The organism is Actinomadura physcomitrii, assembly GCF_008923205.2.
GTDB lineage: Bacteria > Actinomycetota > Actinomycetes > Streptosporangiales > Streptosporangiaceae > Spirillospora > Spirillospora physcomitrii.
The window spans coordinates 83,634-131,642 of sequence record NZ_WBMS02000023.1; the positions used below are offsets into that span (position 1 = coordinate 83,634).

Consider the following 48,009-nt stretch of genomic DNA (forward strand, 5'->3'; position numbering starts at 1 on the left):
CCGTTGACTTGTGGCGTGTCGTGGTTAAGAAGGCGCTCAGAACCACGACACGCCACAAGTCAACGGGGGAGGTAGGGGCTGAGGCCGTGCCAGCAGAAGTCGGTCATGTACCGGGCGGCGTCCTCGACGCTCACCTCGGGATGCCAGGTCCGCCACTGCGCGAGCCGCTCGCACGCGCCGATGATGATCTCGGTGAACGCGGCGATCGCCGGCTCGCCCGCGTTCGGGACGAAGGCGGCAAGCACCCCGGAGATCAGCTCGCTCTGCTGCCGGCGGGTCGCCTCCACCGCCTCGACGGCCTCCTGCGACCCGGCCGTCGGCTCGCGCAGCAGCATCGCGAACGACTTGCTGTGCGCGTCGATGAAGCCGAAGTAGGCGGCCATCCCGCGCCACAGGATGTCCCTGGGGTCGGTGGCGCCCGCCATGGCCTTCTGGGTGACGTCCAGCAGCTCGGCCTTGGACCGGCCCACGCACGCGACGAGCAGCCCGTCCTTGGAGCCGAAGTACTCGTAGAGCATCGGCTTGGAGACGCCGCAGCGCTCGGCGATCTCGTCCATTGAGGTGCCCTGGTAGCCGCGCTCGCCGAAGACCTCCTCGGCCACGTCCAGCATCTGCCGCTCGCGCTCCGCGCGCGACATCCGGCGGCGGCGCTGCGGGGGACGCGGTGTGGCGGCACTCACAGAAGAATCCTATCCGGTGGACCTACCGTCAGTAATCTACTCATAGTAACTTACTCCGAGTAGGTTACCGCGAGAGGACGGGATATGAGCGAGCGCGCCCCGGCGATCGTCATCATCGGCTCCGGCTTCGCCGGGCTCGGCATGGCGATCCGGCTGAAGCAGTCCGGCTTCCACGACTTCGTCATCCTGGAGAAGAGCGAGGCCCTCGGCGGGACCTGGCACGACAACACCTATCCCGGCTGCGCCTGCGACGTCCCGTCGCACATGTACTCCTTCTCCTTCGAGCTCAACCCGGGCTGGTCGCGGATGTTCGCCCCGCAGCCCGAGATCCGCTCCTACCTGGAGCGCACCGCCGACAAGTACCGTGTCCGCGAGCACATCCGCTTCGGCAGCCGCGTCGACGCCATGGAGTACCAGGACGACGCCCGCCGCTGGAACGTCACCCTCACCGACGGCACCGTCCTCACCCCCCGCGCCGTCGTCTCCGGCATCGGCGCCCTGCACATCCCCTCCTTCCCCGACCTGCCGGGCATCGAGAAGTTCGAGGGCACCACCTTCCACTCCGCCGAGTGGGACCACTCCTACGACCTCACCGGCAAGCGCGTCGCCGTCATCGGGACGGGCGCGTCCGCGATCCAGTTCGTCCCGCGGGTCGCGAAGAAGGCCGGCGAGCTGGTGCTGTTCCAGCGGACGCCGCCGTGGATCCAGCGCAAGCCCGACTTCCCCTTCCCCAGGCCCGTCCGCACCGTGTTCGACAAGGTGCCCGGGGTCGCCCGCGGGTTCCGCGACGGCATCTACTGGGCGCTGGAGGCCCGCGCGATCGGCTTCACCATCGACCCGCGGCTGTCGGGCCCGCAGGAGTGGCTCGCCCGCTGGCACCTGCACAGGCAGGTCCGCGACCCGGAACTGCGCGCCAAGGTCACCCCGGACTACACCATCGGCTGCAAGCGCATCCTGCTGTCCAACGACTACTACCCGGCCCTCAGCCGCCCGAATGTGACGGTCGAGACGTCCGGCATCGCCGAGGTGCGGGAGCACTCCGTCGTCACCGAGGACGGCGAGGAGCACGAGGTCGACTGCATCATCTACGGCACCGGCTTCAAGGTCGTCGACGCGCTCAACGAGCTGCGCGTCACCGGCCGCGACGGCGTCAAGCTCCAGGAGATCTGGGCCGCCGGCATCGAGGCGCACCGCGGCACCATGATCCCCGGCATGCCGAACTTCTTCATGCTGCTCGGCCCGAACACCGGCCTCGGCCACAACTCCGTCGTCTTCATGATCGAGGTGCAGATCCAGCAGGTGCTCAGCTGCCTGCGGCTGCTGCAGGACACCGGCGCCGTCGCGCTCGAGCCGAAGCCCGAGGCGGCCCGCCGCTTCAACGACCGGATGCAGCGGCGGCTGCGCCGCGCCGTCTGGAACGAGGGCGGCTGCAGCAGCTGGTACCTCGACGACCAGGGCGTCAACCGGACGCTCTGGCCCGGGCACACCTTCGAGTTCTGGGCCGGCAACCGCAAGGCCAAGCCCGAGGAGTACCTCCTCACCCGCTGACCCCGGCGCCCGGCCCGTCACCCGCCGCACGGACGCGCCGGCCGCCGGCCCCGGCGGCCGGCTACTTCTCCGGGGCGAACATCGGGCGGAAGCCCGCGACGAGCTGCCGGACCACCGGGCGCTGCTCGGCGGGCGTGCGGCCGCGCAGGTCGTGGATCGGGTCGAGGCCGTCGTAGTACGGCGCGAGCGCCAGGAACGGCAGCAGCGTGAGGATCATCGTGGCGAGGACCTGCAGGTCGGCGTCCTCGCGGATGCCGCCCTCCGCCTTCCACAGCTCCAGCGTCGGGTGGATGACCTGCAGGTAGTGCTGGTTCGCGGTGTCGCGCACCACCGACCGGACGCTGTTGTCCAGCTCGAAGTTCGTCGCGGCGGTGACGGCCCGCTCCAGCGGGTGGTCGGCCATGTACTCGGTCCAGTCGCACAGCACGTCGAACAGCCACTCGTCGAAGGACTGGTCGAAGTCGACGCGGGCGATCCGCCGCTCCATCTCCTCGCGGATCCGGCGGGACGCCTCGTCGCACACGAACGCGAAGAACTCCAGCTTGTCGCTGAAGTACTGGAACAGCGAGCCCTTGGCGATGCCGGCCTCGCGGGCGATGGTGTTCAGGCTGCCGGTCGAGTACCCGTGCTCCCCGAACTCGCGCATCGCCACCTCGAGCACCCGTTCCCGCTTGGCGACGTTGAGGCGGAACCACGTGGACGTTGGCATGGACCCCTTCGACTTTCCGTCAGGAACCGGTAACCCAGAGGTCAGGATAACGGTCCGTCGCTTCTCATGTGAACCAAACGTCACTCTCGCGCGTCGGCGTTCGCCCCCGTGTGTGCACCCGTGTTCGCATCGGTGGCCGGTTCGAGGTACCGGAGGGTGAACTCGGCGGACGCGAAGTCGCCGCCCTGCGGCGTGCCCGGCCCGACGAACGTGTCCGGAATGCCGTGGTTCGCCGCGTCGTCCCGCGGCCGGTAGCCGAGCCTGTCGTCCAGCTCCCAGAACCGCCGGGCGTTCGCCGACACCGCGTACGCGGCGAGGAACCCCGGCGCCGGGACCGTCAGCGCCGCCAGCACGAACCCGGCGCAGTCCCGGTGGCTCAGCCAGGTCGCCAGGTGGCGCGGCTCGCTCGGCACCGCGTCGAGGCTGCCGATGCGCAGGCACACCACGTCCAGCCCGAACTTGTCGACGTACAGCCGGGCGAGCGCCTCCACCGCGACCTTGCTGACCCCGTACAGGCCGTCCGGGCGCGGCGGCATCTCCGCCGACACCGTCTCGGTGGACGGGTACAGGCCGGTCAGCCGGTTGCTGCTGGCCAGCACCACGCGCCGGACGCCGGTCACCCGCGCCGCCTCCAGCATTCGCTGCGTGCCCAGGATGTTGCCCTCGACCAGCTCCGGGAACGGCGCCTCGTCGCGCACCCCGGCGAGGTGCACGACCGCGTCCGCGCCCGCGATGATCTCCGCCGCGTCCGACAGGTCGGTCCGGTGCACCACCTCGTTCGGCGCCTCGGCCTCCAGCGGCACCCGGTCGGCCAGCACCAGCGTGCCCGCCGCCTCGCGCAGCGGCCCCCGCACGGCGGAGCCGACCCGGCCCGCCGCCCCCGTCAGCACGATCCTTCCCAACGTCATGTCCCGCAGTCTCTCAGCGTGCGGGCGAGCCCGGCGCAGCGGCCTCGTCCGGCGGTCCGCTCCTCGGCGGACCCGCGGATTTATCGCGGCGTGTTCTTTTTGGGCTTCGATAATGCCGGAGTGCGGAGGTCGAAATCGCTGCTGACGCGGCGCTGATTCGTTGGCCCCGACGGTGTCGCGGTGACCGCGCCCGACCGCCGCACCGGAGGTCCGCTGCGTCCGGAGAACGGCGCCGGCTCGCCGGACGCCATGGTCCGAGGGAGGGCTCGGGCCTTCCACGCGTCCCGATGCGCGTTTGCTGATAATGCGGGGTATTGACGGTCCGGCGTAATTCGTCGTCCGCTGACAACCTTTTCCGTGGTCCTTGAAGCGTCATTCGGCAGCTGATTCGATCGCCTCATCGATCGGGATGGAAACCGAGAGGTGGAGGTGGGGGCGGGTGCGCTCACGGTCGGCCGGCGGTGCGGTGTTCGCGGGGCTCGGGGTGGCGGCGGTGCTCGCCGTGTCCGGCGCGTCACCGGTGATCGCCGAGCCCGCGCCGTCGACGTCCCCGTCCGGTGAATCGCCTGCGCCGTCCGACAGCCCCACGCCGACGCCGACCGGCTCGCCGACGGACGACCCGACCACGCCGCCGCCGGACACGGGCACGCCGACGCCCACCGACTCGGCCACGCCCACGCCGACGCAGACCACGACGCCGACCCCGTCGCACACGCCGACGCACCCGCCCGACGATCCGGGCGGGCCGGCGAAGCCGGTGCTGGCGGTCGCGGCGACGGTGTCGTCGGCGACGGTCAGCCCCGGCGGCTCGGTCACCGCGACCGTGCGGGTGTCGGCGACCGGTGCGACCGCCTCCGGGACCGTGCTGCGGGCGTCGGCGACGGGCGGCGCCACGACCGACCCGTCCGAGCAGGGCCTCGGCGGCGTGGGAGCGGGCGGGACGTCCGCGACCGTGACCGTCCGGGTTCCCGCCGACGCGAAGCCCGGCACGATCCGGCTCACCCTCCGGGCGTCGGCGTCGCACGCGGCCACCCGGACCCGGACCTACACGCTCGTCGTCACCGAGCCGTCCGGCGCGCTGCCGCCCGGCATCGGCCCGACCTCCCTGCCGCCCGGCGTCCCGCCGATCACGGCCGCGAGCGTGCCCGGCCTGACCGGGCCGGACGTCGTGCTGCCGCCGGTCGTCGGCCCCCGGACCGCGCCCGCCCCGATCGCGCCGGTGCCGGTGGCGAACCTGCGCGCGCTGCCCGCCGACTCCTCGGACCTCGACGACCTGACGGCCCTGCAGGCGGGCGTGCTGGCCGCGATGGCCTCCTCGGTGGCGCTGCTGCTCCTCAGACTGCGGCTGGCCCGCCGGGAGGGCGTCTCGCCCCGGCGGCCCGGCCGCCTCCACCCGCGCGGCGCCCGCGACCGCCCCGCCGGGGCGCCGGTCCGCCCCGCCGGGCGGCCGGTGCGGCCCGTCCCGCCGCAGCCGGTACGGCCCCGGCCGAGGAAGGCGGACCCGCGGCCCGCGGCGGTGTGGACGGTCGCGTCCTGGACGACCCCGGAAGCGCAGGCGGCGCTGCGCGCCGAGGCCGCGCCCGAGGTGAACTGGCGGGAGCCGGAGCCCGCCGCCAGGCGGCGCCGCGGCCCGCGCCTCGCGCTCCTGCCCGCCCGTGCCCGCTAGCCCGCGGCCCGCAGAGCCGGCGGGGCCGTCAGCGGGCCAGCCGGATCAGGATGCGGCACACCTCGTCGATGATCTCGGCGGCCTCCGCCTCGCCCTCGGCCGTCGCGATCTCCCGGCCCGCCTCGCCGATCACGGTGGTCAGCACCAGGCTCAGCACCTGCCCGGCGCGGCCCGCCGGGGTCCCGGCGGTGCCGTGCAGCAGCTTGGTGTTCTGCGCGATCCAGTGCTGTGCCCGGCTGCGGCGCATCAGCGACGAGCCGGACGGCCCCTCGCCGCCGTGGAACAGCCGCGCCGCCTCCCGCCGCTCCCAGCACACCCGCAGGTAGGCGCGGGCGCCCGCGATGAACAGCGCGATCGGGTCGTCCTCGCCGGCCTTGCGGGCGGCGGACACCGCCCGCGCGGCGCTGTCCTCCTGCTCCTCGGTGAGCTCCTCCCACAGCGCCACGTACAGCCCGGCCTTGCCGCCGTAGTGGTGGTACAGGCTGCCGACGCTGATGCCGGACCGCTCGACGATCTCGGCGATGCCCGCGTCGGCGTAGCCGCGGTCGGCGAACACCCGCTGCGCCGCGGTCAGCAGCGCCTGCCGGGTCGCGTCCGCGCGCGCCCACTGCCGCCGGTCGGGCCCGGCCTCGCCCGCGCCGCCCGCCGGGCGCGTCCTGCTCGTGGTCATCCCCACATCGTGCCCGGATCGCGGCCGGGCCACCAGCACGCGGCGCCGATCACGTCCCGGCGCCGGCCGGCCGCCCCTACCGTTCGCCCTACCGATCGCACCGCCGGACGCAACTCAGTACCAGTGGTGTGCGGACCACCACGACCACGCTCCGCACGGATCGTGGTAGCGGGCCTTGATGTAGCCGAGACCCCACGCGATCTGCGTGGGGGAGCTGGTGCGCCAGTCGGCGCCCGCGCTCGCGAGCTTGGAGCCGGGCAGCGCCTGCGGGATCCCGTACGCGCCGCTGCCGGGGTTGACGGCCCGCTCGTTCCAGCCGCTCTCGTGGTTCCAGAGCGTCAGCAGCGACGACCAGCAGTTGCCCCAGCCCTTGGCCGCGTTCATCTTCTTGCCGTACGCCTTGTTCTGCGCGGCGCTCGGGTTGGACTTGGCGAGCCGCTCCTTCTCCTTCTCGGCCTTCAGCTTCGCGCGGGCCGCCGCGTCCTTCTTGGCCTGCTCCTTGAGCTTCTTCAGGTACGCCTGGTGCTCCTTGTAGGCCCGCTCCTTGGCGCTCGCTATGGAGTCGGCGGTGATGGCGTCCATGTCGAAGCCCTGGAGACGGGCGAGCATGTCGTTGGTCGACACGGGCCCGTTCGCCGCGACCTTCGGCGGGTCGGCCTCGCCCAGCAGCTTGTTCCAGTCGACGAACACCACCGCGCCCGCGAGCACAGCGATGCCCGCGACCGTGATGGTGACGTTGTGGGTGAGCAGCTTCCAGGCGCGCCGCCGCTTCTCGGGGCGGTAGCGCGCGGGCAGATCCCGCGGCCCGCCCCCGTACGGACCGGAAGGTCCGGAAGGCCCGTACGGGTCGGACGAGGCGAGCGCGTCGAGCGCCTCGGGGGACTGCCTCGGCGCCGGGACCCGGGCCGCCCCGCGGCCGCCGGCGCCCCGCTCCGCGGCCCGCCCCCGGCCGCCGCGCCGCTGCTCGGAGCGGGTGCGGCCGGAGGCGGAACCGGTGCGTCTGCGCGTGCCGTGACTCTGTGGCATAGGAGAAGACTGCCTTATCGCCCGGGTCCTGTGTTGTCGATGACGATGTACGCAGGCGATGTCACGGACGGTTCACCGCTCGTCCGGCCGGCTCCGCCGGGGTCACAGCTCGAGGTCGCCGGCCGCGAGCCGGGCCGGCTGGAGCGCCTCGAACAGCGCGCGGTGCATCCCGTCGAGCGGCGCGAGCGCGCCCGCCGGGTCCTCCAGCGCGAGGTTCGCGGCGTTGACCCGCTCGCGTCCCGCCGCGGTGATCCGCACGAGGGTGGCGCGCCGGTCCCGGGGGTGCCGGGCCCGCTCGACGAGCCCGGCGGCCTCCAGCTGGTCCACGGTCAGCTTCACGGTCGTCGGGTGCGTCATCAGGATCCGGCCGAGGGTGCTCAGCCGGGCGTTCCCGGCGCCGATCAGCGCCAGCGTGGTCAGCAGGAAGTAGCCGGTGCGGCTCAGCCCGAACCGCTTCAGCTCGGTGTCGAGCGCCTTCTTGAGCATCTGGTGGAGCCGTTCGACGGAGCTGATCGCCATGAACGGCCACGGCCCGCCGGCCATGCCCTGCCCCGACCAGCGGTCCCTGATGCCGGTGACCAGCGGGTCGACGCCATCCTCCCGGGCTTGTTCCGCGCCTTGCCGCGCCTCGGTACGCACGCCGGAGATCGTAGCTTCTGACAAATCAAGATGTAAGTACTCGCTTTTTAGAACTTGTTCCAATAGAGTGCTCCAGATCACAAGCGGGACGCCTGTGTCCATGTGACCCTGGTGGCCCGCGAGTGGTACCGGTCTCGACCGAGACCGCGGTGGCGCGGCACGCCGGCAGCACAGCAGCGGCGCCCCGTGGTAGGGCAGGGAACCGGAGTATCGGATGGGCGCCGACGTCCGAGAACGAAGGAGGCTGGGATGACCCTTCACGCACCCCCCGCGGGGGAGGGCACCGGCTGATGGCCCTGAGCCTGGCGAAGGCCCCGGACCTGGCACGCAGACGGGTCGAGCGCGCGCTCGACGAGACCGGGCTGCTGTGCGTGACCCTCCTGGAGGGGCTGCGCCGCACCTGGGACCTGCGCCAGTGGTGGGGCGAGTTCGTCGAGCAGTGCTGGTTCCTCGCCCGCGTGACCAGCGTGCCCGTCATGCTGATCGCGGTGCCGCTCGGCGCCACCATCTCGCTGCAGGTCGGCGACATCGCCCGGCAGCTCGGCGCCCAGTCGGGCACCGGCGCGCTGCTGACCGCCGCGATGATCCAGCAGGTGGCCCCGCTGGCCGCCGCGCTGCTGGTCTCCGGCGTCGGCGGCTCGGCCATCACCGCGGACATGGGCGCCCGCAACATCCGCGACGAACTCGCGGCCATGGAGGTCATGGGAATCAACCCGATCCACCGGCTGGTCACCCCGCGGTTGTGGGCGGCGAGCATGGTCTCCGGTCTGCTCTGCTCGGTGGTGATCCTGGCGGGCGTGCTCGGCGGCTACTACTTCAACGTCATCCAGCAGGGCGTCAGCCCGGGCGCGTTCTTCGACGGCGCGACGACCCTGCTGCAGTTCTCGGACCTGGTCATCACGCTGTTCAAGGCGTGGATCTTCGGGTTCATCGCCGCCGCGGTCGCCTGCTACATGGGCATGAACTGCGACCTCGGACCGGTCGGCGTCGGCCGGGCGGTGAACAAGGCGGTGGTGGTCACCTCGATCGTGGTGTTCGCCACCAACTACATCCTCACCATGATCTACCAGGTCCTGTTCCCCCCGAGGTTCTGATGGTCGCCATTTCTCCCGTACGCAGGCTGGGCCGGGCCGTCAAGGGCCGCACGGCCGGGCTGTCGGCCTCGGCCAATCTGCCGATCTTCCTCGGCCGGGTGCTGTACCACCTGTTCGTCGACATCATCGTCCGCCGCAAGTACGGCAAGACGCTCGCCAAGCAGGTCAGCGACATCACCGTCGGCGTCGGCGCGCTGGTGATCGGCGGCGGCATGATCTTCGTGATCGCGACGATGTCGCTGGCCACCGGCGCGATGGTCGGCCTGCAGGGCTACCCCGGGCTGGAACGCATCGGCGCGGAGGCGTTCACCGGGCTCGTCGCCAGCTACTCCAACGTCCGCGAGGTCACCCCGATCATCGCGGGCGTGGCGCTGGTCGCGCAGGTCGGCACCGGCTTCACCGCGGAGATCGGCGCGATGCGGATCTCCGAGGAGATCGACGCGCTGGAGGTCATGGGCATCAACTCGCTGGCCTACCTGGTGTGCACCCGGGTCGCCGCCGGCGTCATCGCCCTGGTGCCGCTCTACCTGGTGTCGCTGTTCATGGCGTTCTTCGCCACCCGGTTCATCACGATCCAGTACTTCGGGCTGTCGCCCGGCATCTACGACTACTACTTCCACCTGTACCTGCCGCCGATCGACGTGTTCTACAGCGTGATCAAGGTGGCGGTGTTCGCGTTCATCGTGATGTTCATCCACTGCTACCGCGGCTACTACGCCGCGGGCGGACCGGTCGGCGTCGGCGTCGCCGCGGGCCGCGCGATCCGGGAGTCCACCATCCTGATGATCCTGATGAACCTGCTCCTGTCGTACATCTTCTGGGGCCACGGCGGCACGGTGAGGCTGACCGGATGAGCGACGAGAGCCTCTCCACCCGCTCCCGGACGATCTTCGGGCTGGTCGGCGCCGGCGTGATCGCGGCCGCCGCGGTCGCCGTCGGGATCTCCACCACCCCCTCGTACGCGGGCTCCACCTACTACGACGCGACGTTCGGCACCGCGGGCCAGGGCCTGGACCCCGGCAAGTCGGACGTGAAGATCCGCGGCATCGCGGTCGGCGGCGTCGACAAGATCAAGCTGGACCGGGACGGCCGGGTCACCGTGAAGATCCGCGTCGACAAGGGGATCAAGGTCCCGGACACGGCCACCGCGACGATCGAGCCGGTCTCGGTGTTCGGGCCGAAGGACCTGGTGCTGGACCCCGGCGCGCACGAGCTGTCCGGCCCGTTCCTCAAGGACGGCGGGAAGGTCGCGAAGACCTCTGACCCGCAGGACCTGTCGCAGACGGCGTGGCCCGCCTACAACCTCACCAAGGCGATCAACCCGGACGAGGTGGCGACGATCCTGCACACCCTCGGCTCCGGGCTGTCGGGCGAGGGCCCCGCGGCGCGCCGGCTGATCCAGAACGGGTCGACGGTGGTGGACGCGACGTACGCCGACCGGGCCTACATCCAGGCGCTGCTGAACGACCTCAACGGCCTGTCGGGGACGCTCGCCGCGCACGGCGACGACATCACCCGCTTCACCGGCGACTTCAACACGCTGTCGCAGGTGATCAACCAGAAGCCCGACAAGATCGACCAGCTGCTGGCGCAGGCCGGCCGGCTCGGCGACACCGTCGGCACGACGATGCGCGGGCACGGCGCGAACATCGGCAGGCTCATCGACAGCGTCGGCGGGGTCGCCGCGACGGTGCACTCCGAGAACGACAAGCTGCCGGTGCTGATGGACAGCCTCAACGGCTTCTTCGGGCTGCTCTCGAGGATCATCCGGATCCCCGGCCCGGAGGGCACCACGATCGCGCAGGCCAAGGAGGCGCTCTCCCTCGACCTGTGCCAGGTCTTCATCGACGTGTGCACCACCGACCCGTTCCTGAGCAAGACCACGGGCACGGCGGGAGGGCGGCCATGAGCCCGGTGCGCGGCAAAGCCGCGCGCGGCCCGGAGTACACCACGATCGCGAAGTTCCTGGTCTTCCTCGTGGTGACCGTCCTGCTGACCTTCTACATCGGGCAGCAGATCCTCGGCACCAGCTTCAACTCCCGCTACCAGCTGACCGCGACGTTCGACGACGTCACCGGCCTGCTCACCGGCGACCAGGTGAAGGTGGCCGGGACGCCGGTCGGCCAGGTGAAGAGCATCAAGGTGGTGCGGGGCAAGGCCGTCGTCGGGATGGCGGTCGACAAGGACGTCCGGCTGCCCGCCGACTCCACCGCCGCCGTCCGGTGGCGCAACGTGATGGGCCAGCGGGTCATCTACCTGGAGCCCGGCACCAGCCCCGCGAGGCTCGGCAACGGCGACCGGGTGCCGCACACCCGGTCGGTGGTGGACCTCGGCGAGATCCTCAACAGCCTCGGCCCGCTCACCCAGAGCCTGGACCCGAACCAGATCAACAAGATCCTCTTCTCCTTCGCGCAGGCGCTGGACGGCAACGAGCAGAACCTCTCGCTGCTGACCGACAACCTCGACGCGCTGCTGCAGACCTTCGAGGCGCGCCGCGACACGATCAAGACGATGATCGACGACTACGAGACGGTCAGCGACGCGATCGCCAAGCGGGACACCCAGATTTCCGCGAGCATCGACAACCTCGCGTCCCTCACCGGCGTGTTCGCCGACAACCGCAAGCTGCTGGAGAACGCGGTCGTGCAGATCTCGGGCGTCACCACCAACCTGAACGCGGTGCTCGGCGGCAACGACGCGCAGCTCGCCCGCATCATCGACAACCTCGGCAAGTTCAGCGAGACGTTCCAGCTGAACGTCGACCAGCTGGAGAAGATGGTGCAGCAGCTTCCGCTGACCCTCCGCGAGCTGTTCGCCGCCGCCAACGGCGGGCACTTCCTGCGCACCAACGCGCTGTGCCTGAACATCGTGCAGGGGCCGTGCCCCTTCCCGATGCAGCTGCCGAAGGCGCCCGGCACCGAGCAGCCGTCCAAGCAGGACCTGGCCAAGCTGAAGGCGATGCTGACGGGGAGTGGCGGCTGATGGCGCTCAAGTCCCTGCGGGACGTCAACCAGCGGCTCGTCGCGATCGTGACGCTCGCGGTGCTCGCCGCCGGGCTGGTCTTCGCGTTCGCGATCGGCCAGCTGCACCTGTTCGACCGCGGCTACACGATGAGCGGCTACTTCGCCGACCAGGCGGGCCTCAAGAAGGGCGACGACGTGCGGGTCGCCGGCGTGAAGTCGGGCCGCGTCACCGGCGTCGAGCCGGACTTCGCGCACGGCCGCGTCCTCGTCACCTGGCACGTCAACGCCGGCATCGACCTCGGCCGCGACACCCGCGCGGAGATCGAGACGACGACGCTCCTCGGCGGCCGCTACCTGAAGCTGTCCGGGCCGGTCGCCAAGCCCTACCTGGCGAGCCTGCCCGAGGCGCGGCGGCGGATCCCGCTGGAGCACACCGGCGTCCCGTTCACCGTCCCCCAGGCGCTGGAGAACACCCAGAACATCGTCGGGAAGCTCGACGAGAAGAGCATGACCAAGCTGCTGACGGAGGTGTCGGCGATCAAGTCGCCGGGCGCGGCGAAGCTGCACCGGATCCTGCAGAACATCCAGGACCTGTCGCGCACGCTCAACGACTCCTACCCGCAGATCCAGAACCTGATCGAGGCGAGCAAGACCATCACCGGCACGCTGGCGAGCAAGGACGACAAGCTGCGCCAGATCATCGACGCCAGCCAGGTGCTGCTGCAGTCGCTGGTGAACCGGCGCAACGAGCTCGCCGCGACGATCGGGCAGGGCAACCGGACGGTCCGCACCCTCGACAACGTCATCTCCAAGAACCAGAAGAAGCTGGACACGCTGCTGGACAACCTGCACCTGCTGACGACCCGGCTGGCGCCCAACATGGACGCCCTGAACACCGACTTCTCGCTGCTCGGCCCGACGTTCCAGCAGGTCGCGAACCTCAAGGGCAACGGGCCCTGGATCGAGGGCGTGCTCACCGGGCTCGGCCCGATCCAGCCGCCCGGACCGATCTCCACGCGGCGGTCGCCCGCCGGGCAGGGAGGCAACTGATGGGCCGGCTCACCCGGGTCTCCCGGCGGACCAGGTCCGGCGCCGCCGCGATCGCGCTGGCGCTGGCCGCCACGCTCGGCGGCTGCTCGCTCGGCCCGTCCGGCGGCGACCGGACGATGACCGTGTACGTGCCGAAGGCGCGCTCGTTCTACCCGCAGTCGAAGGTCATGGTCATGGGCGTCGACGTCGGCCGGGTCGACTCGGTGAAGCAGCTCGACGACCGGATCAAGGTGACGTTCCACATCGGCCGGGACGTCCCGCTGCCGCGGGGCGTGCAGGCCTCGATCGTCCCGCTGAACCTGGTGGGCGAGCGCAACCTGGTGCTGCACCCGGCCTGGAAGCCGGGCGAGCCGAAGGAGACCTCGAACGTCATCCCGATCGAGCGGACGAGCGTCCCGGTCGAGGTGGACGACGCGCTGAACTCCTTCACCAACCTCGCGAACGCGCTGGACCCGACGAAGATGCACACCGCGCTCGGCAAGGCGGCCGACGCGGTGAACGGCAACGGCAAGGAGTTCAACGCCACGCTGGAGCAGAGCGCCCGGCTGGTGGAGAACGTCGCGGGCCAGGACAAGGACCTGATCGAGGTCGCGAAGAACCTCAGCAGGATGGCCGGGGTGGTGCGGGGCCGCGAGCAGGTGCTCGGCACCATGATCCAGGACTTCGGGCAGGCGACGCAGGTGCTCGCCTCCGAGCGCGGCGACCTGCAGCAGTTGATCAGCGCGGTGCTGGACCTGTCCAAGAACGGGGACAAGCTGCTCCAGAAGTACAAGGGGCGGCTGCCCTACGACCTCGCCGTCCTCACCCGGGTGGCGCTGGTGCTGAAGGGCAACACCAAGCAGCTCGCGCAGCTGCTGGACGTGCTGCCGGGCGTCAGCAGCGCCCTCATCGGCGGCTACGGCAAGAAGGACAAGTCGCTGCACATCCGGTTCGCCACCGACGCGTTCGTGCGGACGTGGCTGAAGGGCCTGATGGACACCGACGAGGTCGACTGCCCGCTTCCCGCGCCCAACTCCAACTGTCCCTGGCAGAACGGAGGCAACTGATGGGCAGGAAGGTCGTCTTGCTCGTCCTCGCCACGGTCCTCGCGCTCGCGGGCTGCGACTACAAGACGGTCGGGGCGCCGAAAGGGCACCTCACCCTGACCGCCGAGTTCAGCGACGTGCAGGGGCTGGTCGCCGGGCACAGCGTGAAGATGTCCGACATCACGATCGGCAGCGTCACCAAGGTGCAGCTGGACGGGTACCGCGCCAAGGCGACGCTGTCCATCAAGGACGGCGTCAAGATCCCGCAGGGCACCCGCGCCGAGATCAAGGTGACGTCGCTGCTCGGCGAGAACTACGTGGACCTGCAGATGCCGCCGGGCGCCAGCATGGACCGCGGGCCGTTCCTGGCGAACCACGCGGCGATCACGCAGACCAGCGTGCAGCCGGCGTTCGAGCAGGTCGTCGGGCAGGCGGGGCCGCTGGTGCAGGCCCTCGCCGGCAACGACGTGGCGACCGTCGTCAACGCCGGCGCCACCGCGCTGGACGGCAACGGCACCCGGCTCAACACCACGATCGCGAAGGCGACGAGTTTGCTGAAGATGGTCGCCGACCAGCGCGAGCAGCTCGGCGAGTCGGTCGACCACCTCGCGCGGCTCGGCCGGTCGCTGGCCGCCGGGGACGACGCGCTGAACCAGGCGCCCGTCGAGATCGAGCGCACCACCCGGCTGCTGGACCAGGACAAGCGGAAGATCCTCGGCACCGTCGCCAAGCTGACCGAGGCCGCCCGCCAGCTGAACGACAAGGTGCTGGAGGGGCGGGTCGCCCGGTTCGGCCGGCTGCTGGACGACCTCGACCCCGTCCTCGCGCAGCTCGGCGACAACCGCACCCGGCTGACGAACCTGGTCAACGGGCTGGTGACGTTCACCGACAAGCTGCCGAAGGCCAGCTACGACGGGCAGCTGCTGCTGTACCCGCTGCTGAACATCGTGTGGCCGGACGGGACGCCGGTGCTCGGCGGCGACAAGCCCGCCAAGAAGACGGGCAAGAAGGCGGGCGGCGCCGGCGGCACGGGCGGCAGCGGCGGCACCGAACTGCCGAAGCAGTTCCAGGCGGCGTTCCCGGACCTCGACAAGATCCTGCAGGGGCGGCGATGACCAGGCGAGTGACGATCAACCTGGCGGTGTTCGGCGCACTCGCCGTGATCATGGTCGTGTGGGCGTTCCGGAACGTCGTGCACTTCGACTTCATCGAGCGCCCGTACCACATCACGGCCGAGTTCGAGTCCTCGCCGGGCCTGCACCCGAACTTCGAGGTCGACTACCTCGGGCTGCGGGTCGGCAAGATCGACTCGGTGAAGCTGGACCGGAACAAGGTCGTCGTCCGGCTCGACATGGAGCGCGGGGTGAAGATCCCGCAGGGCGTCACCGCGGCGGCGGCCCGCAAGTCCGCGGTCGGCGAGCCGGTCGTCGAGCTGACCCCGGCGCCGGGCAGGGCGGGCGCCCCGCCGATGAAGCCCGGTACCGTCATCCCGGTGTCGCAGACGAAGGTCCCGCCGAAGTACAGCGACCTGTTCGGCGCCGTCATCAAGTCCTTGGACGCGATCAATCCCGACGACGCGAAGGTGCTCACCCACGAGCTGTCGGAGGGGCTGGCGGGCCGCGAGGACTCGATCCGGCAGATCGTCAACGGCGGCGACCAGCTTACCCGGACGTTCGCGCAGAACACCGAGCTGCTGGACGGGCTGACCAGGGACCTCGGCAAGATCACCAGCGTGCTGAACCGGAACCGCGGGGCGCTCGGCGCGGGCATCGACAACGTCGCGGCCCTCACCTCGGCGCTCGCGCAGATGCGCGGGCAGCTCGCCGAGCTGCGCGACCGCGGCCCCGGCCTGCTGTCCACGGTGAACGACCTGCTCGACCAGACCGGCCCGGACTTCGACTGCACGGTGGACATGCTCGGCAACTGGGGCATCTCCGCCTACAACCCGAACTACCTGTCGGACCTGAAGGCGACCCTCGCGGTCGCACCGGAACTCAAGACCGTCCTCGACAACGTGATCGGGCTGGACCAGGGCAAGCCGGTGCTGAACGTCATCTTCGAGATCACGCTGAAGCGCAAGGCGGCCGAGGAGTACAAGTACCCGCTGCCGCAGCCGCAGCTGGCCACCGTGCCGACCTGCGCCGGAGGCCGGACGCCCGACCTGGACGTCAAGCAGAACACCTACCGGGCGAAGAACCCGGGCGACGTGATCCCCACCCACGATCCCGCGCTCGACAATCCGCTGAAGGCCCGCAACGCCGCGAACAGCGGCAAGGACTCTTCTGGCGGGCCGCCCGTTTGGCTAGTGTACGTTCCCCCGGTTCTGGCACTGATGGTGCTGATCAGGGTCATGATGGGCTCGGTGCCCGTGGTGTCCCGCCTGTCCCGGCTTCGCCGCCGGGGCAAGGACTGACCCCAATTCCGTAGGAGTACCGAAGTGACAGCCAAGACCACCAAGGAAGCCGCGGACGCCGCCCGGGAGCGCGAGCCGGACGGCGGGGCCGACGAGGTCGAGGCGGTCGCGTCCGAGCAGGACGAGGCGGTCGAGGACGCGCCGGAGCAGCAGGAGGAGGACCCACAGGCGGGCGCGGAGGAGGCGGCCGGGCGGCCGGACGCCGCCCGGCCGAAGCGCAAGCGGCGGGTCCGGGTCATCGAGGTCATCGACGACGATGAGGACCTCGAGGACGTCCTCCAGGCGATCGAGGCCGAGGACGACGAGGACGAGCCTCCGGCCCGTCCCGCGGCGAAGGCGGCGAGGACCGCGAAGCCCGCCGCGAAGGCGTCCCTCGCCAAGCCCGCCGCGGCGGCGAAGCCCCGTCCGGAGCGGCTCGAGTCCCCGGAGGAGGACGCCGAGGAGCGGGCGGCCTCGGTGCCGATGCGCCCGGCCCGCAAGGTCGGCCCGTTCTCCTACACCCCGACCCGTCCGCCGAAGGAGCACGCCGGGTCGTCCGCGCTGGTCAGCGTCGTCGTGACGGTCGTCGTCGCGGCGCTGCTGGCGAGCCTCGCGATCTGGCAGTGGACGAGGGCGAGCGACCTGGCGTCGGACAAGGACGCCCGCGGCGACGTCTCCAAGGTGGCCCTGCAGTACGGCGACGTGGCGTTCAACTACAACGCGTCCAACTACCAGTCGCAGGCGGCCAAGGCCGAGAAGCTGATGGCCGGGGACCTGCTCGACCAGTTCAAGCAGTCCACGCTGCCGGGCCTGGCGGCGGCGTTCAAGAGCGACTCCCAGGTCGGCATGTCGTCCAAGAGCACCGACGTCTTCGTCGGGAGCGTCAACGGCAAGTTCGCCACCGTGGTCGTCATGGTCGACATCGGCCTGCAGACCAAGGACGGGAAGGTCAGCCAGCCCGCCACGCTGCTGCGCCTCGCGCTCGCGAAGGTCGACGGCAAGTGGAAGGTCACCAAGCAGTACCCGTCCGGCGTCAACGACAGCAACCAGAACACCGGGAGCAACGGCCTCGTGCCGGGGAGCAGCGCCGCGTCCCCGTCCCCGAGCGCGACCAAGAGCACGCCGAAGAACTGACGCGTCCCGCGTCCCGCACGGTGGAAGCCGTGCGGGGCGCGCCGCGTTGTGCGGGGGGAGCATGTCAGAGGGTGCGGGCAGAATGTCGATGGTGACGGAGCGGACGTTCTCAGAGGGCGGCACCCGGGTGCCGGACGAGGTGATCCACGAGTTCGGCGCGCTGCTCGGCGCCGCGTCACTGCTGGAGCGCATCGCGGGCCGCGAGCTGGAGCGCCGCTGCGGCATCCGGCACGCGGTGTTCGAGGTGCTGCTCCGGCTGTCGGACGCGGGCGCCGACTGCCCCGACATGGGCGGGCTGGCCGGCGAGCTGATCCTGACCAGCGGCGGCATGACCCGGCTAGTCGACCGGATGCAGGAGGCGGGGCTCGTCCGCCGCCGCCCGCACGCGGGCGACCGGCGCCGCCACCTCGTCGAGCTCACCGGCGCCGGCCGCGCGAAGCTCGACGAGGCGCTGCGGGTGCACGCCGAGACGCTCCGCGAGCACTTCGCCGGCCCCCTCACCGACGACCAGCGCCGCGCCCTCGTCTCGGCCCTCCGCACCCTCCGCACCACCGCCCGCAAGGAGCTCGGGGCCCTGAGGTAGCCGCGTCTCTTGTACGGACCCTGGGCCGGGGCTTGTCCATCGCGCTCCCCAGTGGTTAGGTAAGCCTTAGTTAGGTAAGCCTAACCTAGTACGTCGAGGAGGCCATGGTGGGGCGAGCGGACACGACGGGGACGCGGGTGACCGGGCCCACGGCGGCGGAGCGGGCGCGGACGCTCGCCTACGGCATGGGCGACGGCGTCCTCGTGGCGCCGGGCGTGCCGCACACGCCCGTCCCCGCGTACACGACGGATCTCGACGGGCGGCCGCTGCTGCTCCTGCCGGTGGAGTCCGCGCTGGTCAAGGCCCTGGACCGGGCGGACGGCCGGCCCGCCACGCTTCGGATCAGCGACGTCGCGCCGGTCCCGCTCGCCGACCGGATGCGCGGCCGGGCGTGGCTGCACGGGTGGCTGACCGAGCTGCCGCCGGCCGGGCTGCGGGGCGCGGCGCTGCGGCTGTCGCGCCCGCATCCGCGTCCCGAACTGCTCGACCTCGCCGCCGAGGAGCCGCCGCGGGACCGGACGTGGACGGTGCTGACCATGGACGTCGCGCAGGTGGAGATCGAGGACGCCTGGGGCGGCGCGACCCTCGAGCCCGAGGAGTACGCCGCCGGCGCGCCGGACCCGTTCGTCGCCATCGGCGCGGGCATCCTGGCGCATCTGGACTCCTGCCACCGTGGCGAGCTGAAGGGCCTGCTGCCGGTGTCGGCGGCTCCGTCCGGCGGGCCGTCCGGATCGCCGGACGGCCCGCCGGAGGTCCGGCCGCTCGGGCTGGACCGGTACGGAATGTGGCTGCGCTGCTCCGCGCCGTCGCCGGACGCGGGCGGGACGTTCGACCTGCGGCTGACGTTCGACGAACCGGTCAGTGATCTCCACGGCCTGCGCCGGATGTACCGGCACCTGTTCGCGCACGCGGCCCCGTAGTCCGTACGGGACGAACGCCGAAAAGTCCATCTATATGGCCGTGATCTCCCGGATAGCGCGGACCGTTCCAGCCGGGTCATGCTCGGGTCTCCGGCCGCGGGACGCCGCCCGACGCCCGCCCGGGACGCCCCGGCCGCCGGCTCGCCCTCGCGGGGTGGGTGAGCAGGCGGACGGGAACCGTACCGGGCGGCGGGACGGCAGCGGCCCCGGCCGGGCCGGTGGTCCGGTGCCGCGGAGCGGAAGCCGGGGGCGTGGTCCGGGCCACTGGTCGAAACCCGTGCGGGACCGGATCCAGGCCACTGCCCGCGATTGGCTCTGCCGCCCGCCCGCCGCCGCCCCGCAGGCTGGGGCCATGACCGGACTTCACCCGCAGACCCGAGCCGTCCACCCGCCCGTGATCGCGCCGTCCGGCAGCCGCCCGCTCGGCCAGCCGATCTACCAGGGCCACCTGTTCGCCTTCGACGCCGCCGACGACCTCGCCGCCGCGTTCCACGGCCCCGGCCAGGCGTTCCTGTACGGGCGGATGAGCAACCCGACCGTCCGCTCCCTGGAAGAGTCCCTCGCCGAGATCGAGGGAGGCACCGGCGCCCTCGCCACCGCCGCGGGGATGGGCGCGGTCAACGGGATCCTGACGGCGCTGCTGAAGTCCGGGGACCACGTCATCGCGCAGTCGTCGCTGTACGGCGGCACGTACGCGCTGCTGCACGACCTCGCCGACCGGTGGGGCGTCGAGCTCACCCACATCCCCGGCGACGACCCCGCCGAGGTGCGGGAGGCGCTGCGCCCGAACACGCGGATGCTCTACCTGGAGACGGTCTCGAACCCGACCACGCACGTCACCGACGTCCCCGCGCTCACCGCCGCCGTCCGGGGGACGGGCGTGGTCACCGTCGTCGACAACACGTTCGCGCCGCTGCTGTTCCGGCCCCTCGAGCACGGCGCCGACATCGTCGTCCACTCCGTCACCAAGTTCCTCAGCGGGCACGGCGACGTCGTCGGCGGCGCCGCCGTGTTCGCCGACCCGGACGTGCACCGCCGCGTCTGGGACCACGCCGTCGAGCTCGGCTCCACCGCCGACCCGTTCGCCGCCTGGCTGACCCTGCGCGGACTCGCCACCGCGCCGATGCGGATCGCGCGGCACAGCGCGAACGCCCTCGACCTCGCCCGCCGCCTCGCCGGGCACCCGGCCGTCGACCGCGTCCACTACCCGGGGCTCATCGACCACCCGCAGCACGACCTCGCCCGCCGGCTGCTGCCGGACGGCGCCGGCGGCGTCCTGTCGTTCGAACTGTCCGGCGGGCGCGAGGCGGGGCGGGTGTTCAGCGAGTCGGTGCGGCTGGTGTCGCTCAGCCCGTCGCTCGGCGACACCGGCACGCTCGTCATGCACCCCGCGAGCACCTCGCACCGCCAGATGGACGCCGCGTCCCTCGCCGCCGCCGGCATCGGCGAAGGCACCGTGAGACTAGCCGTGGGCCTGGAAGACCCCGACGACCTCTGGCACGACATAGACCAGGCCCTCGCCAAAACCCCCTGACCGAACCACGTTCACTTGCGGCGAGGGGGGGGGGGGGGGGGGGGGCCGGCCGCCCCCCCCCCCCCCCCCCCCGCCCGGGGAGGGGGGGGGGGGGGGGGGCCCCCCCCCCCCCCCCCGCCTCGCCGCAAGTCAACGAAAGGTCAGAGGTAGAAGCCGGTCGCGGTGGACGGCGGGGCGTGGGTCTCGGGGCGCTGCTCGCCCTTGCGGAGCGCGGCCAGCTCGGCGAGCGTGGCGCCGTCCGGGCCGATCTCGGACGCGGCGTCCGAGCCGTCCAGCCACGCCACCGCCTCCTCGCGGGACAGCCGGCCCACCTCGATCTGGGCGAGGCAGCGGCCCGGCCGCACCACCGCCGGGTGCAGCATCGCCAGATCCTCGTTGGTGGTGATCGCCACCAGCACGTCCCGGCCCTGCCCGAGCATCCCGTCGGTCAGGTTCAGCAGCCGCGACAGGCCCTGGCCCGTCGACTGCTTCGCCTCACCGCGGATCAGCTCGTCGCAGTCCTCCAGGATGAGCAGCCGCCAGCGGCGGTTCTCGTCCTCGTCGTCGCCGACCGCCACCTCCATCAGGTAGCTGGGCGTGCCGAACAGCGCCTCCGGGTCGAGCACGCAGTCGGCCTGGCACCACTTGCCCCACGCCCGCGCGAGCGCCCGCAGCGCCGTCGTCTTGCCGGTGCCGGGCGGGCCGTGCAGCAGCAGGAGCCGGCCCGCCACCTCGTCCCGCGTCAGCTTCATCACCCGGTCCAGCGCGTCGGCGACCGCACCGGGGTAGTTGCCCCGGATGTCCTCCCACGCGTCGGCGGAGATCGCCCGCTCGTCGCGCGACGGCCCGTGCGTCCCCATGTGCCAGAAGCCCATCTCGACGCTGGTCTCGTCGGTCTTCGGCGGATCCGTCGCGTCCTTCACCGACGCGTCCAGCACCGACTCCGCCAGCGCGTCCGACACCGCCGACACCGCGAGGTACGCGCTGCCGTTCTTCCACCGGTTCGTCAGCAGCGTCCAGCCGTCGCCCTCGGCCAGCACCGACTCCTTGCCCTTCTCGCGGGCCACCCGCACCAGGCGCGCGCCGTCCGGGCGCAGCGGCGCCTCCGGGCGGACGTGATCCAGCCGCGTCGACCGCGACCACGGCTGCTCGCCGGACGCGAACGGGCGCAGCGACAGCACGTCCATCACGTCGGCGGGGGAGTTGTTGTCGCTGAGGTTGAAGACCACGGGCAGCGCAGCCTCGGAACCGGAATCGGACGCGTCCGCCCCCGGCCCGACGAGCTGCAGGACGTCCTGCGGCCTCTCCTGCGACATGGTCATGTCATTGATCATCGGGCGTGCGCGGCGGGCGCGTCCACCGAATTAGCGGCACCGGCGCGGCTCAGGCGCCGTCGGCCTCGCGCCGCTGCCGGGCCGCACGGCGGGCCTCCGCCTCCTGGAAGTCGAGCTTCTCCGCCTCCTCCGGCGTCGGCGCGGTGCCGCCGAGGTAGGCGGGCTGCCACCACTTCTCGCCCGCCTTCGGGACGTCCGGGTACTCCCGCTGCGCCTTCTCCAGCAGCTCCGACATGCGGGCCTGCAGATCCCGGGTGACCTGGTCGTAGTCGTCGCCGCGCTTGGGGTGCATCGGCTCGCCGACGAGGATCGTCACCGGCACGTTGCGCTGCAGCAGCCGGCGCTTGCGGCCCTTCGTCCACAGCCGCTGCGGGCCCCAGATCGCGATCGGGATCAGCGGGGTCTTGGACGCCACCGCCATCCGCACCGCGCCGCTCTTGATCTCCTTCACCGTGAACGAGCGGCTGATCGTCGCCTCCGCGAACACCCCGACGATCTCGCCGCCGCGCAGCGCCTTCAGCGCCGCCGCGTACGAGGACGCGCCCGCCTCCCGGTCGACAGGGATGTGCTTCATGCCGCGCATCAGCGGCCCGCCGACCCGGTTGTCGAAGATCTCCTTCTTCGCCATGAACCGCACCAGCCGGCCCGCCGGGTGCGCGGCCAGGCCCGCGAAGATGAAGTCGAGGTAGCTGATGTGGTTGCTGACGAGCACGGCACCGCCGGTGCTGGGAATGTGTTCGGTCCCCTCCAGACGGAACTTGATGTTCAGGGCCTTGAACACGCCAAGAGCCGTCTTGATCACTGGCGGGTACACGCGTTCGGACATGTCAGCACCGTACTTGAGCGACGCCATGATCAGCGAGTGCGGCGCAGGGATCGCGATGGATCCCACAAGCGGCCGGAACTCTGAGAAGGTGGGGGTGTCACGTGATCCGCCGATGGTGAAGGGGGATGAGCATGGAACCGTTGGACGCGGCGGCGGACGTGCACGCGCTCATCCGCGACGTGCTTCCGGAGCTGGCGCCCAGCGCCTGGTTCGACTCGGGGACGTCCGAGGTGGTGCTCCCGCTCGGCCGGTCCGAAGCGCGCGCCTCAAGCTGGACCGTGCTCGAGCGCTGCGCCCGCGCGCCGCGCTCGACGTGGCCGCGGGTGGTGGACGAGTGGGTCCGCGAGGTCGGCGACCGCGCGTTCCTCGCCGTCGGCGAGATGGAGCTGTTCGGCGACGTCCGCGAGCTGCTGCGGCTGCGGATCGTGCCGAAGCTCGCGCCGCGCGACCGGGAGGGTCTCGTCGTCGTCCCCGCCGGCGACCACTTCGACGCGATGGTGATGATCGAGCACCCGCGCTACGGCGGCCCGCTGACCAAGGCGCGGGCCGGCCTGCTGGGCCTGCACAAGCTCGGCTATGTGATGACGAACACCCACGACCGCGAACTGTCGGACGTGTCGGTGCACGACCAGCCCCTGCTGCCCGGGCAGAACGTCCGGGTCGTCGCCAAGCCCGGCAGCCGGTACGTGTCGGCGCTGCTCAGCGAGGTCGACCAGTTCCTCCCGGTGCCGAACGAGCACGGCGCGCTGGTCGGCGTCCCGTGCCACAGCACCCTGCTGCTGTACCCGATAAGGTCCACGGCCGTCCGCGAGGTGCTCCCCGTCTTCGCCGACGTCGTCCGCGAGATGCACGCCGCCGCCGACGACCCGTGCGCCCCCGGCGTCTACTGGAGCCACGGCGAGCGCCGCCTCACCCCCCTGCCCCCCGACGCCCCCCACGAAGGCACCGGCGAGTTCGCCACTTTGTTGCGGAAGTTGTGCTAGCCCAGGGGGCTGTGTTTTCCCGGGGGGCGACCCCCCTGGAACCCCCCGTCACGACGGACGGGCTGTTTCCCGCTCCGCTGGCGCTCCGCGCGAAACAGCCCGTCCGTCGGCGGGCAGGCCCGCTGCGCTCGCTGCACTCGCTCCGCGTGCCTGCCCGTGTGGTGGCTGGGGTCTGGTCTTCCGTTCGCGTGTTCAGCCGGCTCTTCCGGAGGGGGCGAGGGGCGGCTCTTACGGGAGTTTCCAGTCGATGGGGGCGGCGCCCTGTTGTTCCAGGAGCTGGTTGGCGCGGGTGAAGGGGCGGGAGCCGAAGAAGCCGCTGTTCGCGGAGTAGGGGCTCGGGTGCGGCGACTCGATGCAGGGGACGTTGCCGAGCATCGGCTTGAGATTGCGGGCGTCGCGGCCCCACAGGATCGCGACGAGCGGGCGGTCGCGGGCGGCGAGGGCGCGGATGGCCTGCTCGGTGACCTGCTCCCAGCCCTTGTCGCGGTGCGAGCCGGGCTTGCGCGGCATGACGGTGAGCGCCCTGTTCAGCAGCAGGACGCCGCGCTCGGCCCAGGGGGTGAGGTCGCCGCTGGACGGCTCGGGGTGGCCGAGGTCGTCGCAGTACTCGCGGAAGATGTTGACGAGGCTGGCGGGCAGCGGCCGGACGTCGGGGGCGACGGAGAAGCTGAGGCCGACCGGGTGGCCGGGCGTGGGGTAGGGGTCCTGCCCGACGATCAGCACCCGGACCTCGTCGAACGGCTGGGTGAAGGCGCGCAGGATGAGGTTCCCGGCGGGCAGGTAGCGGCGTCCGGCGGCGACCTCGGCGCGCAGCCAGTCGCCGGCGGCGGCGATCGTCCCGGCGACGGGGGCGAGGGCCTGCGCCCAGCCGGCTTCGACGATCTCGGAGAGGGGGCGTGCCGTCATGGCGCATCAGCCTAGTGCGGTGATCACCGGGCCGGAGGGCGAACCGTTTCTTGATCAGGCCTGTGAAGTTTCCTGACCAGATGAGGACGGCGAATCGGGAAAAGATTTCCTGGTTGCCCGAATCGGCAGATGAACCGGGTGAAACGTCCCGTTAAGTCGGCGTTACTTCCCGCCGCGGAGCGTTGACCTACCGCGTCCGCCGCCGAAACCTGGGAGGGCAGGCAAGTGCCGGACGAGCGGACGGGACGCACGGATGACCCAGCTGACCAGCGTGGACGCCACATTCCTGAACGCCGAGACGGGCAACGCCTACGCCCACATCGCCGGGCTCGGGGTGCTCGACCCCGCGGCGTGCCCGGGCGGGCGGCTCACCGTCGAGCAGGTGGCCGGCCTGGTGCGCGACCGCGCCCACCTCGCGCCGCCGCTGCGGCGGCGGCTCGTCCGGGTGCCGCTCGGCCTGGACTTCCCGTACTGGGAGGACGACCCGGACTTCGCGCCCGAAAAGCACATCGTCGAGATCGGGCTGCCCGCGCCGGGTGACGACCGGCAGCTCGCCGACGCGGTCGCGATGCTGCACGAGCAGCCGCTCGACCGGTCCCGCCCGCTGTGGGAGATCGCACTGATCCAGGGGCTGCGGGGCGGCCGCGTCGCCGTGTACCTGAAGGTGCACCACGCCGCGATCGACGGCGTGCTCGCGGCCGAGACGCTCGCGGCGCTGCTCGACCTGTCGCCCGAGCCCCGCGAGCTTCCGCCGGACGACGCCGCTCCCGTCCGCGCGCCGAGCACGGCGACGATGGTCGGGACGGGCCTGCTGCGGATGGCGGCGCATCCCGTCCGGTCGGCGCTGTCGCTCGCGCGCAGCGCCCCGTACCTGGACGAGATCCCCGGCCTCGCGTCCGTCCCCGGCGTTGGGTTCGTGTCGTCGATGGCGCAGGGCGCGCTGCGCCGGCCGGAGGCGCCGCCGGTGCCGCGCGTCGCCGCACCGCCGACCCCGTTCAACCGGCCGGTGGGCCCGCGCCGCGCCGTCGCCTGCGGCGAACTGCCGCTCGCGGACGTCAAGGAGATCCGGCGGGGGCTCGGCGGCAGCGTCAACGACGTGGTCATGGCGCTGTGCGCGACCGCGCTGCGGCAGTGGCTGGACAAGCGCGGCGAGCTGCCGGACCGCCCGCTGGTCGGGGGAGTGCCGGTGTCGCTGCGGCTCGCGGGCGGCGGCGGCCCCGGCGGCAACCAGGTGTCGATCATGAGCACGCCGCTGGCCACCCACATCCCCGACCCGGCCGAGCGGTACGCCGCCGTCCGGCGCGACATGGACCTGGTCAAGCGGCGGTTCACCGCGTCGTCGGGCGGCTGGGTGCGGGAGATGAGCGGGCTGCTGCCCGCGCCCGTCGCGGGCGCCGTCACCCGGTTCGCGCTGCAGGCAGCGTCGGCGGTCGCGCTGCGGCCGGTGAACCTCGTGGTGTCGAACGTGCCGGGCCCGCAGTTCCCGCTGTACCTGTGCGGCGCGCGGGTGCTCGGCTACTACCCGATCTCCGTGGTCACCGACGTCAGCGGCGGCTTGAACATCACGGTCTTCTCCTACGACGGCAAGGTGGACGTCGGCATCGTCGCCTGCCGCGACCTGGTGCCCGATCCGTCGGAGATCATCGACCACCTGGACGACGCGCTAGACGAGCTGTGTTCCCTTGTGGGGGGACGTGCCCTTGTGGGGGGACGACCCCCCACACCCCCCGCTGCGGGGTGAGCGGCGCCCGCAGCGGCGCCCGCAGCGGAGCGGAGGGCGCCGCTCACCCCGGTGGGGGGCCTGCCCCCCACGCCCCCCGGTGGGGGCTCCGCCCCCACACCCCCGGTCAGGGGGCTATGCCCAGGTTTGTGCGGTGGTGGCGGGTCAGGGTTAGGGCGGCGGCGCCTGCTGGTTGGATCGGGGTGGGGATCGGGGCGTCCAGGTTCGCCAGGGACACGCGGCCCTCGGCGTTGACGGAGACCAGTCCGCCGAACAGTTCGGCGAACGTGGCGTCGTCCATCACGACGACGGTGAGGAGGTCGAGCGCGAACGTGAGCGGGTCGACGCCTAGGCCGAGGAAATGGGCGCGGATTCGGCGCTCATTGCGTGCGCGCGTCATCGTCTGATGGAAAGGCCACTCGTCCTGGACGAAATCGTCGCCGTAGTCCTCGTCCATTCCGAGCAGTTCTTCGGCGTATTCGCGGACCATGCAGCGCCACAGGTCGAGGTCGGTGGGGTCGCCGGACAGCGGCTGGAAGACGCCGACCGGCATCACCTGGTGCAGGCCGCCGGCGTGCGCGACCTTCGCCGGGTCCCGCCAGTGCAGGACGTACGCGCCGGACGTGGTGACGGTCAGCGTCGTGATCGCGCACAGCGCCGTCCGGCGGCGCAGGTCGCAGGGGTCGCCGACGCGTTCGCGCAGGCCGCGGCGGTCGGCGGCCAACTCGTGGGCGGTGGCCTCGCCGACGTTCACGCCGTCGAAGTAGCGGCCGGGGCCGAACCGCAGCAGCGGAGGGGCGGCGGCGAGCAGGCGGTAGCTCGGCCGGTCGTCGAAGATCCGCGGCGGGGCGAGCGCGGCCATGGCCTCGGCGTAGGTGCGGTAGCCGTCCGGGAGCCCGTCGGACGGCGCGGCGACGGCGGGCGGCGGGGGGTCGGGGTCCCACTCCAGCCGGACGTCCTCCAGCGGGATCGGCGCGCTGGGGATCCAGTCCTCGCGGCACATCAGCCGGGTCCCCGCGACGCGCGGGACGGCGGGGTAGAAGTCGCTCGCGATGCGGCCGAGATGGTCGCGCTCGGCGTTCAGCCGCGTGCGTTCGGCCCGCCACCGCTCTTCGTCAGGGGTCATCACGACCGACCGTAGGCCATCAGAGAACGTGACCTAAAGTAACTTTACTTGCATACCGCCCAAAGTGCCCCCTGGAGAAGCAGAGCGCGTCGCCCCTGGCCTGGGCGCTGCGCCGGGGACGCGATGACCTTCATCAGCGTGCTTTCCATCGTCGCCACCTGGTTCCCCGGCCGGCAGGCGCCCGTGGTCACCCAGCTCACCGGCCTGCTCGGCCAGCTCGGCCAGGTGCTGAGCGCCGTCACGCTCGTCGCGCTGCTGCACGGGCCCGGCTGGACGGCCGCGTTCGGCTCCGCCGCCGCCCTCGGCGTGCTCGTCTGTGTGCTGGCCGTCGCCGTGCTGCGCGACTCGGCGCCCGGGGCCGTCCGCACCGCCGCGCCGTCCCTGCGGCAGGTCGGCCGCGACCTCCGCGCCGCCTTCCGGCACCCCGGCACCCGCCTCGGCCTCTGGACGCACTTCGTCACCCAGTTCTCGTCCAACCCGCCGTCCTCGCCTGGCCGCCGCCCGCGCCGTCCTGGCTGCTGGTCCTGCTGGTGGTCTGCGTCGCGCTCGGCGGGCCCGGCGCCATGATCGGCTTCGACTACGCGCGCACCTTCAACCCGCCCGCCCGGCAGGGCACCGCCACCGGCATCGTCAACGTCGGCGGCTTCGTCGCGGCTCTTGTCACCATCCTGCTGATCGGCTTCGTGCTGGACGCGCTGTCGCCCGGCGGGGACTTCACCCTGTCCGCCTTCCGCGCCGCGTGGACCGTTCAGGCCGCCATCTGGACGATCGGCGTCGCCGGCGTGCTGCGCACCCGCAGCCTGACCCGCCGCCACCTCGCCCTCGCCGAGCGCCAGAAAAGCCATTCTTTGGCCGACCGTAATGTGTCATCTTCTCGGTCAGAAATGAATTGACGATTCGTGGACATCGGTGTGTAAGGTTGATTTGATTTGAGTGGCGAGTGTATGGAGGCACCGGGGTGGCGGACGGGCAGGACGGCGGCGCGTCCGCCTGGACGCGAATCGTCTACGTGCCCTCACGCCGTTTCCAGCAGGGCGACGCGCTGGCCGAATTCGCGCTGAGCCGGTTCGAGGACGGCCGCAGCGTCCTGCCCATGTACTCCTCGCTCGAACTCCTCGTCGCCGGCTGCGGCGAGGACCAGCCCTGGGTCGCCGTCCAGCTCCGCGCCCCCGAGGGCGTCGAGGAGCTCGCCGAACTCGCCGGCGCGGACGTCGTCCTGTGGGACGTCGACTTCACCCAGATGGAGGGCGACACCCCGTGACCGGTGGCGTCGGGCTGGTCAGGGGCGCAGCTCCAGTGTGCAGCACTTCGGGCCGCCGCCCGCCTTGCGCAGCTCCGACAGGTCCACCGGGACGGGCTCGTACCCGCGGTCGCGCAGGGTGCCGATCAGGCCGGCGGCCTCGGTGTTGACGACGACGTTGCGGCCGTCGCAGACCGCGTTCAGGCCGAGGACGGCCGCGTCCGCCTCGCCGGCGAGGACGGCGTCGGGGAAGAGCCGTTCGAGCACTGCGCGGCTACCGGGGGAGAAGGCGCCCGGGAAGTAGGCGACGTTGTCGCCGCCGAGCGGGAACAGCGCGGTGTCCAGGTGGTAGAAGCGCGGGTCGACCAGCCGCAGCGTCACCACGGGGCGGCCGAGGAACTCCTGCGCCTCCTGGTGGGCGGCGATGTCGGTGCGGAAGCCCGTCCCGGCGAGGATGACGTGGTCCAGGGTGAGGAAGTCGCCTTCGCCCTCGTTGGTGTGGGCGGGCAGGAGGACGTCCGGGAAGCCGTTCTTGCGGAGCCAGTCGGCGTAGGCCGGGCCCTCCGCGGCGCGTTCGGGGAAGGTGAACTTCGCGCCGTACGCGCGCCCGCCGACGACGAGGGCGCCGTTCGCGGCGAAGACCATGTCGGGCAAACCCTCGATCGGGTCGATGAGGCTGACCTCGTGGCCGAGGGACAGGTAGGCGGCGCGGAGGGCCTCCCACTGCTCGACGGCCCGCCCCGCGTCCGCGCCGGCGGCCGGGTCCATCCACGGGTTGATGGCGTAGGTCACGGCGAAGTGCTCGGGACGGCACATCAGGTAGTGGCGCCGCACCGCGGTCCGCCGCGGGGTGCTCGGCTCCGTTGCCGGCATCACGGTCATGCGTGTCTCCTGGGCTGCCAAAAGGACTCGACTGAGCGAAAGCCTAGGAAGGAAAACGCCGCAATCCAATCCGCCGTTCTTGCGCTGACCTGCGGATTCGTTGCGTGTTCCGGCATGTGGACGGCGATTCGTTGCGCAACCGCGCAGCGGCCGCCGCGCGGGCCGGGCGGCGGGGGCGCCCGGCCCGCGGGAGGCGGGTCAGGCGGACTCGGTGGGGAGGCCGGCGTCGGCAAGGGGACGCTGTTCCGGCGCTTCGGCGACAAGGCGGGGCTGGCCGCCGCGCTGCTGGACGCGCGGGAGCGCGTGCTGCAGGAGGAGATCCTTCAGGGGCCGCCGCCGCTCGGCCCGGGAGCGGGGGAGGAGGAGCGCCTGGTCGCGTTCGTCGGGGCGTACCTCGACTACCTGCTGGAGCACCTGGCGCTCGTGCGGATGTCGGAGACCGCGTCGCCGGGCGCGCGGTACCGGATCGGTGCGTACCGGTTCTGGCACCGCCACGTGGCGATCCTGGCGGCGGGCGCGGACGACCCCGAGTACGCCGCGCACGCTGTGCTCGCGGCGCTGTCCGCCGAGCACGTGGCGGCGCTCCTGCCCGAGTTGGGCGAGGAGCGTGTCCGGGAGGGGAGTGTCCGGCTCGCCCGGTCGGTGCTGCGCTGACCGGGCGGCGTGCCCGTCCACCGGGGGGCGGGCACGCCGGATCGGATCAGAGGTTGATCATGTGGCCGGCGAGGCCGTGCACGGCCTCCTTGACGGCCTCGCCCAGGGACGGGTGCGCGTGCACGTTCCGGGCGACCTCGTGGACGGTCAGGTCCCACTGCTGGGCGAGGGTCAGCTCGGGCAGCAGCTCGGTGACCTCGGGGCCGATCAGGTGCCCGCCGAGGATCTCGCCGTACTTCGCGTCGCTGATCACCTTCACGAAGCCGTCGCCCTCGCCGAGGCCGAGCGCCTTGCCGTTGGCGCTGTAGGGGAACTTGGCGACCTTGACGTCGAAGCCCTGCTCGCGCGCCTGCGCCTCGGTCCAGCCGAACGAGGCGACCTGCGGCTGGCAGTAGGTGGCGCGCGGGATCATCACGTAGTCGAGCTCCATCGTCTCGGCGCCCGCGATGGTCTCGGCGGCGACGATGCCCATGGCCTCGGCGGCGTGCGCGAGCATCAGCTTGGCGGTGACGTCGCCGATCGCGTAGATGTGCGGGACGGACGTGCGGCAGCGGCCGTCCACGTCGATCGCGCCGCGCTCGGTGAGCTGCACGCCGGTCTTGTCGAGGCCGTAGCCGTCCACGTTCGGCTGGAAGCCGATCGCCTGCAGCACCTTGTCGGCCTCGATGACCTGCTGGGCGCCGTCCTTGCCGGTGACGGTCACCTTCACCTTGGCGCCGGAGTCGTCGATGCCGTCGACCCGGGTGGAGGTCAGCACGTCGATGCCGAGCTTGCGGTATCGCTTGGCCAGCTCCTTGGACACGTCGGCGTCCTCGTTCGGGACCATCCGGTCGAGGAACTCGACGATCGTGACCTTGACGCCGTAGTTGTGCAGGACGTAGGCGAACTCGACGCCGATGGCGCCCGCGCCGGCGATGACGATGCTCTCCGGCAGCTCGGAGCTGAGGATCTGCTCCTCGTAGGTGACGACCCGCTCCGACAGCGACGTCCCGGGCAGCAGCTTGGTGTGCGCGCCCGCGGCGATGATGCAGCTGTCGAACGTGACGGTCTCGGCGGACCCGTCGGCTTTGGCGACCTGGAGGGTGTTCGGGTCGGTGAACGTCCCGCGCCCGTCATAGGAGGTGATCTTGTTCTTCTTCATCAGGAACTGGACGCCCTTGACGAGCTTGTCCGATACCTGGCGGCTGCGCTGGTAGGCGACGCCGTAGTCGAAGGTGACGCTGCCCTCGACGGTGATCCCGTAGGTCTTCTGCTCCTGGGTGAAGATGTGCGCCAGCTCGGCGTTGCGCAGCAGCGCCTTCGAGGGGATGCAGCCGACGTTGAGGCATACCCCGCCCCAGTACTTCTCCTCGATGATCGCCGTCTTCAGCCCGAGCTGTGCCGACCGGATCGCGGCGACATATCCACCCGGGCCCGCGCCCAGGACCACGACGTCAAAGTGTTCGCTCATATTCATTGACGATATTCGGCGCGGGGCCGTGCTCGCATCCCGGACGGCGCCGCAGCGACGCAGGTCGCACCGGCGCCCGCGCGCGGGTCGCGCCGGCGCGTGGGACGCCGGCGGAAATGATCACGCCCGGTGACGATCGGGCTCCCCGTACGGCCCGATCGTCACGTGCTGTTAGGCTGTGGTCATCGCGAGCGCGGACCCGCTTCGCCGGGCTCCCCGGGAAGGCTCGCCTCCGCCGCCGGATCTCCGGGGCCGAAAGCCCGTGGCCGGGCCGCTGGAACACGGCGGCGCCGGCCGATCGTTGCCCCCAGATGCCCCTGCCGGGCGAAGGAACCCGTCCCGAGCCGAGTGGAGGAGAAGCCGAGTGAGGATTCCCAAGCGCGTCAACGCCGTCCTGGACTGGATGGAGCAGCACTTTGGCGCACTTGCGGCGGTCGTCGCGCTGGTCGTCGTGGCGCTGGTCGCGACGCTCGCGCCGCCGCTCGTCGGGCTCCCCGTCGCCGGCTTCGTCATCGGGCTCGCCGCCGGCGGGTTCCTCGTGCACGTGCGGCTGAGCCGGCGGATCGCGCGGGCCCGCGCGGAGATCGACGACCTGCTCCGCGAGAACGGCGCGCTGCGGCACCGCAACACGATCCTCGCCAGCGGCGTGATCAGCCGGGGCGCGCAGGAGACGCAGGCGCTGGTCTCCATCCCGGAGGACGACGAGGACCTCGCGGAGGACGACCCGGCCCGCACCGCGGCGCTCCCCGGGCTGACCGACGAGCTGCTCGGCGGCGACCCGGCCGACACCCTCGGCGACGGCGCTGGGACCGGTGAGCCCGCGGGCGACGCCGACGACGCCGACGACGTCGAGGACACCGCCAGGAACGCCCGCAGGGCGTAGCCGCGCGCCTCCCCCGCGTCATCGGCGGCGGCCGTGGGGCGTTATATCCGCCGATCTTCGGGCAAAGGGAGTGCCGGGAGGTGCGGATGAACGCAGAGTCCGGTCCGGAGCCCGCGGGGACGGAGAACGGTGGTGACCACGTCGCCCGGGAGGACGTGGACCTCGGGGCCGTGCACAAGGCCGTCATCGCGTCCGCGATGGGCAACTGCATCGAGTGGTTCGACTTCGGGGTGTTCAGCGCCGGGGTGATGACCTCGATCATCGGCACGAAGTTCTTCCCCGAGGACAGTTCCGGCAGCGCGACGCTGCGCTCGTTCGCGCTGATCGCCGCGGCGTTCCTGGCCCGCCCGTTCGGCGGGCTGTTCTTCGGCCCGATGGGCGACAAGCTCGGCCGCAAGCGGGTGCTCGCCACGACGATCATCCTGATGTCGGGCTCCACCTTCGTGATCGGCATCCTGCCCGGCTACCACGCGATCGGGATCGCGGCGCCGCTGCTGCTGCTGGCGGTGCGGCTCGTCCAGGGGTTCTCGACGGGCGGCGAGTACGGCGGCGCCGCCACGATGATCGCCGAGTACGCGCCGACGAACCGGCGCGGCTACTTCGGCAGTTTCCTGGAGTTCGGCACGCTGACCGGCTACATCATGGGCGCCGGGCTCGTGCTGCTGGTGAACCTCGCGGTCGGCGACGACGCGATGCACTCCTGGGGCTGGCGGATCCCGTTCCTGATCGCGCTGCCGCTCGGCATGGTCGGGCTCTATGTGCGGACCCGGATCGAGGACACCCCGACGTTCCAGCGGATGGAGGAGGCGGGCAAGAAGGCGCGGTCGCCGCTGAAGGAGACGCTGGAGCACTACCGGAAGGTCATCCTGATGCTGATCGGGATCGTCTTCCTGCTGAACGTCGCGGACTACACGCTGCTCACCTTCATGCCGTCCTACCTGGTCGACTTCCTGCACATGGGCAGCGTGAAGTCGCAGCTGGTCACGATCGGGGTGGAGGCCGCGATGATGGCGGTGATCCTGCCGACCGGCCACCTGTCGGACCGGATCGGGCGCAAGCCGGTGCTGCTGATGGCGGCGGCCGGGTTCCTCGTGCTGAGCTGGCCCGCGTTCGCGCTGATGCAGACCAACAACTGGCTCGGCATCGTGCTCGGGTACGCGATCATCGGCGGGCTGCTGGTGCTGATGCTCGCGGTGATCGGCGCGACGTTCCCGGCGATGTTCCCGACGAAGGTGCGGTACGGGGCGTTCGCGATCGGCTACAACATCTCGACGTCGCTCTTCGGCGGGACGGCCGCGGTGCTCGTCGGATCGCTGATCGACGCGACGGGCAGCAACTACATCCCGGCGTACTACATCATGATCGCGGCGGCGGTGGCGCTGGTCCCGATCCTGATGATCAAGGAGACGGCGAACGTGCCGATCGAGCGGGTCGGGATGGAGGACGCCCCGGAACCCGTGGGCTCCGGGGCGCGGCGCTGACCCCCGCCGCGCGGGCGGGGTACGCTGCGCGTCAGCGGGCGAAGTGCCGGCGGGCCCAGCCCACCAGCGATCCCGCGATCACGAGCGCGGCGGTCGTCTCGAGCGCCAGCGCGGTCCAAACCATGGTCACCGGGGGCCTCCCTCCGTCTCCGGCCGGACGCGTCCGTCCCGCGTCCGACGCTCATGAGGTGCAACACCAGGATGCGGCCGGGATTTCCCTGCCCAGGCCGCCAGAGGGCGTGATCCCGGTCACGCCCCACCCCCGCTGACCTGCGGCGAAACCTGTTTTACGGTAAAAACGCTGGTCGAGGGCGTTCCGCCGGAGCCCGCGCCCGAGCGGCGCCCGGCCGTGCCGCCCGCGGCCCCGTGCCGGGCTATCGCCCGGCAGTGTGACTTCTGTGGCCCCAGGGCGAACATATAGCTCGTTGCGCCCATCTGATTACCATGGGTAGCGTCTCCGTTGGTTCATCCATGGCAGGCCCACGACGAATCGGCGGTGCGGACGTGACGGAAGAGCAGTTGAGCCTCAGTACCTCTGCGGCACGGAACCTGGCGACCACGACCAAGTCCGTCCCCCAGATGCAGGGGATCACCTCCCGGTGGCTGCTGAAGCTGCTGCCGTGGGTGGAGGCGTCCGGCGGCGCCTACCGCGTCAACCGGCGTCTCACCTACACGGTCGGCGACGGGCGGGTGACGTTCGTGACGTCCGGCGCGGACGTCCGGGTCATCCCCCGCGAGCTCGGGGAGCTGCCCCCGCTGCGCGGCTACGACGACGACCTGGCCCTGGACGCCCTCGCCGGCCGGTTCACCCAGCAGGAGTACGAGCCCGGCGACGTGATCGTGGAGGAGGGCCGGCCGATCGACCGGGTCGTGCTGGTCGTGCACGGCAAGCTCAGCCGGGTCGGGTCCGGCGAGTACGGCGCGGAGGCCGTGCACGGGACCCTCGCCGACGGCGACTTCTTCGGCGAGCAGGCGCTCGTCGGCTCGCAGGAGGGGGCGGAGCCCGCGACCTGGGAGCACACCGTCAAGGCGCTCACCGCGGTGACCGTCCTCAGCATGAGCGAGGCCGACTTCCAGGAGACGCTCGGCCAGTCGTCCTCGCTGCGCGAGCACCTCGACGCGTTCCGGGCGAGCCCCGACCGCGCGAGCAACGAGCACGGCGAGGCCGCGATCGACCTGGCGTCCGGGCACGAGGGCGAGCCCGTGCTGCCCGGCACGTTCGTCGACTACGAGGCCTCGCCCCGCGAGTACGAGCTGAGCGTCGCGCAGACGGTGCTGCGCGTCCACACCCGCGTCGCCGACCTGTACAACGAGCCGATGGACCAGGTGGAGCAGCAGCTCCGGCTGACCGTCGAGGCGCTGCGCGAGCGGCAGGAGCACGAGCTGGTCAACAACCGGGACTTCGGCCTGCTGCACAGCACCGACCTGGCGCAGCGGGTGCACACCCGGTCCGGCCCGCCCACCCCCGACGACATGGACGAGCTGCTCACCCTCGTCTGGAAGGACCCGGCGTTCTTCCTCGCCCACCCGAAGGCGATCGCGGCGTTCGGCCGCGAGTGCAGCGCCCGCGGCGTCTACCCCGACAGCGTCGACGTCGGCGGCCACAAGGTGCCGGGCTGGCGCGGCGTCCCGATCTTCCCCTGCAACAAGATCCCGGTCAGCCGGACCGCGACCAGCTCGATCCTGCTGATGCGGACCGGCGAGGCGGCGCAGGGCGTCATCGGCCTGCACCAGACCGGGCTGCCGGACGAGTACCAGCCGGGCCTGTCCGTCCGGTACATGGGCATCGACGACAAGGCGCTCATCAACTACCTGGTCAGCTGCTACTACTCGGCGGCCGTCCTGGTGCCGGACGCCCTCGGCATGCTGGAGTCCGTCGAGGTCGCGCACGGCGGTGCGGCGTAGTGCAGCCGTTCGAACTCCCCGAGTTCTACGTGCCGCATCCCGCGCGGCTGAACCCCCGGGTCGGCGAGGCCCGCGCGCACTCGCGCCGCTGGGCGCACGAGATGGGGATCCTCGGCCCTGATGAGACGGGGCCGGAGATCTGGACCGAGGACGACTACGACGCGCACGACTACGCGCTGCTCACCGCGTACACGCACCCGGACGCGCCCGGTCCCGTCCTGGACCTGGTGACCGACTGGTACGTGTGGGTGTTCTACTTCGACGACCACTTCCTCGAGCGGTACAAGCGGCCCCGCGACCTCGCGGGCGCCAAGGAGCACCTCGCGCGACTCCCCGCCTTCATGCCGGTGAAGGCGGGGAGTCCGCCGCCCCCCGAGCCGGCGAACCCGGTCGAGCGGGGGCTCGCCGACCTGTGGGAGCGGACCGTCCCGCTGATGTCGGCGGAGTGGCGGGCCCGGTTCGCCGAGAGCACCCGCGACCTGCTGCGGGAGTCGGCGTGGGAGCTGGTGAACATCGAGGAGTCCCGCGTCCCGAACCCGATCGACTACGTGCGGATGCGCCGCAAGGTCGGCGGCGCGCCCTGGTCGGCGGACCTGGTCGAGGTCGCGGCGGGCGCGGAGGTCCCGGCGCGGGTCGCGGGGACGCGCCCGCTGCGGGTGCTGAAGGACGCGTTCTCCGACGCCGTCCACCTGCGCAACGACATCTTCTCCTACCAGCGGGAGACCGAGAGCGAGGGCGAGGTCAACAACGGCGTCCTGGTGATGGAGCGGTTCTTCGGGACGGATCCGCAGCGCGCCGCCGAGATCACCAACGACCTGCTCACCTCCCGGATGCAGCAGTTCGAGCACACCGCCGTCACCGAGCTGCCGGTCCTGTTCGAGGAGCACGCGCTGGATCCGGCGGAGCGCCGCGACGTGCTGCGCTACGCGCGGGGTCTGCAGGACTGGCAGTCCGGCGGGCACGAGTGGCACCTGCGGTCCAGCCGCTACATGAACGAGGGAGCGGTGCGGCGCCGCGTCCCGCCAGGGGTGCCGGAGGTCGCCCGGCTGCTCGGGGTCGGGACGTCGGCGGTGCGGATCCGGTCGCTGACCCGCCCCCCGGTCGCCGCCGGCGGCGGGGAGTTCCGGATGCCCGAGCTCTCGCTTCCCTACGAGCCGCTGCTCAACCCCCGGATCGCCGGCCTCCGCGCGCACACGGCGGAGTGGGCGCGGAACATGGGAATGCTGGAAGGCGGCATCCCGGGCACGTGGACGCCCAAGGCGTTCGACGCCGCCGACTACGCGATGTTCGCGGCCCTCACACACCCCGACGCGCCCGGCCCCGAGCTGGAGCTCATCGCCGACTGGCACCTGTGGCGGTTCTTCTTCGACGACTTCTTCGACGCACGGTTCAAACGGCCCCGCGACCTGCCCGGCGCCAAGGCGTACACGGCCCGGCTGCTCGCCCCGCCCCCCGGGCACGCCCCGTCCGATCCGGTCGAGCGGGGGCTCGCCGACCTGCGGGCCCGCACCGGGGCCGCCATGTCCGGCGACGAGCGCGCCGGGCTCGACGAGGCGCTGCGGCAGCTCGCCGACAGCTGGCTGTGGGAGTTGGCGGGGCTCGTCCACAACCGCGTCCCCGACCCCGTCGACCACATCGAGATGCGCCGCCGGACCAGCGGCGCCGCGTTCACCGCCGCGCTGCTGCGGCACGCCCACGCGGGCGGGCTGCCGCCGGACGTCCTCGCGTCCACCCCGATGCAGGCGCTGCACGACACGTTCGCCGACGTCGCCGGGCTCCGCAACGACCTGATCTCCTACCCCAAGGAGATCGAGGGCGAGGACGGGCTCAACAACGCGGTCGTGGCCGTCGAGCGGTTCCTCGGCTGCGGGACGCAGCGCGCCGCCGACATCGTCGCCGACCTGGTCGAGGCCCGCGTCCGGCAGTTCGAGCGGACCGCCGCGGCCGAGCTGCCGGTCCTCACCGCCGAGTCCGGGCTGGACGCCGCCGCCCGCGACGGCCTCGACCGGTACGTCCGGGCGATGCGCCACTGGACGGCCGGCGACCTGCGCTGGTCCACGACGACCGGCCGGTACGCCCGGCCCGCCGGCGAGACCGCGGCCCGCGCCGGCGGCATGCGGTTCCGCGTCCCGTCCGGCCCGTCCGGGCCCGGCGCCGCGGCGGCCCGCTCACCCCGCCCGGCGTGCCCCGCGCCGGTGCGGCACTGCGAGACCCAACCAGCGATCCCCGGAGGTAGCGGCACATGACCGACCCGCAGCTGGCCCTGAGCACGCGGGCAGCGCGCAATCTCGCGACGACCACCAAGTCCGTGCCGCAGATGCAGGGCATCACCCCCCGGTGGCTGCTGTCAGTGCTGCCGTGGGTGCGGGCGGACGCCGGCACCTACCGGGTGAACCGGCGGCTCACCTACGAGCTCGGCGACGGGCGGGTCACGTTCGTCAACGACGGCGCCAACGTTCGCGTGATCCCCGGCGAGCTGGCGGAGCTGCCGCAGCTCAAAGGGCTGGACGCGATGGTGCTGGACGCGGTCGCCGGACGGTTCACGCAGGCCGAGTACGCGCCCGGCGAGACGATCGCCGCGGCGGGCGACCCGCTCGACCGCGTCCACCTGATCGCGCACGGCAAGGTCGCCGAGATCGGGACCGGCGAGTACGGCGGCGAGACGCAGGTCGCGATCCGCGACGGCGGCGACTTCTTCGGCGACGACGCCCTGCTCGGCGACGCGGGCGAGTGGCCGCACACGTTCCGCGCCCTCACCCCGGCCATCGTGCTGACCCTCTCGCCGGCCGCGATCGTCGAGATCACCGAGCGGTCGGAGACGCTGCGCGCGCGCTTGGCGGAGTACCGGGACGCTCCCAAACCGCCGCAGACCCGGCACGGCGAGGCCGCCATCGACCTGGCGTCCGGCCACGAGGGCGAAGCCGTCCTGCCCGGCACGTTCGTCGACTACGAGGCCTCGCCCCGCGAGTACGAGCTGGCCGTCACGCAGACCCTGCTGCGCGTCCACACCCGCGTCGCCGACCTCTACAGCAAGCCGATGAACCAGATCGAGCAGCAGCTCCGCCTCACCATCGAGGAGATCCGCGAGCGGCAGGAGCACGAGCTGGTCAACAACCGCGACTTCGGCCTGCTGCACAGCGCCGACCTGCGGCACCGCATCCACACCCGGTCCGGCCCGCCCACCCCCGACGACATGGACGACCTGCTCGCCCGGCGCCGCAAGACCCGCTGCTACCTCGCCCACCCGAAGGCGATCGCCGCGTTCGGCCGCGAGTGCACCCGGCGCGGCGTGTACCCCGGCACCGCCGAGGTGGACGGCGGGCGGCGCGTCCAGGCGTGGCGCGGCGTCCCGATCTACCCCTGCGACAAGATCCCGATCAGCGCCACCGGCACCACGTCGATCATCGCGATGCGGACCGGGGAGGACGACCAGGGCGTCATCGGCCTGCACCGCACCGGCATCCCCGACGAGGTGCAGCCGGGCCTGTCGGTGCGCTTCACCGGCATCGACCGCAAGGCGATCCTGTCCTACCTGGTCAGCGCCTACTACTCGGCGGCGGTGCTGGTCCCGGACGCGCTCGGCGTGCTGGAGAACGTCGAGATCGGCCGCTGACGGGAGGACGGGAGATGCCGGTGGAGACCTCCGCCCGATCCGCCGCCGAGATCCTGGCGTGGAGCCGGGACCTGGTGGAACCCGCGCTGCGCGCCGTGGTCGGAGCGATGCCCGGCTCGATGCGCGGCATCGCCGAGTTCCACTTCGGCTGGCGGGACGAGGCGGGCCGTCCGGCGGCGGGGGCGGGCGGCAAGGCCGTCCGCCCGGCGCTGACGCTGCTGGCGGCCGAGGCGGCCGGCGGGACGGCGGCAGCCGCCCTGCCGGCCGCCGTCGCGGTCGAGCTGACGCACAACTTCTCGCTGCTGCACGACGACGTCATGGACGGCGACCGCACCCGCCGGCACCGGCCCACCGCGTGGACGGTGTTCGGGGTCAGCGCCGCGATCCTCGCCGGGGACGCGCTGCTCGCCGGCGCCTACGAGGCGCTCGCGGACGCGCCGTCCCCGGACCCGGCGGGCGCGGTCCGGCTGCTCAGCCGCGCGGTCCTGGAGCTGGTGGAGGGGCAGGCCGCGGACACCGCCTTCGAGGACCGCACCGACGTCACGCTCGCCGAGTGCGTGGCGATGGCGGGCGGGAAGACCGGCGCGCTGCTCGGCGGCGCGTGCGCGCTCGGCGCCCTGTACGGGGGCGGCGCCGGGCGCGCATCCCGGTTCCGGGCGTTCGGCGAGCGGCTCGGGCTGGCGTTCCAGCTGGTCGACGACCTGCTCGGCATCTGGGGCGACCCGCAGGCCACCGGCAAGCCCGTCCACTCCGACCTGCGCAACCGCAAGAAGTCGCTGCCGGTGGTGGCGGCGCTGACGTCGGGGACGCCGGCGGGGGAGGAGCTGGCGGCGCTGTACCTGCGGCGCGGGGCGCTCGCGGGCGACGAACCGGCCCGCGCCGCCGCGCTGATCGAGGCGGCCGGCGGGCGCGCGTGGGCGGCGGCGGAGGCGGACGCGCTTGTCGCGCGCGCCCTCACCGAGCTGGACGCCGCGGACCCCGTCCCGGCGGCCGCCGCGGAGTTGCGGTCGGTGGCGCACCTGCTCACCCACCGCGACCACTAGACCCGCCCGGTGCGGGGCCCCGGTGCCCGCCCCCGGCGGGCACCGGGCCGCCGGACAGACGCTGTCAACCCCGGGAAAACACGGCGTCGCCGTCGTTATAGTGCGGGTGTGCCGGACCTCCAGCCCCTCGAACCCACCGACCCGCCGCGCCTCGGCGGCTACCGGATCACGGGGCGGATCGGGGAGGGCGGGCAGGGCGTCGTCTACGCCGCCGTCCCCGACAGCGGCGGCGACCGCGTCGCGATCAAGCTGTTCCACGCGCAGCTGACGGGCGATCCGGGCGCGCTGGACACCTTCGCCCGCGAGCTGGAGGCCGCCAAGCAGGTCGCGCGGTTCTGCACGGCCCAGGTGCTGGACTCCGGGGCGTTCGGCAACCGCCGCTTCATCGTCAGCGAGTACGTCGACGGGCCGGCGTTGAGCAGCGTCGTCCGCACGGGCGGGCCGCGGTCGGGCAGCGCGCTGGACCGGCTCGCGATCGCGACGGCGACGGCGCTGGTCGCGCTGCACGACGCCGGGGTGGTCCACCGCGACTTCAAGCCGCACAACGTGCTGCTCGCCGCGGACGGCCCGCGCGTCATCGACTTCGGCATCTCGCGGGCGCTGTCCGGTGCGCAGACCGTGGTGAGCCGCGCCGTCGGCACCCCCGCGTACATGGCGCCCGAGCAGCTGCAGCCGGGTGAGCTCGGGCCGGCGGTGGACGTGTTCGCGTGGGCGTCGACGATGGTGTTCGCCGCGACGGGCCGTCCGCCGTTCGGCAACGAGTCGATCCCGGTCGTGCTGAACCGGATCGCCTATGAGCCGCCGCGGCTCGACGGCGTGGAGGAGCCGCTGCGGGGGCTGCTCGCCGAGTGCCTCAACAAGGACCCGGCGCTGCGTCCGACGGCGCAGGACGTGCTGGACCGGCTCGTCCGCCGCTCGCAGCAGACGGCGCCCACCGGCGTTCAGACCCCCGTGCCCCCGCCGCCCGCGCCCGTGCCCGCCGCGTCCGAGGCTGTGCCGGCCGGTTTGCCGGCGGCGGACGCGTCGACCGTGCCGAACGCGCGGCGCCGGATACGGCGGCGGGCGGGCGTGCTGGCGGGGGCCGGCGCCGCGGTCGTCGCGGGCGCCGCCGTGTTCGGGATCGTGCAGATGGCGGACGGCGACACCGGCTCCGGCAGCCCGCCCGCGACGCCGCTTGGGACGGCGGGCACCGCCGCCGGCCAGGCGCCGGCCGGGGAGGCCGGACGCGCGGACGCCCCCGGCGGCGCGAGCGGCCCGAGCGCGAGCCGGGGCCCCGGTGCGAGCCCGGGCCCGAGCACGCCGGCGTCGCGTCCGGCGCCGTCGAAGAAGCCGTCCGGCGGGCCGTCGTCCGAACCCTCGTACCGGCGGGTCGACCTCGGGCCCGGCCATTTCTCGGCGTACTGCGCGAAGCTCGGCTGGGAGTGGGAGGAGTACCGGGACACCCCGCAGCCGGGCGCGTACTGCGTGGCGCACGAGCGTGCGGCGCAGCTGATGTCGAAGGCGCAGCTCGACGCGGGGTGCCGCTGGCGGTTCGACGACCCCCGCGCCCGGCATTACTTCAAGGGCAAGTCGAACTACTGCTACACCATGAAGCCCGTCACCTAGCGGCGGGTCAGCGGCGGACGCGGGCGGTGCGGCCCAGGCCCGCGATCAGGACGGCGCCGACGATCAGGTGCATCGCCGTCAGCGCGAGGTACGTGCCCGGGCCCTCGGAGTCGAGCGGGCCGGTCATCGACAGGCCGAGGACGATCCCGGCGGTGATCCCCCAGGTGCGGCCGGGGCGCTTCGCGCGGCGTTCCAGGACGGCCAGCAGGCCCCAGCCGGCCAGCCCGATGAGCAGCGTGGACACGATCACGGCGGCGGGGCCGACGTGCTGGCCGCGGGCGTGCATGCCGGCGCCGCCGATCGGGTCGGCGGCGACCCAGACGAGCAGCGCGGCGCCGGCCGCGGCGGCGACGGTGAGGGCGCGCCGGGCGGCGGCGCCCGCGGTGGCGGGACGGGTTCCGGTCATCTCGTTCATGCCGGTTACGATCGCCGCCGGGAGGGGCGCGGCACATCGGGCGGGCGGCTGCGGCGGTTCCGTCCCCGGGCCGGGGCACCCCCTACTTCGGTAGGTGTCGCTGGTGTGCGGGCCGCCTTACCCTGGGCCCGTGAACAGCGAGGACGTCTGCGAAGTGGAGCGGCGCAGCCCGCGGCTCGCCGCCGGCGCGGCCGTGGTCATCGCGGTCGTCGGGGCGCTCGGCGCGGTGACGCTCTGGGGCCGCCCCGCGGGGGATCCGATGCCGCTCGGGCTCGACATCGCGGTCGGGGTGCTGGCCTGCGCGCTGTCGCCGTCCGTCGTGTGGCGCCCGGTGCCCGGCGCGCTCGCGCTGACCGCGCTGGCCGCGCTGTCCCCGGCGGCGACGCCGGCCGCGACCTTCGGTGCGTTGCACGTGGCGCAACGGCGCCGGTTCCCGGTCGCCGTCGGGGTCGGCGCCGCCGGGATCGCGGCGCACGCGGCGCGCGCGCTCTGGCAGCCCATGGCCGGCATCACCTACGCCTGGTGGCTGCTGCTGGTCGCCCTCGCGTACGGGGCTCTGGTCGGGTGGGGCGCGCTCACGCAGGCGCGCCGGGCGCTGCTGGACTCGCTGCGCGAGCGGGCCCGCCGCGCCGAGGCCGAGCAGGGTCGGCGCGTCGCCGAGGCCCGGATGCTGGAGCGCACCCGCATCGCCCGCGAGATGCACGACGTCCTCGCGCACCGGCTGTCGCTGCTCGCCACCTACGCGGGCGCCCTGGAGTACCGTCCGGACGCGCCGCCGGAAAAGCTCGCGCAGGCCGCCGGGGTGGTCCGCGCCGGGGTGCACCAGGCCCTCGACGAGCTGCGCGAGGTGATCAACGTGCTGCGGGACGAGGACGCGGGCGACGACGACCGGCCCCAGCCCGTCCTCACCGACCTGCCGGCGCTGGTGGCCGAGTCCCGCGACGCGGGCGGCAGCGTGCAGCTGCGCGACGACGTCGTCGAGCCCGCCGCGCTGCCCGCCGCCGCCGGGCGCACCGCGTACCGGGTCGTCCAGGAGGGGCTGACGAACGCCCGCAAGCACGCGGCGGGCCGCCCGGTCCGGGTGACGGTCGAGGGCCGTCCCGGCACCCGGCTGGTGATCGACATCCGGAACCCGCTGCCGCCGGACGGCACCGCCCCGCTCGCCCCCGGCGCCGGGACGGGCCTGGTCGGGTTGACCGAGCGGGTGAGCCTCGCGGGCGGGCGGCTGGACCACGAGGTCGCCGCCGGGGAGTTCCGGCTCCGTGCCTGGCTACCATGGCCGGCGTGACCCGCCCCCTGCGCGTGCTGATCGTGGACGACGACGCCCTGGTCCGGGCGGGGCTGTCGATGATGCTGGACGGCGTGCACGGGATCTCGGTCGTCGGGGAGGCGGCGGACGGCGCGGAGGTGCCGGAGGCCGCCGACCGGTACGCGCCCGACGTCGTCCTGATGGACCTGCGGATGCCCCGCGTCGACGGGATCGCCGCGACCCGCGGCCTGCGCCGCCGCGACCCCGCGCCCGAGGTGATCGTCCTGACCACGTTCGACACCGACGAGAACATCCTGCACGCGCTGCGCGCGGGCGCGAGCGGGTTCCTGCTGAAGGACACCCCGCCCGCGCAGATCGTCGAGGCGGTCCGGCAGGTGGCGTCCGGCGACCCGATCCTGTCGCCGCGGATCACCCGCCGGCTGATGGACCGCGCCGCCGTCCAGGCGGGCGCCTACGAGCGCGCCCGCGCCGCGCTCGGACGGCTCAGCCCCCGCGAGAACGACGTGGTCGTCGCGATCGCGGAGGGCCGCTCCAACGCCGAGATCGGCGCCGCGCTGTTCATGAGCGTGGCGACCGTCAAGGCGCACGTGTCGAGCATCCTGACCAAGCTGGACCTGGACAACCGCACGCAGATCGCGCTGCTCGCCCACGACGCCGGCCTCGCCTGAGAAATGACTCGATAGTATGTTCGAGTCGTGCATGTCCCATTCCTGTGCCCGCGCGGCCACCGCCTCGTCCCCGGCCGCGTCATCGTCGGCTGGTCGCCCTGCGTCTGCCCGCCCTGCGGCGGACGCGCCCGCGGCCTGCGCGGCCACCGCACCTACCTGTGCCTCGACTGCAAGGACGAGCACGTCACGACCAAGTGCTACCTCCCGCACCACGTCCCCGCCCAGGGCACCGCCTACCGCTGGCCGTGACCCCGCGGGCTAGGCTGGCGATCATGACGGAGCGGTGGGCACTGGGCGGCGACCTGGACGTCGCGCGGATCGGGTACGGCGCGATGCGGCTGTCGGGCTGGCCGGGCGGCCCCCGCCCCGACCGCTACACGGCCCTCGCCGTGCTGAACCGCGCCGTGGAACTCGGCGTGAACCACATCGACACCTCGAACTACTACTCCCACGACGGGGTGTCGGCCAACGAGCTGATCCGCGAGGCGCTGCACCCCTACCCGGACGACCTGGTGATCGTCACCAAGGTCGGCGCGCTGGTCGAGGGCCCCGACATCCACCGTCCCGCCGAGGAGCACACCGGCCTCACCCCGGACGGCCTGCGCCGCGCCGTCGAGGCGAACCTCCGCACCCTCGGCCTGGACCGCCTCGACGTCGTGAACCTGCGGATGGGCGTCCTCGGCCCCTCCGACGAGTCCCTCGCCGCGCCCCTCGAGACCCTCTGCGCGCTGCGCGACGAGGGCCTGATCCGGCACCTCGGCGTCTCCAACGTCACCGCCGCGCAGGTCGCCGAGGCCCGCCGCACCGCGCCGATCGCCTGCGTCCAGAACCAGTACAACGTCGCCCAGCGCGACGACGACCCGGTCGTGGACGCGTGCGCCGAAGCGGGCATCGCCTACGTCCCGTTCTTCCCGGTCGGCGGCTACCAGCCGCTCACCGCCGATCACCTGAACGCCGTCGCCGCCCGCCACGGCGCGACCGTCCCGCAGGTCGCCCTCGCCTGGCTGCTGGCCCGCTCGCCGAACATCCTTCTCATCCCCGGCACCGGCTCCCCGGCGCACCTGGAGGAGAACATCGCCGCCGCCGGCCTCCACCTCACCCCCGAAGACCTCGCCGAACTCGGCTGACCCGCCCGGCGGGAACCCGGAAGCGGCCTCGAAGGGATAACCGGTGTAGGCGCACCGCGATCTCTGGGAGGCCCCGATGACAGAGCCGTCGACACCGCCGGCCGCGCGGTGATCGGCATCCGGGCGCGGCCGGACCGGCCGGCCGCGGCGGCGCAGGGCGACGCCGAGCCGATCCGCAGGTCCCTCGCGGAACCGGACGCGTTCACCGCGCTGCACGACCGGCACGCGCCCGCGATCCACCGGTACGTCGCGCGCCGTCTCGGCCCCGACGCCGCCGACGACCTGATGGCCGAGACGTTCCTGATCGCCTTCCGCAAGCGGCGGCGCTACGACCTCGCCCGCGCCGACGCACGGCCCTGGCTGTACGGGATCGCGACCCGGCTCGTCGCCCGGCACCGCAAGGCCGAGACGGCCCGCTACCTGCTGCTGGAGCGGCTCGGCGGCGAGACCGCGGCCGAACCCGTCGACAGCGAGGCGCGGGTGAGCGCCCAGGCGCTGCGGGGTCCGCTCGCCCGGGCGCTCGCCGACCTGCCCGAGATCTACCGGGAGCCGCTGCTCCTGGTGGCCTGGGCCGACCTGACTTACGAGGAGGTGGCCGCCGCCCTCGACGTCCCCGTGGGCACCGTCCGGTCCCGCCTGTCGCGGGGCCGCGCCCGGCTCCGCACGGCGCTCGGCGGCGCCGACCCCACCGAGGAGGACATCGATGGATGAGATCGCGCTGCTGCGCGAGGCCGCGCCCGACGTCGCGCCGCCCACGGACGCCGCACTGCGCGCCGGACGCGACCGGCTCACCGCCGCCGCGCGTCCCGCCCGCCGGTGGGCGCCGCGCGTCCCGAGACCGGCGGCCCTGGGGCTGCTCGCCGGAGCCGCCGCGGTGGCCGCCGCCGTCGCGATCACGATGGCGCAGGTCGTGGCGCCGGAGGGCCACGGGTCGGCGACGGCCGCCGCCGCCGAGGTGCTGCGCGACGCCGCGGCGACCGCCCGCAACGGCCCCCCGGTCAAGCCGGGCGTCTACAGCTACATCAGGGAGCTGGTCGTCTTCTCCGGCGAGCCGGAGAGGCAGTGCCAGGAGACCTGGCTCCGGCGGGACGGCTCAATGGCGGCCGTAGGAGCCTCCTCTGAGCAGGCCGGCGGCCGCTGCGAAATCCACGACCCGGGGCACCGTCCTCCGACCCTCCGAGGCGACGACAGCGACCGGCACCCGGACACCGACGTCAGCACCCTGCCGACGGCCCCGTCCGCGCTCCGCGAGCGGCTGTACTCCGACGCCGCCCACGGCAGGGGCCAGAACCCGGACGACAAGGGACCGCGCGACCAGCTCGTCTTCACCCGCATCGGCCGCCTGCTGCGCATGCCGCTCCCGCCCGAGCTGCGGGCCGCGCTGTTCCAGACGCTCGCGACCGTCCCCGGCGTCGACGTCGTCCGCGACGAGAAGGACGCGTTCGGACGGCAGGGGATCGCGCTGGCCCGGTCCTTCGGCGACCAGGGGAACACGGCCCGCGTGGAGATCATCCTCGCCCCCGGCACGTACCGCTACCTCGGCATGAAGACGGTGCAGGACATGGGGGCGCCGGCCCCCTTGACCCGCCTCTCGGCCCTGCTGACCACCGCCGCCGTCACGAGGCCTCTCCAACGCCCGTGAGATCCCTGCCCGGCCGGGGTCACGCGTCCCGGGGGAGCGGCGGCAGCGGGAGCGGGAGGCCCGGCAGGCCGTCGATGCTGGTCGCGACGTGCTCCTTCTTGTGGAAGTAGGCGTCCAGCGACTCGTCGGTCTCCCGCGCGAACCGCGACCCGTGCAGCGGGCGGTCCCCCTCGAAGCTCATGAACGGCACCGCGTACCCGCAGGTGTCGCGGATCTTCTCGGCCCGCACCACGATGATCGCGCGCAGCCCGTGCCGGGTCGCGTCGATGTCCGGGAAGTGCCGCATCAGCCCGTCCCAGCGCGGATCGTCCCGGAACACCGGCTCGCCGCGCCCGTGCACCCGCACGATGTTCGGCGGACCGTCGAACGCGCACCACATCAGCGTGATCCGGCCGTTCTCCCGCAGGTGGGCGATCGTCTCGGCGTTGCTGCCCGCGAAGTCGAGGTAGGCGACGGTCAGCTCGTCGAGCACCGCGAACGACCCGCTCAGGCCCTTCGGCGAAAGGTTGACGGTGCCGTCCCCGTCCAGCGGCGCCGTCGCGGTGAAGAAGATGTGCTGCGCCTCGATGAACGCCCGCAGCCGACCCTCAATACGCTCGTAACTCTTCCCCATCCCCCGAGTATGACCCTTCGTTGACTTGTGGCGTGGGGGGGGGGGGGGGGCCCCCCCCCCCCCCCCACCCCCCCACCCCAAAGCACGGGGGGGGGCGGGGGGG

The 48,009-nt window shown here is 72.7% G+C and carries 47 protein-coding genes; 33 read left to right on the plus strand and 14 right to left on the minus strand.

From position 1 onward, the window contains the following. Nucleotides 1-59: 59 nt before the first annotated feature. Nucleotides 60-680 carry a TetR/AcrR family transcriptional regulator gene (locus F8568_RS27040; protein ID WP_328601035.1) on the minus strand — a complete coding sequence of 207 codons (621 nt, stop codon included), beginning with the start codon at nucleotides 678-680 and terminating at the stop codon, nucleotides 60-62. An 84-nt stretch (nucleotides 681-764) separates the two neighbouring features. Here F8568_RS27040 and F8568_RS27045 point away from each other — a divergent pair, with 84 nt between their 5' ends. Next, complete coding sequence (locus F8568_RS27045; protein ID WP_151596510.1) at nucleotides 765-2,228, plus strand: flavin-containing monooxygenase; 1,464 nt, start codon at nucleotides 765-767, stop codon at nucleotides 2,226-2,228. Nucleotides 2,229-2,289: 61 nt separating this feature from the next. Here the strand turns inward: F8568_RS27045 and F8568_RS27050 are convergent, their stop codons facing one another. Next, on the minus strand, nucleotides 2,290-2,937 hold the full coding sequence (locus tag F8568_RS27050; RefSeq protein ID WP_151596511.1) for a TetR/AcrR family transcriptional regulator: 648 nt from the start codon (nucleotides 2,935-2,937) through the stop codon (nucleotides 2,290-2,292). Nucleotides 2,938-3,017: 80 nt separating this feature from the next. After that, a complete protein-coding gene (locus F8568_RS27055; protein WP_151596512.1) occupies nucleotides 3,018-3,845 on the minus strand; it encodes an NAD-dependent epimerase/dehydratase family protein in 828 nt (275 codons plus the stop codon). A gap of 439 nt (nucleotides 3,846-4,284) precedes the next feature. Here F8568_RS27055 and F8568_RS27060 point away from each other — a divergent pair, with 439 nt between their 5' ends. Beyond that, nucleotides 4,285-5,511 carry a COG1361 family protein gene (locus F8568_RS27060; protein ID WP_151596513.1) on the plus strand — a complete coding sequence of 409 codons (1,227 nt, stop codon included), beginning with the start codon at nucleotides 4,285-4,287 and terminating at the stop codon, nucleotides 5,509-5,511. Nucleotides 5,512-5,539: 28 nt separating this feature from the next. Here F8568_RS27060 and F8568_RS27065 read toward each other — a convergent pair whose 3' ends face one another. The 3 genes from F8568_RS27065 to F8568_RS27075 form a co-directional block, all read right to left on the minus strand. Then, nucleotides 5,540-6,181 carry a TetR/AcrR family transcriptional regulator gene (locus F8568_RS27065; RefSeq protein WP_151596514.1) on the minus strand — a complete coding sequence of 214 codons (642 nt, stop codon included), beginning with the start codon at nucleotides 6,179-6,181 and terminating at the stop codon, nucleotides 5,540-5,542. Between the two features lie 114 nt (nucleotides 6,182-6,295). Beyond that, nucleotides 6,296-7,207 (minus strand): aggregation-promoting factor C-terminal-like domain-containing protein, encoded by a 912-nt coding sequence (locus tag F8568_RS27070; protein WP_151596515.1) that lies wholly within the window; start codon nucleotides 7,205-7,207, stop codon nucleotides 6,296-6,298. Between the two features lie 102 nt (nucleotides 7,208-7,309). Beyond that, nucleotides 7,310-7,846, minus strand: coding sequence for a MarR family winged helix-turn-helix transcriptional regulator (locus F8568_RS27075; RefSeq protein ID WP_328601036.1), 537 nt, complete (start codon nucleotides 7,844-7,846; stop codon nucleotides 7,310-7,312). Nucleotides 7,847-8,136: 290 nt separating this feature from the next. On the opposite strand from F8568_RS27075, the gene F8568_RS27080 reads away from it, so the two are divergent. From F8568_RS27080 to F8568_RS27135, 12 genes are all read left to right on the plus strand, one after another. After that, nucleotides 8,137-8,940 (plus strand): MlaE family ABC transporter permease, encoded by an 804-nt coding sequence (locus F8568_RS27080; protein ID WP_151596517.1) that lies wholly within the window; start codon nucleotides 8,137-8,139, stop codon nucleotides 8,938-8,940. After that, a complete protein-coding gene (locus F8568_RS27085) occupies nucleotides 8,940-9,794 on the plus strand; it encodes an ABC transporter permease (protein ID WP_151596518.1) in 855 nt (284 codons plus the stop codon). Before F8568_RS27080 ends, F8568_RS27085 begins: the two co-directional genes overlap by 1 nt. Beyond that, nucleotides 9,791-10,849, plus strand: a complete 1,059-nt coding sequence (locus F8568_RS27090; RefSeq protein ID WP_151596519.1) for an MCE family protein — start codon at nucleotides 9,791-9,793, stop codon at nucleotides 10,847-10,849. Before F8568_RS27085 ends, F8568_RS27090 begins: the two co-directional genes overlap by 4 nt. Further along, on the plus strand, nucleotides 10,846-11,922 hold the full coding sequence (locus tag F8568_RS27095) for an MCE family protein (RefSeq protein WP_151596520.1): 1,077 nt from the start codon (nucleotides 10,846-10,848) through the stop codon (nucleotides 11,920-11,922). The genes F8568_RS27090 and F8568_RS27095 overlap by 4 nt, the downstream gene beginning before the upstream one ends. Then, nucleotides 11,922-12,953, plus strand: coding sequence for an MlaD family protein (locus F8568_RS27100; protein WP_151596521.1), 1,032 nt, complete (start codon nucleotides 11,922-11,924; stop codon nucleotides 12,951-12,953). Before F8568_RS27095 ends, F8568_RS27100 begins: the two co-directional genes overlap by 1 nt. Next, the gene (locus F8568_RS27105) at nucleotides 12,953-13,999 is read left to right on the plus strand and encodes an MCE family protein (RefSeq protein ID WP_151596522.1); all 1,047 of its coding nucleotides are present in this window, start codon (nucleotides 12,953-12,955) and stop codon (nucleotides 13,997-13,999) included. The genes F8568_RS27100 and F8568_RS27105 overlap by 1 nt, the downstream gene beginning before the upstream one ends. Further along, a complete protein-coding gene (locus F8568_RS27110) occupies nucleotides 13,999-15,093 on the plus strand; it encodes an MCE family protein (protein ID WP_151596523.1) in 1,095 nt (364 codons plus the stop codon). Before F8568_RS27105 ends, F8568_RS27110 begins: the two co-directional genes overlap by 1 nt. Continuing rightward, nucleotides 15,090-16,391, plus strand: coding sequence for an MCE family protein (locus F8568_RS27115; protein WP_151596524.1), 1,302 nt, complete (start codon nucleotides 15,090-15,092; stop codon nucleotides 16,389-16,391). The genes F8568_RS27110 and F8568_RS27115 overlap by 4 nt, the downstream gene beginning before the upstream one ends. 24 nt (nucleotides 16,392-16,415) lie before the next feature. Further along, the gene (locus F8568_RS27120) at nucleotides 16,416-17,504 is read left to right on the plus strand and encodes a hypothetical protein (protein WP_160573772.1); all 1,089 of its coding nucleotides are present in this window, start codon (nucleotides 16,416-16,418) and stop codon (nucleotides 17,502-17,504) included. A gap of 82 nt (nucleotides 17,505-17,586) precedes the next feature. Then, nucleotides 17,587-18,087, plus strand: coding sequence for a MarR family winged helix-turn-helix transcriptional regulator (locus F8568_RS27125; protein ID WP_236009183.1), 501 nt, complete (start codon nucleotides 17,587-17,589; stop codon nucleotides 18,085-18,087). Nucleotides 18,088-18,191: 104 nt separating this feature from the next. Next, nucleotides 18,192-19,007: a DUF2470 domain-containing protein gene (locus tag F8568_RS27130; protein WP_151596525.1), complete on the plus strand. Its 816-nt coding sequence runs from the start codon at nucleotides 18,192-18,194 to the stop codon at nucleotides 19,005-19,007. A gap of 352 nt (nucleotides 19,008-19,359) precedes the next feature. Next, nucleotides 19,360-20,541, plus strand: a complete 1,182-nt coding sequence (locus F8568_RS27135) for a trans-sulfuration enzyme family protein (RefSeq protein ID WP_151596526.1) — start codon at nucleotides 19,360-19,362, stop codon at nucleotides 20,539-20,541. Between the two features lie 140 nt (nucleotides 20,542-20,681). Here the strand turns inward: F8568_RS27135 and F8568_RS27140 are convergent, their stop codons facing one another. Both F8568_RS27140 and F8568_RS27145 read right to left on the minus strand, forming a co-directional pair. Beyond that, a complete protein-coding gene (locus F8568_RS27140; RefSeq protein WP_236009184.1) occupies nucleotides 20,682-21,842 on the minus strand; it encodes a DUF5925 domain-containing protein in 1,161 nt (386 codons plus the stop codon). 61 nt (nucleotides 21,843-21,903) lie between these two features. Beyond that, nucleotides 21,904-22,680 carry a lysophospholipid acyltransferase family protein gene (locus F8568_RS27145; protein ID WP_151596527.1) on the minus strand — a complete coding sequence of 259 codons (777 nt, stop codon included), beginning with the start codon at nucleotides 22,678-22,680 and terminating at the stop codon, nucleotides 21,904-21,906. Nucleotides 22,681-22,811: 131 nt separating this feature from the next. Between F8568_RS27145 and F8568_RS27150 the strand changes: the two genes are divergently transcribed. After that, nucleotides 22,812-23,663, plus strand: a complete 852-nt coding sequence (locus F8568_RS27150; RefSeq protein ID WP_236009185.1) for a hypothetical protein — start codon at nucleotides 22,812-22,814, stop codon at nucleotides 23,661-23,663. 228 nt (nucleotides 23,664-23,891) lie between these two features. On the opposite strand, the gene F8568_RS27155 is transcribed toward F8568_RS27150, so the two are convergent. Then, nucleotides 23,892-24,569 (minus strand): uracil-DNA glycosylase, encoded by a 678-nt coding sequence (locus tag F8568_RS27155; protein ID WP_151596529.1) that lies wholly within the window; start codon nucleotides 24,567-24,569, stop codon nucleotides 23,892-23,894. A 253-nt stretch (nucleotides 24,570-24,822) separates the two neighbouring features. Here F8568_RS27155 and F8568_RS27160 point away from each other — a divergent pair, with 253 nt between their 5' ends. Continuing rightward, entirely contained in the window at nucleotides 24,823-26,310 is a 1,488-nt protein-coding gene (locus F8568_RS27160; RefSeq protein ID WP_151596530.1) for a WS/DGAT/MGAT family O-acyltransferase, read from the plus strand. A 106-nt stretch (nucleotides 26,311-26,416) separates the two neighbouring features. Here F8568_RS27160 and F8568_RS27165 read toward each other — a convergent pair whose 3' ends face one another. Further along, nucleotides 26,417-27,415 carry a transcriptional regulator gene (locus F8568_RS27165; RefSeq protein WP_151596531.1) on the minus strand — a complete coding sequence of 333 codons (999 nt, stop codon included), beginning with the start codon at nucleotides 27,413-27,415 and terminating at the stop codon, nucleotides 26,417-26,419. A 123-nt stretch (nucleotides 27,416-27,538) separates the two neighbouring features. Here F8568_RS27165 and F8568_RS48640 point away from each other — a divergent pair, with 123 nt between their 5' ends. The 3 genes from F8568_RS48640 (at nucleotide 27,539) to F8568_RS27175 (ending at nucleotide 28,676) form a co-directional block, all read left to right on the plus strand. Next, entirely contained in the window at nucleotides 27,539-27,982 is a 444-nt protein-coding gene (locus F8568_RS48640; RefSeq protein WP_236009186.1) for an MFS transporter, read from the plus strand. After that, nucleotides 27,979-28,308: a hypothetical protein gene (locus F8568_RS48645; protein ID WP_236009187.1), complete on the plus strand. Its 330-nt coding sequence runs from the start codon at nucleotides 27,979-27,981 to the stop codon at nucleotides 28,306-28,308. The genes F8568_RS48640 and F8568_RS48645 overlap by 4 nt, the downstream gene beginning before the upstream one ends. A 65-nt stretch (nucleotides 28,309-28,373) precedes the next feature. Next, the gene (locus F8568_RS27175) at nucleotides 28,374-28,676 is read left to right on the plus strand and encodes an SAV_915 family protein (protein WP_151596532.1); all 303 of its coding nucleotides are present in this window, start codon (nucleotides 28,374-28,376) and stop codon (nucleotides 28,674-28,676) included. A gap of 18 nt (nucleotides 28,677-28,694) precedes the next feature. On the opposite strand, the gene ddaH is transcribed toward F8568_RS27175, so the two are convergent. Beyond that, entirely contained in the window at nucleotides 28,695-29,537 is an 843-nt protein-coding gene (gene ddaH, locus F8568_RS27180; RefSeq protein WP_151596533.1) for a dimethylargininase, read from the minus strand. A 114-nt stretch (nucleotides 29,538-29,651) separates the two neighbouring features. Here ddaH and F8568_RS27185 point away from each other — a divergent pair, with 114 nt between their 5' ends. Then, a complete protein-coding gene (locus F8568_RS27185; RefSeq protein WP_202125380.1) occupies nucleotides 29,652-30,191 on the plus strand; it encodes a TetR family transcriptional regulator in 540 nt (179 codons plus the stop codon). Nucleotides 30,192-30,237: 46 nt separating this feature from the next. Here the strand turns inward: F8568_RS27185 and lpdA are convergent, their stop codons facing one another. Continuing rightward, nucleotides 30,238-31,641 (minus strand): dihydrolipoyl dehydrogenase, encoded by a 1,404-nt coding sequence (gene lpdA / locus F8568_RS27190; protein ID WP_151596534.1) that lies wholly within the window; start codon nucleotides 31,639-31,641, stop codon nucleotides 30,238-30,240. A gap of 364 nt (nucleotides 31,642-32,005) precedes the next feature. Here lpdA and F8568_RS27195 point away from each other — a divergent pair, with 364 nt between their 5' ends. The 7 genes from F8568_RS27195 (at nucleotide 32,006) to F8568_RS48650 (ending at nucleotide 42,171) form a co-directional block, all read left to right on the plus strand. Then, entirely contained in the window at nucleotides 32,006-32,524 is a 519-nt protein-coding gene (locus tag F8568_RS27195) for a hypothetical protein (RefSeq protein ID WP_151596535.1), read from the plus strand. Nucleotides 32,525-32,610: 86 nt separating this feature from the next. Then, nucleotides 32,611-34,005 carry an MFS transporter gene (locus F8568_RS27200; protein ID WP_202125381.1) on the plus strand — a complete coding sequence of 465 codons (1,395 nt, stop codon included), beginning with the start codon at nucleotides 32,611-32,613 and terminating at the stop codon, nucleotides 34,003-34,005. A gap of 471 nt (nucleotides 34,006-34,476) precedes the next feature. Further along, on the plus strand, nucleotides 34,477-35,910 hold the full coding sequence (locus tag F8568_RS27205; RefSeq protein WP_151596536.1) for a family 2B encapsulin nanocompartment shell protein: 1,434 nt from the start codon (nucleotides 34,477-34,479) through the stop codon (nucleotides 35,908-35,910). Beyond that, nucleotides 35,910-38,156, plus strand: coding sequence for a terpene synthase family protein (locus F8568_RS27210; RefSeq protein ID WP_202125382.1), 2,247 nt, complete (start codon nucleotides 35,910-35,912; stop codon nucleotides 38,154-38,156). The genes F8568_RS27205 and F8568_RS27210 overlap by 1 nt, the downstream gene beginning before the upstream one ends. After that, on the plus strand, nucleotides 38,153-39,523 hold the full coding sequence (locus tag F8568_RS27215) for a family 2B encapsulin nanocompartment shell protein (protein WP_151596537.1): 1,371 nt from the start codon (nucleotides 38,153-38,155) through the stop codon (nucleotides 39,521-39,523). The genes F8568_RS27210 and F8568_RS27215 overlap by 4 nt, the downstream gene beginning before the upstream one ends. A 14-nt stretch (nucleotides 39,524-39,537) precedes the next feature. After that, nucleotides 39,538-40,566, plus strand: coding sequence for a family 2 encapsulin nanocompartment cargo protein polyprenyl transferase (locus tag F8568_RS27220; protein ID WP_151596538.1), 1,029 nt, complete (start codon nucleotides 39,538-39,540; stop codon nucleotides 40,564-40,566). 108 nt (nucleotides 40,567-40,674) lie between these two features. Beyond that, nucleotides 40,675-42,171 (plus strand): serine/threonine-protein kinase, encoded by a 1,497-nt coding sequence (locus tag F8568_RS48650; protein ID WP_328601037.1) that lies wholly within the window; start codon nucleotides 40,675-40,677, stop codon nucleotides 42,169-42,171. Nucleotides 42,172-42,178: 7 nt separating this feature from the next. Here the strand turns inward: F8568_RS48650 and F8568_RS27230 are convergent, their stop codons facing one another. After that, complete coding sequence (locus F8568_RS27230; protein WP_151596539.1) at nucleotides 42,179-42,586, minus strand: DUF6069 family protein; 408 nt, start codon at nucleotides 42,584-42,586, stop codon at nucleotides 42,179-42,181. A gap of 130 nt (nucleotides 42,587-42,716) precedes the next feature. On the opposite strand from F8568_RS27230, the gene F8568_RS50625 reads away from it, so the two are divergent. The 6 genes from F8568_RS50625 to F8568_RS27260 all read left to right on the plus strand — a co-directional run bounded on the left by F8568_RS50625 (nucleotide 42,717) and on the right by F8568_RS27260 (nucleotide 47,293). Next, nucleotides 42,717-43,874, plus strand: coding sequence for a sensor histidine kinase (locus F8568_RS50625; protein ID WP_328601038.1), 1,158 nt, complete (start codon nucleotides 42,717-42,719; stop codon nucleotides 43,872-43,874). Then, entirely contained in the window at nucleotides 43,862-44,524 is a 663-nt protein-coding gene (locus tag F8568_RS27240; RefSeq protein ID WP_151596540.1) for a response regulator transcription factor, read from the plus strand. The genes F8568_RS50625 and F8568_RS27240 overlap by 13 nt, the downstream gene beginning before the upstream one ends. Nucleotides 44,525-44,551: 27 nt before the next feature. Continuing rightward, the gene (locus tag F8568_RS27245; RefSeq protein ID WP_151596541.1) at nucleotides 44,552-44,773 is read left to right on the plus strand and encodes a hypothetical protein; all 222 of its coding nucleotides are present in this window, start codon (nucleotides 44,552-44,554) and stop codon (nucleotides 44,771-44,773) included. 23 nt (nucleotides 44,774-44,796) lie between these two features. After that, nucleotides 44,797-45,651 carry an oxidoreductase gene (locus F8568_RS27250; RefSeq protein ID WP_151596542.1) on the plus strand — a complete coding sequence of 285 codons (855 nt, stop codon included), beginning with the start codon at nucleotides 44,797-44,799 and terminating at the stop codon, nucleotides 45,649-45,651. A gap of 108 nt (nucleotides 45,652-45,759) precedes the next feature. Then, complete coding sequence (locus F8568_RS27255) at nucleotides 45,760-46,362, plus strand: RNA polymerase sigma factor (RefSeq protein WP_328601039.1); 603 nt, start codon at nucleotides 45,760-45,762, stop codon at nucleotides 46,360-46,362. Then, nucleotides 46,355-47,293 (plus strand): CU044_5270 family protein, encoded by a 939-nt coding sequence (locus F8568_RS27260; RefSeq protein ID WP_151596543.1) that lies wholly within the window; start codon nucleotides 46,355-46,357, stop codon nucleotides 47,291-47,293. Before F8568_RS27255 ends, F8568_RS27260 begins: the two co-directional genes overlap by 8 nt. Before the next feature lie 19 nt (nucleotides 47,294-47,312). Here the strand turns inward: F8568_RS27260 and F8568_RS27265 are convergent, their stop codons facing one another. Continuing rightward, nucleotides 47,313-47,906 (minus strand): pyridoxamine 5'-phosphate oxidase family protein, encoded by a 594-nt coding sequence (locus F8568_RS27265; protein WP_151596544.1) that lies wholly within the window; start codon nucleotides 47,904-47,906, stop codon nucleotides 47,313-47,315. Nucleotides 47,907-48,009: the final 103 nt, after the last annotated feature.

Bases quoted from the DNA above. Each gene is read 5' to 3' on its own strand.
- F8568_RS27110 (WP_151596523.1), top strand. From the start codon at position 13,999: ATGGGCAGGAAGGTCGTCTTGCTCGTCCTCGCCACGGTCCTCGCGCTC.
- F8568_RS27045 (WP_151596510.1), top strand. From the start codon at position 765: ATGAGCGAGCGCGCCCCGGCGATCGTCATCATCGGCTCCGGCTTCGCC.
- F8568_RS48640 (WP_236009186.1), top strand. From the start codon at position 27,539: ATGACCTTCATCAGCGTGCTTTCCATCGTCGCCACCTGGTTCCCCGGC.
- F8568_RS27215 (WP_151596537.1), top strand. From the start codon at position 38,153: ATGACCGACCCGCAGCTGGCCCTGAGCACGCGGGCAGCGCGCAATCTC.
- F8568_RS27130 (WP_151596525.1), top strand. From the start codon at position 18,192: ATGGTGGGGCGAGCGGACACGACGGGGACGCGGGTGACCGGGCCCACG.
- F8568_RS27090 (WP_151596519.1), top strand. From the start codon at position 9,791: ATGAGCGACGAGAGCCTCTCCACCCGCTCCCGGACGATCTTCGGGCTG.
- F8568_RS27260 (WP_151596543.1), top strand. From the start codon at position 46,355: ATGGATGAGATCGCGCTGCTGCGCGAGGCCGCGCCCGACGTCGCGCCG.
- F8568_RS27080 (WP_151596517.1), top strand. From the start codon at position 8,137: ATGGCCCTGAGCCTGGCGAAGGCCCCGGACCTGGCACGCAGACGGGTC.
- F8568_RS27115 (WP_151596524.1), top strand. From the start codon at position 15,090: ATGACCAGGCGAGTGACGATCAACCTGGCGGTGTTCGGCGCACTCGCC.
- F8568_RS27100 (WP_151596521.1), top strand. From the start codon at position 11,922: ATGGCGCTCAAGTCCCTGCGGGACGTCAACCAGCGGCTCGTCGCGATC.
- F8568_RS27140 (WP_236009184.1), bottom strand. From the start codon at position 21,842: ATGACCATGTCGCAGGAGAGGCCGCAGGACGTCCTGCAGCTCGTCGGG.
- F8568_RS27150 (WP_236009185.1), top strand. From the start codon at position 22,812: ATGGAACCGTTGGACGCGGCGGCGGACGTGCACGCGCTCATCCGCGAC.
- F8568_RS27085 (WP_151596518.1), top strand. From the start codon at position 8,940: ATGGTCGCCATTTCTCCCGTACGCAGGCTGGGCCGGGCCGTCAAGGGC.
- ddaH (WP_151596533.1), bottom strand. From the start codon at position 29,537: ATGACCGTGATGCCGGCAACGGAGCCGAGCACCCCGCGGCGGACCGCG.
- F8568_RS27240 (WP_151596540.1), top strand. From the start codon at position 43,862: ATGGCCGGCGTGACCCGCCCCCTGCGCGTGCTGATCGTGGACGACGAC.
- F8568_RS27105 (WP_151596522.1), top strand. From the start codon at position 12,953: ATGGGCCGGCTCACCCGGGTCTCCCGGCGGACCAGGTCCGGCGCCGCC.
- F8568_RS27070 (WP_151596515.1), bottom strand. From the start codon at position 7,207: ATGCCACAGAGTCACGGCACGCGCAGACGCACCGGTTCCGCCTCCGGC.
- F8568_RS27135 (WP_151596526.1), top strand. From the start codon at position 19,360: ATGACCGGACTTCACCCGCAGACCCGAGCCGTCCACCCGCCCGTGATC.
- F8568_RS27265 (WP_151596544.1), bottom strand. From the start codon at position 47,906: ATGGGGAAGAGTTACGAGCGTATTGAGGGTCGGCTGCGGGCGTTCATC.
- F8568_RS27050 (WP_151596511.1), bottom strand. From the start codon at position 2,937: ATGCCAACGTCCACGTGGTTCCGCCTCAACGTCGCCAAGCGGGAACGG.
- F8568_RS27095 (WP_151596520.1), top strand. From the start codon at position 10,846: ATGAGCCCGGTGCGCGGCAAAGCCGCGCGCGGCCCGGAGTACACCACG.
- F8568_RS27165 (WP_151596531.1), bottom strand. From the start codon at position 27,415: ATGACCCCTGACGAAGAGCGGTGGCGGGCCGAACGCACGCGGCTGAAC.
- F8568_RS27230 (WP_151596539.1), bottom strand. From the start codon at position 42,586: ATGAACGAGATGACCGGAACCCGTCCCGCCACCGCGGGCGCCGCCGCC.
- F8568_RS27145 (WP_151596527.1), bottom strand. From the start codon at position 22,680: ATGTCCGAACGCGTGTACCCGCCAGTGATCAAGACGGCTCTTGGCGTG.
- lpdA (WP_151596534.1), bottom strand. From the start codon at position 31,641: ATGAGCGAACACTTTGACGTCGTGGTCCTGGGCGCGGGCCCGGGTGGA.
- F8568_RS27220 (WP_151596538.1), top strand. From the start codon at position 39,538: ATGCCGGTGGAGACCTCCGCCCGATCCGCCGCCGAGATCCTGGCGTGG.
- F8568_RS27065 (WP_151596514.1), bottom strand. From the start codon at position 6,181: ATGACCACGAGCAGGACGCGCCCGGCGGGCGGCGCGGGCGAGGCCGGG.
- F8568_RS27160 (WP_151596530.1), top strand. From the start codon at position 24,823: ATGACCCAGCTGACCAGCGTGGACGCCACATTCCTGAACGCCGAGACG.
- F8568_RS27155 (WP_151596529.1), bottom strand. From the start codon at position 24,569: ATGACGGCACGCCCCCTCTCCGAGATCGTCGAAGCCGGCTGGGCGCAG.
- F8568_RS27125 (WP_236009183.1), top strand. From the start codon at position 17,587: ATGTCGATGGTGACGGAGCGGACGTTCTCAGAGGGCGGCACCCGGGTG.
- F8568_RS27055 (WP_151596512.1), bottom strand. From the start codon at position 3,845: ATGACGTTGGGAAGGATCGTGCTGACGGGGGCGGCGGGCCGGGTCGGC.
- F8568_RS27200 (WP_202125381.1), top strand. From the start codon at position 32,611: ATGAACGCAGAGTCCGGTCCGGAGCCCGCGGGGACGGAGAACGGTGGT.
- F8568_RS48645 (WP_236009187.1), top strand. From the start codon at position 27,979: ATGATCGGCTTCGACTACGCGCGCACCTTCAACCCGCCCGCCCGGCAG.
- F8568_RS27185 (WP_202125380.1), top strand. From the start codon at position 29,652: ATGTGGACGGCGATTCGTTGCGCAACCGCGCAGCGGCCGCCGCGCGGG.
- F8568_RS27250 (WP_151596542.1), top strand. From the start codon at position 44,797: ATGACGGAGCGGTGGGCACTGGGCGGCGACCTGGACGTCGCGCGGATC.
- F8568_RS27205 (WP_151596536.1), top strand. From the start codon at position 34,477: ATGGCAGGCCCACGACGAATCGGCGGTGCGGACGTGACGGAAGAGCAG.